The 49,187-nt window shown below is 46.7% G+C and carries 59 protein-coding genes and 2 pseudogenes; 33 read left to right on the top strand and 28 right to left on the bottom strand.

Features of this window, described 5'->3' with window-relative positions:
• Positions 1-116 precede the first annotated feature (116 nt).
• The 3 genes from ACE1CM_RS43055 to gorA form a co-directional block, all read right to left on the bottom strand.
• On the bottom strand, positions 117-359 hold the full coding sequence (locus ACE1CM_RS43055) for an isoaspartyl peptidase/L-asparaginase (RefSeq protein ID WP_374885502.1): 243 nt from the start codon (positions 357-359) through the stop codon (positions 117-119).
• 281 nt (positions 360-640) lie between these two features.
• Positions 641-1,915 carry an ATP-grasp domain-containing protein gene (locus ACE1CM_RS43060; protein WP_374885503.1) on the bottom strand — a complete coding sequence of 425 codons (1,275 nt, stop codon included), beginning with the start codon at positions 1,913-1,915 and terminating at the stop codon, positions 641-643.
• A gap of 36 nt (positions 1,916-1,951) precedes the next feature.
• On the bottom strand, positions 1,952-3,394 hold the full coding sequence (gene gorA, locus ACE1CM_RS43065) for a glutathione-disulfide reductase (protein ID WP_374885504.1): 1,443 nt from the start codon (positions 3,392-3,394) through the stop codon (positions 1,952-1,954).
• A gap of 378 nt (positions 3,395-3,772) precedes the next feature.
• Between gorA and ACE1CM_RS43070 the strand changes: the two genes are divergently transcribed.
• Positions 3,773-4,990, top strand: a complete 1,218-nt coding sequence (locus ACE1CM_RS43070) for a sensor histidine kinase (RefSeq protein WP_374885505.1) — start codon at positions 3,773-3,775, stop codon at positions 4,988-4,990.
• Positions 4,991-5,212: 222 nt separating this feature from the next.
• On the opposite strand, the gene ACE1CM_RS43075 is transcribed toward ACE1CM_RS43070, so the two are convergent.
• The 4 genes from ACE1CM_RS43075 to ACE1CM_RS43090 are packed head-to-tail and all read right to left on the bottom strand — an operon-like array spanning position 5,213 to position 6,374.
• Positions 5,213-5,533 (bottom strand): hypothetical protein, encoded by a 321-nt coding sequence (locus tag ACE1CM_RS43075; RefSeq protein WP_374885506.1) that lies wholly within the window; start codon positions 5,531-5,533, stop codon positions 5,213-5,215.
• A complete protein-coding gene (locus ACE1CM_RS43080; RefSeq protein WP_374885508.1) occupies positions 5,502-5,804 on the bottom strand; it encodes a transposase in 303 nt (100 codons plus the stop codon). The genes ACE1CM_RS43075 and ACE1CM_RS43080 overlap by 32 nt, the downstream gene beginning before the upstream one ends.
• Positions 5,805-5,854: 50 nt before the next feature.
• A complete protein-coding gene (locus ACE1CM_RS43085) occupies positions 5,855-6,199 on the bottom strand; it encodes a hypothetical protein (protein ID WP_374885510.1) in 345 nt (114 codons plus the stop codon).
• Entirely contained in the window at positions 6,168-6,374 is a 207-nt protein-coding gene (locus tag ACE1CM_RS43090; protein WP_374885511.1) for a helix-turn-helix domain-containing protein, read from the bottom strand. Before ACE1CM_RS43090 ends, ACE1CM_RS43085 begins: the two co-directional genes overlap by 32 nt.
• A 20-nt stretch (positions 6,375-6,394) precedes the next feature.
• Here ACE1CM_RS43090 and tnpA (ACE1CM_RS43095) point away from each other — a divergent pair, with 20 nt between their 5' ends.
• From tnpA (ACE1CM_RS43095) to ACE1CM_RS43105, 3 genes are all read left to right on the top strand, one after another.
• On the top strand, positions 6,395-6,805 hold the full coding sequence (gene tnpA / locus ACE1CM_RS43095; RefSeq protein ID WP_374885578.1) for an IS200/IS605 family transposase: 411 nt from the start codon (positions 6,395-6,397) through the stop codon (positions 6,803-6,805).
• Positions 6,806-6,869: 64 nt separating this feature from the next.
• Positions 6,870-8,129 (top strand): threonine/serine exporter ThrE family protein, encoded by a 1,260-nt coding sequence (locus tag ACE1CM_RS43100; RefSeq protein ID WP_374885513.1) that lies wholly within the window; start codon positions 6,870-6,872, stop codon positions 8,127-8,129.
• Between the two features lie 288 nt (positions 8,130-8,417).
• Positions 8,418-11,270, top strand: coding sequence for an AAA-like domain-containing protein (locus ACE1CM_RS43105; protein WP_374885515.1), 2,853 nt, complete (start codon positions 8,418-8,420; stop codon positions 11,268-11,270).
• Here ACE1CM_RS43105 and ACE1CM_RS43110 read toward each other — a convergent pair.
• Both ACE1CM_RS43110 and ACE1CM_RS43115 read right to left on the bottom strand, forming a co-directional pair.
• The gene (locus tag ACE1CM_RS43110) at positions 11,267-11,677 is read right to left on the bottom strand and encodes a PleD family two-component system response regulator (protein ID WP_374885516.1); all 411 of its coding nucleotides are present in this window, start codon (positions 11,675-11,677) and stop codon (positions 11,267-11,269) included. The genes ACE1CM_RS43105 and ACE1CM_RS43110 overlap by 4 nt on opposite strands.
• A gap of 424 nt (positions 11,678-12,101) precedes the next feature.
• Positions 12,102-12,308 (bottom strand): DUF72 domain-containing protein, encoded by a 207-nt coding sequence (locus tag ACE1CM_RS43115; protein ID WP_374885580.1) that lies wholly within the window; start codon positions 12,306-12,308, stop codon positions 12,102-12,104.
• Between the two features lie 276 nt (positions 12,309-12,584).
• Here ACE1CM_RS43115 and ACE1CM_RS43120 point away from each other — a divergent pair, with 276 nt between their 5' ends.
• The 4 genes from ACE1CM_RS43120 to ACE1CM_RS43135 all read left to right on the top strand — a co-directional run bounded on the left by ACE1CM_RS43120 (position 12,585) and on the right by ACE1CM_RS43135 (position 14,218).
• A complete protein-coding gene (locus ACE1CM_RS43120) occupies positions 12,585-12,779 on the top strand; it encodes a hypothetical protein (RefSeq protein WP_374885517.1) in 195 nt (64 codons plus the stop codon).
• A gap of 96 nt (positions 12,780-12,875) precedes the next feature.
• Positions 12,876-13,229 carry a hypothetical protein gene (locus ACE1CM_RS43125; RefSeq protein WP_374885518.1) on the top strand — a complete coding sequence of 118 codons (354 nt, stop codon included), beginning with the start codon at positions 12,876-12,878 and terminating at the stop codon, positions 13,227-13,229.
• Positions 13,213-13,830, top strand: a complete 618-nt coding sequence (locus ACE1CM_RS43130) for an RNA-guided endonuclease InsQ/TnpB family protein (protein ID WP_374885582.1) — start codon at positions 13,213-13,215, stop codon at positions 13,828-13,830. The genes ACE1CM_RS43125 and ACE1CM_RS43130 overlap by 17 nt, the downstream gene beginning before the upstream one ends.
• Complete coding sequence (locus ACE1CM_RS43135) at positions 13,766-14,218, top strand: zinc ribbon domain-containing protein (protein WP_374885519.1); 453 nt, start codon at positions 13,766-13,768, stop codon at positions 14,216-14,218. The genes ACE1CM_RS43130 and ACE1CM_RS43135 overlap by 65 nt, the downstream gene beginning before the upstream one ends.
• Here ACE1CM_RS43135 and ACE1CM_RS43140 read toward each other — a convergent pair.
• The gene (locus ACE1CM_RS43140) at positions 14,108-14,428 is read right to left on the bottom strand and encodes a DUF72 domain-containing protein (protein ID WP_374885520.1); all 321 of its coding nucleotides are present in this window, start codon (positions 14,426-14,428) and stop codon (positions 14,108-14,110) included. The genes ACE1CM_RS43135 and ACE1CM_RS43140 overlap by 111 nt on opposite strands.
• Positions 14,429-14,599: 171 nt before the next feature.
• Between ACE1CM_RS43140 and ACE1CM_RS43145 the strand changes: the two are divergent.
• The 3 genes and pseudogenes from ACE1CM_RS43145 (at position 14,600) to ltrA (ending at position 18,228) form a co-directional block, all read left to right on the top strand.
• A pseudogene (locus tag ACE1CM_RS43145) lies at positions 14,600-15,775 on the top strand (RNA-guided endonuclease InsQ/TnpB family protein).
• 270 nt (positions 15,776-16,045) lie between these two features.
• Positions 16,046-16,192, top strand: a complete 147-nt coding sequence (locus ACE1CM_RS43150; protein WP_374885522.1) for a hypothetical protein — start codon at positions 16,046-16,048, stop codon at positions 16,190-16,192.
• Between the two features lie 204 nt (positions 16,193-16,396).
• Positions 16,397-18,228, top strand: a pseudogene (gene ltrA / locus ACE1CM_RS43155) (group II intron reverse transcriptase/maturase).
• A 20-nt stretch (positions 18,229-18,248) separates the two neighbouring features.
• Here the strand turns inward: ltrA and ACE1CM_RS43160 are convergent.
• From ACE1CM_RS43160 to ACE1CM_RS43185, 6 genes are all read right to left on the bottom strand, one after another.
• Entirely contained in the window at positions 18,249-18,500 is a 252-nt protein-coding gene (locus ACE1CM_RS43160; RefSeq protein WP_374885524.1) for a DUF72 domain-containing protein, read from the bottom strand.
• Positions 18,481-20,157: a GTPase HflX gene (gene hflX, locus ACE1CM_RS43165; protein WP_374885526.1), complete on the bottom strand. Its 1,677-nt coding sequence runs from the start codon at positions 20,155-20,157 to the stop codon at positions 18,481-18,483. Before hflX ends, ACE1CM_RS43160 begins: the two co-directional genes overlap by 20 nt.
• 47 nt (positions 20,158-20,204) lie before the next feature.
• The gene (locus ACE1CM_RS43170) at positions 20,205-20,594 is read right to left on the bottom strand and encodes a pentapeptide repeat-containing protein (protein WP_374885527.1); all 390 of its coding nucleotides are present in this window, start codon (positions 20,592-20,594) and stop codon (positions 20,205-20,207) included.
• Between the two features lie 207 nt (positions 20,595-20,801).
• A complete protein-coding gene (locus tag ACE1CM_RS43175) occupies positions 20,802-21,074 on the bottom strand; it encodes a hypothetical protein (protein WP_374885528.1) in 273 nt (90 codons plus the stop codon).
• A 3-nt stretch (positions 21,075-21,077) separates the two neighbouring features.
• Positions 21,078-23,855, bottom strand: coding sequence for a CHAT domain-containing protein (locus tag ACE1CM_RS43180; RefSeq protein WP_374885529.1), 2,778 nt, complete (start codon positions 23,853-23,855; stop codon positions 21,078-21,080).
• Positions 23,856-23,971: 116 nt separating this feature from the next.
• A complete protein-coding gene (locus ACE1CM_RS43185; protein ID WP_374885531.1) occupies positions 23,972-24,823 on the bottom strand; it encodes a hypothetical protein in 852 nt (283 codons plus the stop codon).
• A gap of 485 nt (positions 24,824-25,308) precedes the next feature.
• Here ACE1CM_RS43185 and ACE1CM_RS43190 point away from each other — a divergent pair, with 485 nt between their 5' ends.
• Positions 25,309-25,497, top strand: a complete 189-nt coding sequence (locus tag ACE1CM_RS43190; RefSeq protein ID WP_374885532.1) for a hypothetical protein — start codon at positions 25,309-25,311, stop codon at positions 25,495-25,497.
• 91 nt (positions 25,498-25,588) lie between these two features.
• The gene (locus ACE1CM_RS43195) at positions 25,589-26,209 is read left to right on the top strand and encodes a tetratricopeptide repeat protein (protein ID WP_374885533.1); all 621 of its coding nucleotides are present in this window, start codon (positions 25,589-25,591) and stop codon (positions 26,207-26,209) included.
• Positions 26,210-26,341: 132 nt separating this feature from the next.
• On the opposite strand, the gene ACE1CM_RS43200 is transcribed toward ACE1CM_RS43195, so the two are convergent.
• The 3 genes from ACE1CM_RS43200 to ACE1CM_RS43210 all read right to left on the bottom strand — a co-directional run bounded on the left by ACE1CM_RS43200 (position 26,342) and on the right by ACE1CM_RS43210 (position 28,762).
• Positions 26,342-26,983 (bottom strand): DUF3318 domain-containing protein, encoded by a 642-nt coding sequence (locus tag ACE1CM_RS43200; RefSeq protein ID WP_374885534.1) that lies wholly within the window; start codon positions 26,981-26,983, stop codon positions 26,342-26,344.
• 102 nt (positions 26,984-27,085) lie between these two features.
• Positions 27,086-27,820 (bottom strand): Uma2 family endonuclease, encoded by a 735-nt coding sequence (locus ACE1CM_RS43205; RefSeq protein WP_374885535.1) that lies wholly within the window; start codon positions 27,818-27,820, stop codon positions 27,086-27,088.
• Positions 27,821-27,910: 90 nt separating this feature from the next.
• Complete coding sequence (locus tag ACE1CM_RS43210; RefSeq protein WP_374885583.1) at positions 27,911-28,762, bottom strand: glutathione S-transferase family protein; 852 nt, start codon at positions 28,760-28,762, stop codon at positions 27,911-27,913.
• A gap of 70 nt (positions 28,763-28,832) precedes the next feature.
• On the opposite strand from ACE1CM_RS43210, the gene ACE1CM_RS43215 reads away from it, so the two are divergent.
• From ACE1CM_RS43215 to ACE1CM_RS43250, 8 genes are all read left to right on the top strand, one after another.
• Positions 28,833-29,879: a tyrosine-type recombinase/integrase gene (locus tag ACE1CM_RS43215; RefSeq protein ID WP_374885537.1), complete on the top strand. Its 1,047-nt coding sequence runs from the start codon at positions 28,833-28,835 to the stop codon at positions 29,877-29,879.
• A gap of 1,028 nt (positions 29,880-30,907) precedes the next feature.
• A complete protein-coding gene (locus tag ACE1CM_RS43220) occupies positions 30,908-31,105 on the top strand; it encodes a hypothetical protein (protein WP_374885538.1) in 198 nt (65 codons plus the stop codon).
• 100 nt (positions 31,106-31,205) lie between these two features.
• The gene (locus tag ACE1CM_RS43225; RefSeq protein ID WP_374885539.1) at positions 31,206-32,291 is read left to right on the top strand and encodes a VapE domain-containing protein; all 1,086 of its coding nucleotides are present in this window, start codon (positions 31,206-31,208) and stop codon (positions 32,289-32,291) included.
• 12 nt (positions 32,292-32,303) lie between these two features.
• Positions 32,304-32,813, top strand: coding sequence for a hypothetical protein (locus ACE1CM_RS43230; RefSeq protein WP_374885541.1), 510 nt, complete (start codon positions 32,304-32,306; stop codon positions 32,811-32,813).
• Between the two features lie 1,026 nt (positions 32,814-33,839).
• Positions 33,840-34,115, top strand: coding sequence for a hypothetical protein (locus ACE1CM_RS43235; protein ID WP_374885542.1), 276 nt, complete (start codon positions 33,840-33,842; stop codon positions 34,113-34,115).
• 103 nt (positions 34,116-34,218) lie between these two features.
• Positions 34,219-34,371 carry a hypothetical protein gene (locus ACE1CM_RS43240; protein ID WP_374885543.1) on the top strand — a complete coding sequence of 51 codons (153 nt, stop codon included), beginning with the start codon at positions 34,219-34,221 and terminating at the stop codon, positions 34,369-34,371.
• A 37-nt stretch (positions 34,372-34,408) separates the two neighbouring features.
• Positions 34,409-35,158 carry a hypothetical protein gene (locus tag ACE1CM_RS43245; protein WP_374885544.1) on the top strand — a complete coding sequence of 250 codons (750 nt, stop codon included), beginning with the start codon at positions 34,409-34,411 and terminating at the stop codon, positions 35,156-35,158.
• Positions 35,159-35,235: 77 nt separating this feature from the next.
• A complete protein-coding gene (locus tag ACE1CM_RS43250) occupies positions 35,236-35,646 on the top strand; it encodes a hypothetical protein (protein WP_374885546.1) in 411 nt (136 codons plus the stop codon).
• A 36-nt stretch (positions 35,647-35,682) separates the two neighbouring features.
• Here the strand turns inward: ACE1CM_RS43250 and ACE1CM_RS43255 are convergent, their stop codons facing one another.
• Positions 35,683-35,883 carry a hypothetical protein gene (locus tag ACE1CM_RS43255; RefSeq protein ID WP_374885548.1) on the bottom strand — a complete coding sequence of 67 codons (201 nt, stop codon included), beginning with the start codon at positions 35,881-35,883 and terminating at the stop codon, positions 35,683-35,685.
• Positions 35,883-36,209, bottom strand: coding sequence for a hypothetical protein (locus tag ACE1CM_RS43260; RefSeq protein WP_374885549.1), 327 nt, complete (start codon positions 36,207-36,209; stop codon positions 35,883-35,885). The genes ACE1CM_RS43255 and ACE1CM_RS43260 overlap by 1 nt, the downstream gene beginning before the upstream one ends.
• 109 nt (positions 36,210-36,318) lie before the next feature.
• On the opposite strand from ACE1CM_RS43260, the gene ACE1CM_RS43265 reads away from it, so the two are divergent.
• Positions 36,319-36,543 (top strand): hypothetical protein, encoded by a 225-nt coding sequence (locus tag ACE1CM_RS43265; protein ID WP_374885550.1) that lies wholly within the window; start codon positions 36,319-36,321, stop codon positions 36,541-36,543.
• Between the two features lie 69 nt (positions 36,544-36,612).
• The gene (locus ACE1CM_RS43270) at positions 36,613-36,747 is read left to right on the top strand and encodes a hypothetical protein (protein ID WP_374885552.1); all 135 of its coding nucleotides are present in this window, start codon (positions 36,613-36,615) and stop codon (positions 36,745-36,747) included.
• A gap of 26 nt (positions 36,748-36,773) precedes the next feature.
• On the opposite strand, the gene ACE1CM_RS43275 is transcribed toward ACE1CM_RS43270, so the two are convergent.
• Both ACE1CM_RS43275 and ACE1CM_RS43280 read right to left on the bottom strand, forming a co-directional pair.
• A complete protein-coding gene (locus ACE1CM_RS43275; protein ID WP_374885553.1) occupies positions 36,774-38,015 on the bottom strand; it encodes an RNA-guided endonuclease InsQ/TnpB family protein in 1,242 nt (413 codons plus the stop codon).
• A complete protein-coding gene (locus tag ACE1CM_RS43280; RefSeq protein ID WP_374885584.1) occupies positions 38,002-38,154 on the bottom strand; it encodes a hypothetical protein in 153 nt (50 codons plus the stop codon). Before ACE1CM_RS43280 ends, ACE1CM_RS43275 begins: the two co-directional genes overlap by 14 nt.
• Between ACE1CM_RS43280 and tnpA (ACE1CM_RS43285) the strand changes: the two genes are divergently transcribed.
• Both tnpA (ACE1CM_RS43285) and ACE1CM_RS43290 read left to right on the top strand, forming a co-directional pair.
• Positions 38,095-38,496, top strand: coding sequence for an IS200/IS605 family transposase (gene tnpA, locus ACE1CM_RS43285; protein WP_374885555.1), 402 nt, complete (start codon positions 38,095-38,097; stop codon positions 38,494-38,496). The genes ACE1CM_RS43280 and tnpA (ACE1CM_RS43285) overlap by 60 nt on opposite strands.
• A gap of 152 nt (positions 38,497-38,648) precedes the next feature.
• Complete coding sequence (locus ACE1CM_RS43290; RefSeq protein ID WP_374885557.1) at positions 38,649-38,915, top strand: hypothetical protein; 267 nt, start codon at positions 38,649-38,651, stop codon at positions 38,913-38,915.
• A 283-nt stretch (positions 38,916-39,198) separates the two neighbouring features.
• Here the strand turns inward: ACE1CM_RS43290 and ACE1CM_RS43295 are convergent, their stop codons facing one another.
• Complete coding sequence (locus ACE1CM_RS43295; protein WP_374885558.1) at positions 39,199-39,534, bottom strand: hypothetical protein; 336 nt, start codon at positions 39,532-39,534, stop codon at positions 39,199-39,201.
• 88 nt (positions 39,535-39,622) lie between these two features.
• Positions 39,623-40,762 (bottom strand): RNA-guided endonuclease TnpB family protein, encoded by a 1,140-nt coding sequence (locus ACE1CM_RS43300; RefSeq protein ID WP_374885559.1) that lies wholly within the window; start codon positions 40,760-40,762, stop codon positions 39,623-39,625.
• 98 nt (positions 40,763-40,860) lie between these two features.
• Between ACE1CM_RS43300 and tnpA (ACE1CM_RS43305) the strand changes: the two genes are divergently transcribed.
• Positions 40,861-41,268 carry an IS200/IS605 family transposase gene (gene tnpA, locus ACE1CM_RS43305; protein ID WP_374885561.1) on the top strand — a complete coding sequence of 136 codons (408 nt, stop codon included), beginning with the start codon at positions 40,861-40,863 and terminating at the stop codon, positions 41,266-41,268.
• Between the two features lie 391 nt (positions 41,269-41,659).
• Here tnpA (ACE1CM_RS43305) and ACE1CM_RS43310 read toward each other — a convergent pair whose 3' ends face one another.
• The gene (locus ACE1CM_RS43310; protein WP_374885562.1) at positions 41,660-41,842 is read right to left on the bottom strand and encodes a hypothetical protein; all 183 of its coding nucleotides are present in this window, start codon (positions 41,840-41,842) and stop codon (positions 41,660-41,662) included.
• A 61-nt stretch (positions 41,843-41,903) separates the two neighbouring features.
• Between ACE1CM_RS43310 and ACE1CM_RS43315 the strand changes: the two genes are divergently transcribed.
• Positions 41,904-42,047: a hypothetical protein gene (locus ACE1CM_RS43315; protein ID WP_374885564.1), complete on the top strand. Its 144-nt coding sequence runs from the start codon at positions 41,904-41,906 to the stop codon at positions 42,045-42,047.
• 243 nt (positions 42,048-42,290) lie between these two features.
• A complete protein-coding gene (locus tag ACE1CM_RS43320) occupies positions 42,291-42,560 on the top strand; it encodes a hypothetical protein (protein ID WP_374885566.1) in 270 nt (89 codons plus the stop codon).
• 252 nt (positions 42,561-42,812) lie between these two features.
• Here the strand turns inward: ACE1CM_RS43320 and ACE1CM_RS43325 are convergent, their stop codons facing one another.
• The gene (locus ACE1CM_RS43325; RefSeq protein WP_374885568.1) at positions 42,813-43,166 is read right to left on the bottom strand and encodes a hypothetical protein; all 354 of its coding nucleotides are present in this window, start codon (positions 43,164-43,166) and stop codon (positions 42,813-42,815) included.
• Here ACE1CM_RS43325 and ACE1CM_RS43330 point away from each other — a divergent pair.
• Positions 43,165-43,311 (top strand): hypothetical protein, encoded by a 147-nt coding sequence (locus ACE1CM_RS43330; RefSeq protein ID WP_374885570.1) that lies wholly within the window; start codon positions 43,165-43,167, stop codon positions 43,309-43,311. The two genes, ACE1CM_RS43325 and ACE1CM_RS43330, sit on opposite strands and share 2 nt — an antisense overlap.
• Before the next feature lie 81 nt (positions 43,312-43,392).
• Here the strand turns inward: ACE1CM_RS43330 and ACE1CM_RS43335 are convergent, their stop codons facing one another.
• Entirely contained in the window at positions 43,393-43,662 is a 270-nt protein-coding gene (locus ACE1CM_RS43335; RefSeq protein ID WP_374885571.1) for a hypothetical protein, read from the bottom strand.
• Positions 43,663-43,823: 161 nt separating this feature from the next.
• Here ACE1CM_RS43335 and ACE1CM_RS43340 point away from each other — a divergent pair, with 161 nt between their 5' ends.
• The 4 genes from ACE1CM_RS43340 (at position 43,824) to ACE1CM_RS43355 (ending at position 48,864) form a co-directional block, all read left to right on the top strand.
• Positions 43,824-44,738 (top strand): LysR family transcriptional regulator, encoded by a 915-nt coding sequence (locus ACE1CM_RS43340; RefSeq protein ID WP_374885573.1) that lies wholly within the window; start codon positions 43,824-43,826, stop codon positions 44,736-44,738.
• A 927-nt stretch (positions 44,739-45,665) separates the two neighbouring features.
• Positions 45,666-46,700 carry a hypothetical protein gene (locus ACE1CM_RS43345; RefSeq protein ID WP_374885574.1) on the top strand — a complete coding sequence of 345 codons (1,035 nt, stop codon included), beginning with the start codon at positions 45,666-45,668 and terminating at the stop codon, positions 46,698-46,700.
• The gene (locus ACE1CM_RS43350) at positions 46,688-47,458 is read left to right on the top strand and encodes a hypothetical protein (protein WP_374885576.1); all 771 of its coding nucleotides are present in this window, start codon (positions 46,688-46,690) and stop codon (positions 47,456-47,458) included. Before ACE1CM_RS43345 ends, ACE1CM_RS43350 begins: the two co-directional genes overlap by 13 nt.
• 2 nt (positions 47,459-47,460) lie before the next feature.
• Entirely contained in the window at positions 47,461-48,864 is a 1,404-nt protein-coding gene (locus tag ACE1CM_RS43355) for a family 2B encapsulin nanocompartment shell protein (RefSeq protein ID WP_374885577.1), read from the top strand.
• The last annotated feature ends 323 nt before the right edge of the window (positions 48,865-49,187 follow it).

The following is a 49,187-nucleotide window of genomic DNA, read 5'->3' on the forward strand; positions in this document are numbered from 1 at the left end:
CTGGTTCCCCATCCGAGAGGATCTCCTTTAAGCTGGAAAAGTATGTCCAGATAGTCGTTTTGTGCAAACAAGACCGGACGAAAAGATGTACCATTATTCCAGCCTGAATCCCCGTGTCAAGAGACCGGGGAGTGGCTCAACTGTCCGTCGGTGTCGAGAGTCGCGCCCATGCTGGCGTTAAACGTCGGGTCATCTTCAAGTACGCGGATAGCTGCCTCGACGGCGTCTTTGGCACTACCACCACGCTGGAGTATGGCCCAACCCGCCTCTAATGCTGCTGTGCAACCATCAATGTTGGCTTTAGCCTTGTCGTGTTCGATGGTTTTTGCTCCACCATGAACGATGATGGCTAGTGTCATGTATCGCTGCTTAATCTAGTTTTAAGTAGTTTGATTTCGATAGTTAGAAAGAACTCTCGCTGCTTCTATGTTCCCCTTTTAAATGAACCGCCAAGACGCCAAGGACGCCAAGAAAGAAGAGGAAGAAGATACGGAGGGTTAGGGGAGAGAGGATTTGGTATAATACAAGTAATAATAAATGCTGCTCGATTTTTGCTTCTATCTGAGGGATAGATATAATGTAAAATTATACTTTATTTATGAATACAAAAAAGAGCAAAATTAGCTAAGCATACTGCTGTTTAAGCGAGCAATTGCAATCCCTTGTTCTGTAGTTTATGCTCAATCTGCTGCATTTCCTCGATTGTTTCTCCAGTAGCGATCGCATAAATTTCAGTATATATTTTTCCGTATTTAACCTTCTCCAAAGCCGACAAGATAATAAAATCCTTGCGTTCGAGTTCGGGTTTCAACGCCACGAGAATCGAATCCAATGTCCCATCCATGCGGTAGTCAGTGGAATATTTAGCAACTTCCTTTCCCAGTTTTAGTAGGGTATGGCGCTGCAAGCAAAGCGGAGTTGAGCCATTGACTCGAAAATTGGCATCGATTGCATAAAATTGTCCGTCTTTATCTTGCAACACGTCGAAGCCAATAACGCCAAAATAACCTTGTTGGTGTGCATATTGACCAACAGCAGCAATCATCTCAAAAAATTTGCTCATATCGGTTTCGCGATAGTGAATCAATCCCCCTAAATAATTGCCTGACTCTGTGACGAGTTGCGTTGTGGTACCGATGAGGGTAATCTCTCCCGCCTTGTTAACGTAGAACTGTACGCAGTAGTTTTCCACCGCATTTTTGACAAATTCCGAGACAATAATCGTATCCAGCAATTCAATATCGAGATATTTCCTCACTTCTTCAAGACAGTAGTTCAGATCGCTGGCGTTTCTGATAATATAAGTGCCTTCCCCTGAAAGTCCGTGGGAGGTTTTGATCAAGTAGGGGAATTGTTCTGGTAACTGGATATCTTTGAGACTGATTTCGTGCAGATTGTAGCTTGAGTATTTGGGACATTGCACTCCCAAATCGGCTAAGGTTACTTTGCTGAGTAAGTGGTAGTGAGTATCTGGATTGACAGCGTGTTTTTCAGGTTTGAGATGATCGAAGGGAAATAAAGTGATGATTTTTTCAAAGCTTAAACTGTGGCTGAGTTCGTCCAAATAAGTCGAGCAATCTATCATTTCCGCATTGGTGTAACTAAAGCCAAAATGCTCCCGCCAGTATTGAACCAGCAAGTTTTGGGGTGGAATAATGACAACTCCTGGAAGCGCATCGCCTAACACAGCGAGATTTTTCCAAGGTTCCTTTTGGCAAATCTTGTCAAAGGATGTTTTGGTGGCTTCACTACTACCGTCTTGAATAAAGTATTTTTTCCTGTTGGGGTAAGCTGCCCAACTCGCAGTTGCCGGATAATTTAAAATGAATGCATAACTTGCATTCTTAATGTCAGTAGCAAACAAATCGGACAAAGAATTACCTTCAAAGTATGGAAAGTCGGATGTTAAGTTCATAGAAAACTGCCTTTGTCTATGGGAACGAATGGGGGATTAAACCAGAGCGAAAAATTCTTCGGCAACCGAAGGGTGAATGCCGATAGTTGCATCGAAGTCTTTCTTTGTTGCACCCATGCGAAGAGCTAGTGCGAGACATTGAATAATCTCAATTGCTCCTAGTCCTACCATATGAATGCCTAACACTCGATCGCTCGTACTATCAACAACTAACTTAATTAAAACTTTCTCTTCCCGTTTAGCCAGACTGTGGAAAAGAGGACGAAATTCAGAGCGATTGCAGCGCAGGGAATCACCAATTTTTTCCCGCGCTTTTTCTTCGCTTAAGCCAACGGTAGCCGCTTCGGGGAAGAAACTAACAACGCTAGGAACGCATTCATAACTGATAGTTTGGGGCTGATTACCGAAGTGGGTATCGGCAAAAGCTCGCGCGTTGGCGATCGCAACAGGAGTATAAGTAACTTGGTTGGTACAATCTCCAACTGCAAAGATATTCGCTGCCGTAGTTCGGTTTTCATCGTCTACTGCGCTCGCATCAACTTGGACGTAGCAATTAGTACTTTTACTAACCTTAACTCCGGCTGCTTCTAGATTCAGTCCGCTTAAATTAGGCGCCCGACCATTGACGCAAACAACGGTATCGACAATCAATGCATCGGGAGAAGTTACCGATAGTGTCAAATGCAGATATTCTCCGTCGATTTGTTCAATTTTTTTGAGCGATGTGTTGTTGATAATTTGAATATCCCGCCTCTTCATGCCTTGAGTAACAGCCCGGGAAATGTCTGCATCAAAATCAGATAAAATGCCGTCTTCATGAACTATCAGAGTCACAAACGATCCAAGCATTCTCATAATACCAGCCAATTTCACCGCAATATAATTGCCGCCAATGACTGCGACATGTTTTGGTTGCTGCTTGAGATCGAATAGTTCCCGCGAGGTGATAGCATGTTCAATGCCAGGTATCTGTGGCTTTACGGCTTCTCCTCCCACCGCAATTAAGATTTTTTCAGTCGTAATTTGGCGTCCTTCTATAGACTTCTCCAAAAACTCTTGTGGGATAGGCGTCTCGCCTGTCAAAGAGTTTCTTTTTTGGAGAGGTCTAATATCTAAAGTATGAGGATTAATAAAGGTAGCGCGCCCTTTAATTAACTCAACTCCTGCTTTTTCTAGCGAGCGCTTATGTACGTCGCTGAGGCGGTGGATTTCCTCGTTCTTAGCGGTCATGAATTGATGCCAATCAAACGTAGTTTGGGGTTGTTTCCAGCCATAACCAACTCCCTGTTGATACAATTCCGAGAAGCTAGCGGCGTATGACATGAGTTTTTCGGGAATGCAACCTCGGATTACGCAAGTACCCCCGACTAAATCTTGTTCTGCGATCGCAACGCGCGCACCATACCCCGCCGCCCGTTCCGCAGCAGCAAGACCACCCGGCCCCGCACCGATTACAAATAGGTCATAATCGAATTTCATCGGTCTATAGAGTTAGATTTCAGTTACTAAGAAGTTGCTAGTTACATCGAGTGGTAATTGGTAATTGGTAATTGGTAATTGGTAATTGGTAATTATTAGCCATTAGCCATTAGCCATTAGCCATTACCAGTACCGCTCGATGTAACCAGCAACTTACGTTACTAGCTCCTCATAAATTCTCGACAGCATTAGCCCTCGCAGCTTCATCCTTAAAGCTTGTCTTACCTAGACTAAAGGAATAGTTTTAGATTAAGTAAGTTTGTGACCATTAATACAAGAGGTTGCCGTGACGTACTAGCTGCAACGGCTGCGATCGCTATCGTTGTAAAATAAAATAATGCCAGAGGGTTTTTCGATATACTTTTGCACCTGAGCCAGATGGATTTTAGCCAATTGCTTGTAGAAAAAATAGATGCGATCGCAAAAAACTGGGTGGAAACAGTTCGCCGCGATCGGCAGATTGCGAGTGCCGACGATTTACCGTACTCAGCGATACAGAATCATCTTCCCGATGTGCTGAGAGCGATCGCAACGGTGCTTTCCCACTACCAGGACAGCGATATCGAGTTTATCGTGCAAAATAGTTTGGAACATGGAGTTCTACGCGCTGCACAAGGTTTCACTCCGATCGAAATTGCGCGGGAGTACCGTCTACTACGTCAGACGATCTTTTCTACTTTAGAGGCAGATTTATTGCAGGGTACGGTTACTGATGCAATCCGAACTTATAATCTGATTGACGCAACGATTGACGAAGCCCTTTCCCAGTGTTTCAAAAGTTATGTCGAACAGCGTTTGCAGGAACTACACCAGCTGCACGCTCAAGCAGAACTAACCAATCAAGAATTGACTCGCTTGGTAAAAGATAATCAAGAGAACCTCTCTCAACTAGCGCACGAACTAAAAAACCCGCTCAATTCAATCATTGGCTATTCAGAATTAATTTTGCGATCTTCACGCAAGAACAGTGAAGTTCGAGACACCGTTCCCCATCTAGAACATATCGAGCGAGTAATACGCAATGGCAGACATTTACTCCGCCTGATCAACGATACGCTGGAAATGTCTCGCTGCGAAGCCGGGAAAATGCAACTGCACCCAGTCCCAACGGATGTGCGCTCTTTAATTAAAGAAGTATTTGAAATGTTGCAACCTTTGGCGACTGCGAAAGGGTTACAAATGGTGGTTGATTGCGATTCGGATAGCGCCTTAAGCTGTCCCGAAAAAGTTGTAACAGACCCTCTGCGATTGCAACAAATTATCACCAACCTTCTCAGCAATGCGATTCGCTACACAGAATCGGGAACTGTCCGATTAACCTGCCAGATGTTACCCAATAGCCTCTGGTCTATTGCGGTTAGCGACACTGGAGTCGGGATCAATCCAGAAGAACAGCCGCATATTTTTGAACCCTTCTTTCGCGCTGGGAATAGCGAAAATTACGCCCCCAATAGCACTGGTTTAGGGTTAGCAATTGTTTCGCAGTTAGTAAATCTAATGCAAGGCAAAATCGAACTGGTATCCCAGGTGGGAGTTGGAACCACTTTCACTGTTATCTTGCCGCTAGAAATCAAAACTCTTGAATCGGTTGCTTAACTTTGTCATTATCCCATCGGAACTTACGCACGACAATGTAGCCTAAACTCCAGACTTTTATCAGAGTAAAATATCCCAGTTACCTGCTCAAACAGTGACATCCACTGCCACTAAGCTGGCGCTATAGTGGCAGCTTCCCAGTATCACTACTCTCGCTTCCTACTTCATCCGGAGTGTAACCACTTAACTGTCTGTAGGCAGCCACCGTGAGTCCCACGGCAGTTAATCCCTTATAAAGGATATTAATTGCTGCATTTTCATCTCGGTCAATTTATAATCCGCATTTAGGACATTCATGAAGCCTGACCGAGAGAGTTTTAGGAACCTTTGTACCACAGAGCAATCTATTGTTGTGCCGTGAGGGCTAACCTTAACGAAATGTACGCCGCCTCTTAAGGCCACTGCTTCTTCAAGTATCGTTAGGAATTTTCCCCATGCCACATCGTAAATTGATTTAGCCAGCTTGGTACGAGCCAACCCTTTAATGTTTAAATCTTCTGCTGCAATCAAGTCATACTGCAAAAACCAGTTGGTGAGCAACATTATAATGAAAAATCTCCCGCTGACTGGCTATTCGCTGGTGAATGCGGGAGATTTTTTCTTTTTGTTTTTGACAATTAATAGAGCCTGTCTGTTTTAGAGACAAGCGCTTTTGTTGACGAGCAAGATGCTTCTGGGTTCTCCTGTAATGCGGCTTTCCATCTACTGATTCCCCTGTAGATGTCACAAGAAACGATTTCAACCCCAGGTCAATACCAATAGCAGTTTTAACCTCATCTATCGGTTTTGGTGTTGGGATTGAGTTATCTTCCATAGAGATAGCGACATACCAACCATCGGCTTTTTTGACGATGGTTGCCGTCTTTAGCTCAAACCCATCAGGAAGTCGCGATGCATGATGACAGGCATTGAGCCTATCTTGGATAAGGTTAAAACCCCGGCCTCAATTTTGTTTGCTCCAGCTAGAGGACAATTAATTCGGGAGAAAGTAAAGGAGCGCATCTCTCCTTTCTTTTTAAACCTCGGCCTGCCAGCTCTTTTACCCGACTTATCAGGTTTTATCCATCTATCCCAAGACTTGTCTTTACGCCTGAGATTCTGTTGCTGAACTTCTGCATGAATCTCTTTATAGGCGGGAAACAATTCTTTGGTTTGCTTGAGTTCGACCGCTTGAAGGTTATAGCCAGGAAACTTGTCTGGAATATCCAAGGGTTGGCTCGGAAACCAAACTACATCTATCGATTTGACAACGAGTTAATCGCAGCCAGTCAAATCTTTGACCAAGCGCATAATTATAATGTCGCCGCAACATCAAGATCCAAGTCTCCATCACGGTGACTTGTTCAGGAGATGGTTTAATTTTGTAGATGTATGTTAGCTTCATAGCTAGTATTCTACTTTAGTATCGCAGTGCATCCTATCACGTTAGGTCGGGAGCCTGCTACAAGCTCTGAGCTTCACTTGGTCTTGGTAACCAAGTACCGCAAGAAAGCGATCAACAAAGAAATTCTCGGTCGATTAGAACAGATCTTCCGAGACACATGCATGAAATGGGAGTCTAGCCTGGTCGAATTCAACGGAGAGGAAGACCACGTGCATTTACTGATTGACTACAATCCCAAGGTTCAAATCAGTAAATTTGTGAATAATCTGAAAACTGTTAGCAGTAGACTAATTAGGAAAGAGTTTGCCAGCCTTGTGAATAAGTTTTACTACAAACCTGTCTTTTGGACGGGTGCTTATTTTGTCTCTAGCTGTGGGGGTGTGACTTTAGAACAACTTAAGGCTTATGTCCACGCATCAAGACACCCCTGAGTAATATCGTGGCGCGAGCTTTCTTTAGTTGGCTTCAATTCCTCTGCCACTAAGCTTCGCTATAGTGGCAGAGGAATTGAAGCATTTCCAGATGGAATACTCAGAGCAAGAAGCTTACCTTCTGTCCTTAGCCGGTAGACTGCTGCTAGAGAATAGTGTGAGGACTGAGGGAGTCCACCAAGCAGTCGATCGACTGGCTAAAGCACTTGGCATTGAAGTGCGGGTTTTTGTGGAGTACAAAGCCCTGATGTTGACCACAAAAACGGGCTACCACTTCTCAGCGCGGGTCAGCACTCCTGTTCCTCTGATGAAAATCGATATGGCTTTGACAAACCAAGTGCTTCACCTGATCGAGGAAGTGGAGAAAACAGGAAAAGAACAACAAGACGCGATCGCTCAGCTGGAGAAAATCAGACAGACACCACCACTTTACAATCGCTGGCTAGTTGTACTCATGCTAGGACTGGCAGCAGGGGGATTAGCCAAAATTTTTGCCGGTGACTGGTCGTCCTTTTTGATTGCGGGATTTGCCTCCGCCATCGGAGTCATTCTCCGGCAGGAGTTAGGCAAGCGGCAATTCAATTTTTTCTCAATTGTCTTCGCCGCCGCGTTTGTTGGGGGCATTTTGGCAGGTGTGGCGATTCGACTCGGTTTGACTTCGACGCCTTTTGTCTGCCTATTGGTACCCTCCATGATGTTGGTTCCAGGGGTGCATCTGATTAACGCCGTATTGGATATGGTTGAGAATCATATGTCCGTTGGCATTGCCCGCTTAGGTTTTAGCTTGATGACACTGGGGGCAATTTTATTTGGCTTGCTACTCTCAGCCAACTTGACGGGAACATTAATCGCCGTCAGTAGCAAAAGTACACCACTATCCTTGGGTGAAGATATCATCTTCGCGGGATTGGTAGCAGCAGGCTTTGCTGTTGCCTTTAACGTTCCCAAAAAGATTTTGTGGGCTTGCATCGTTTGCGGGATGGTTGGACATGGGGTACGACTGTTGTGCATTCAGTTCGGACCCGGAATGATTTGGGGTAATTTAATTGCCTCTACCGTTGTCGGCTTGATGGCAATGTATTTCGCTCGGTGGTTTAAAAGCTCAATTGCGGCTATTTCCTTTGGGGCGGTAGTAGGAATGATTCCTGGCATCTTTGCCTTTCGCGCTGGCAGTGGCTTGATTCAAATCATGACTTTAGGAAGCAATGCTGGATTGCCCCTGATTGCTAATACCATAGTGATGACTGGCACGGCTGTGCTGATGACCTTAGGCATTCCCTTGGGGATAGGTATTCCCTCTGTCGTCTTTGGGCGGCGTCGCTAGTGCCTGTCGCTTGGAAGTCACTAGCCAAATGGAATACCCATAGTTAGGACTGACGCTCGCTCCGCGGGGAAGCGGGGAAGCGGAGAGTTTTAATTATGGGTGGAAAAGCCTGACATCATATGATTCCTCGCCCGTTAGTCTAAAGTCCAACTATTGAGGGGAATTCATCATATCTTTTAATCGCAAAGATGCCTTAAGTCTCGCCAATAATTCATTATAATCGAGCGAATAAAATTGACTTGATGAGCCAAGAATCCCCCGTAATTTATCGGAGATAGTGTCAATATCGTGACAAATGCCTTTGGATACAAAGTCGGTGGATGCCTTCAGGCGGATGCGCCCAACTATGTGGTACGACAGGCAGATCGGGAGCTTTATCAGGCACTCCAGTCAGGGGATTTCTGCTATGTGTTCAATGCGCGGCAGATGGGGAAATCGTCGTTGCTGGTGCGGGTGAAGCAACAGCTTCAGCAGGATGGGGCGCAGTGCGCGTATCTTGACATGACTCGCTTGGGCAGCGATCGCATCACGCCCCAGCAATGGTATCGCGGCATGATGGTCAGCCTGCTTCAGAGTTTTCAACTACTCACCAAGATCAAATATCGGGAATGGTTCGCCACTCGTGCAGATTTGCCACTAATTCAGTGCTTGAGCGAATTTGTCGAAGAGATTTTGTTTGTGCAATTTCCTGTCGCACCCATTTATATCTTCATTGATGAAATTGATAGTTTATTAAGTCTAGAATTCCCCGTCGATGATTTTTTTGCCTGGATTCGGTCTTGCTACAATCAGCGATCGCACGCTCTCCGCTATCAACGCTTCAACATTGCCTTATTTGGCGTCACTACGCCCTCGGATCTAATTGCCGATAAGCAGCGTACCCCCTTCAACATCGGTCATGCCATCCATTTAGACGGGTTGGTGATCGCACAAGCAACTCCCCTAGCAACGGGATTCAAGGGTGTGATGGAACAGCCGATCGCCACCCTAGAGGCAATTCTGCACTGGACAGGCGGGCAACCCTTTCTCACCCAAAAGCTGTGTCAGCTGGCGATTGATGCGATCGCACAAGCCGAAACGTCACGGCGCAAGATTCCCCCTGGCATGGAAGCGCTTTGGGTAGACGATTTGGTGAGAGCGTATGTGCTGGACAACTGGGAAGCTAACGATGAACCCGTGCATTTGCGAACGATTCGCGATCGCCTGTTCTGGAATGAAAACCGCACCGGACGACTGCTAGGCATTTATCAACAACTGTTGCAGGGAGAAGCGGTACCCCTAGACGACAGTCGGGAACAAATTGAACTCTTGCTAGTAGGATTAGTGGTACGCCAGGGCGATCGCCTAGCAATCAAAAATCCGATTTACCAACAGGTTTTCCACCAGGAGTGGGTAAACCGGCAATTGAGCCGTCTGCGTCCCTATGCCCCTGCGATCGACGGTTGGGTTGCCTCCCAGCGTCAAGATGCCTCCTACCTGCTGCGGGGGCAATCCCTCCTCGACGCGCAACAGTGGGCGCGAGACAAAAGCCTCAGCGATTTGGATTACCAGTTTCTTGCCGCCAGTCAGGATGCCGAACCGCAAAGCATCCAGCAGCAACTAGAGGCACAACAGGAAAGCGAACGGTTTTTCCGGCAATTGGCAGAAGCAGTACCGCAGATCGTGTGGATTGTGGAGCCAGATGGCACGCTATCCTACACGAATCAGCAGGGGAGTACCTTCGCGGGGCGATCGCTCTCCGAAGTAAGCGACTGGAAACGCCTGGATGTAGTCCACCCCGAAGATCTCCCCAGTAGCCTTGCCGCATGGGAACATGCTCTGGAAACCGGGGAACCCTACGAAGTGCAACTAAGAATACAAGATGCACAAGGTAATTATCGCTGGTTTCTCAATCGAGCCATTCCCATCCACGATGCCAGCGGGCAGGTAATCAAATGGTTTGGCACCAGTACCGATCTCGATAATCTGAAACGCGAGGAAGAAATTCGGCGATTGCCGGAAGTCGAGAAACGGCTTCAGCAAGAACAACGCGCCAGTCGGTTGCAAAAGTGGCTATTGGCAACCGTCAGCATGGCGTTTATCATTGCCAGTGGACTGGGACTCTACGCCTTTGCTCAAAGACGCAACGCCACCCTGCGCCAAATCGAAGCGATCGCCAACAAGTCAGAAGCCCTATTTGCCTCCGGGAATCGGTTAGATGCCCAAGTCACCGCCATCAAGGCTCAGACCAGTTTGTATCAAATGCATCAAGCCCCCACTGAGTTAGCGACTCAGGTGAATCGAGAGTTGCGCCGTGCTGCGTTTCAAGTCGTTGAGCGCAATCGGTTTAATGCCGAAAAAGGGAGAGTGCGTGGTATTGCGATCGGTCCCGATGGGCAACGGATCGCTGCTGCGTATGAAAAACCCGTCATTATTCTGTGGGGAGCCGATGGGACTGTATTAAACACCATCCCAGAAAAGGCTCGTGAGGTTGTATTCAGTCGAGATGGTCAAACCCTTGTGGCAGCAATGGACGATAACACGGTACGGTTGTGGAATCGAGACGGCTTGCCGCTCGCAACGCTTAAGGGGCATCGAGATCGGGTAATGTCTGTTGCCATCAGTCCCGATGGGCGGTGGATTGCCTCGGCAGGCAACGACAATCTGATCAAACTCTGGAGCATGGATGGGAGGCCGATCCGCACCTTGACCGGACATCGGAAACCCATTTGGAAGGTAGTGTTTAGTCCCGATGGGCGATCGCTGGCGACCGCTAGTGAGGATAATGCGGTCATCCTCTGGAACCTTGATGGCACAAGAATTCGCACCTTAAAAAATCCGATCTCCTCCGCTCAAGGCGAAAATCGCTTCTTGAGCGTAGCGTTTAGCCCCGATGGCAAAACCCTGGTGGCAGGCGACTGGTATGGCAATATCCTATGGTGGAACAGCGATGGTACGCTAATCAACACCACCTCCGAGCATCGTAATGTCATGGGCAGTCTGGTATTAGATATTAATCAGATCCTACACTCCGGTTGTGCCTGGATACGCGATTATTTGCACGCCCATCCAGAATTAAGCGCTCGCCAGTCTCTTTGTCATCTGCGTATATCTGGACTTTCCAAAGCGAATATTTTTCAGATAAACCTTGACAGTTATTAAGGGGAATTCATCATATCTTTTAATCGCAAAGATGCCTTGACTCTCGCCAATAATTCATCATAATCTATCGGTTTACGGATGAAGTCATTAGCTCCTAAATCTAATCCTTTGGCTGCATTAGCATCTTCATAAGCCGTAATCATCAGAATCGGAATAAAAGCAAGTTTTTTATTTTGCCGAATCCGCCGAGTTACTTCATAACCATCCATTCCTGGCATCATCGCATCCATCAACACTAGATCCGGGGGTGATGCTTCTACTTTTGCTAATGCTAATTTGCCATTTTTAGCAAGATCAACTTCATAACCTTCGTCTGTCAAAATCGCCTGTAGCAGAACCAAATTATCTTCTATGTCATCAACAACCAGAATGCGCTTAGCTTGAAGTTTAGATTGAAATGAAACCATAAAATCAAACCTATTAATAAATTTTTGCTAAAAATTCTTTAGTTTTACCATCTTGCTCTTATATGATTGCTATTTTCTGGCTGGCTGACATCTTCCCTTAAGGGTAATTTGAAATTTTCACGTCTCGTTTAAATTGAACGGTGGCTTAAATATTAGAATTTTTACAGCTACTTAAGGAAGAGTTTTTTATTAACTTAGTTTGTGACTATCAATACTTAGATCTTGCACTTACCAGCTTACCCGCCTGGGAATCAATTCCCAGGCTGTAGAGACGTTACATGTAACATCTCTACAAGTTCACGTCATGGACTAAAACCTTTCTCCAGTCGTCTTTAGACGACTTCAGCTATTAGCCCTTGGGTTTGAACCCCTGGCGGGAGAAAACCGCAGGTGCAAGATCTCAGAATACAAAAGTTCGCGTAGCTCAAAGGCAAGAATCAAGCATTGCCGAGAGGTGCTTACCATCGCGGATAGCATGACCTTCCAAGTCGTTGTTGAAGTAAACATACACGTCAACTCCCCTTTGGAGGAACTCGCGAATCCGAGTTGCCCAAGCTGATAGCTCTTCATCGCTATAGCCAATTCCCCATTGCCCACCTAAATAACACGGGAGTGCGGGAGCCTCGTCAATTTATTGCGAGGAGGAAGCACGACACGAGCAGTTTTAACTGCCTTCAAGACTTCTTGCCCAAGATTCTATCATTTCCCTAACACTAACGCCCTTCTTTTTGGCTTGGTTGACCAGAACAGCCCATGCAGTATCTGTCAACAAAACTCCGTGCCTTTTCTTAATTTCGTTGTGCAGCACTGGCACGTTCTTAACCCTTTTCTTACCTTGACCATTAGACATTTTTAGAATTGATGACTCTACTGTATATAGATTAGCAAATAAAAGGAGGTGAACAACATGCAAGTCAGGTGGAACTTCAAATTAAAGCCTACAAAGTCTCAGCGTTTACAAATGTTTCAGTTGTTAACAACTTTAAGGAAGCACCGCAACTACGCTCTCAGAGAAAGAGAAGTTGGCTACAACACTAACAATCAGAACGCTGATACTCCTGTTGTCTACGGCTGGGAAAGTTGGTGCGATATCTCTTCTTGAACAGAATATGGCTCGTGCTGCCGCAATGACGCTGCCCAGTACTAAAACATGGCGTTATTCCCGCAGACATAAGTAAGGCTTTGAAAGTGTCTTCATGTGTTACTAAATGGGACAGCGCTTCTGGCTGGAATCGGGGATCAGAAGAAAGTAACAACTCAGTTGCGTCACGAATTTTCGAGTTTTGGGGACATCAATTCAGACGTTTTACAACGCAATATTGCCAAACTAGATGCAGCTAGTACAAACTTCTGGCAACATGGCTCATGTTTCCCTCGTTACCTACGAGCGGTGAAATCCTTTGAGTACAAACCGAAACAGGTAAAGATTGAAGCGATTTCGGACAGTTATGCTATCATTCACCTTCCTGGCATCGGCAATGTCAAAATGCATAACAGCAGAGATTTGAAGTTAGTCAAAGAGGTTAGGAATTGCACTGTTAAAGCCTTTTAGCAGATATTGGTTCATCTCAATGCTGGTTGAGATACCTGGCTCATTGCCGGAAGAGAAACCACTATCAGAAGCCAAATCAGTAGTTGGAATAGATGTGGGCATCAATCAGCTGGTTGCCATCTCAGACGGTAGCTTTGTTGAGAACATTAGAGTTACTACCAATCCCAGAACCGCAAGAAGGCTAGCCATAAGACAACGCTCTGCTAATCGTAAGCAAAAAGGCTCCAGTAACAAAAGGAAGGCGTTTGAAAAGCTGACTAGAACAAATTACAAGCTAACTCAAAAGCGCGATGGATACAATTGGCAAGCTGCTAGCAAGATTGTAAAAACTGCCGATGCTGTTGGACGTGAAGACCTCAACATCAAAAATATGGTCAAACGTGCCAAACCGAAACATGATGGCAACGGGGGTTACAGAAAAAACGGTGCATCAGCCAAATCTAGTTTGAACAGAGTTATCCTTGATTGCGCTTGGGCAGATTTATTCAAAAAAGTTAGCTGGTTAGCGGTGAAAGCAGGTAAACCAGTAATTGCTGTTGACCCCAAATATTCCAGCCAAGGCAAGCCCCAAGTGTGGGCATACAGACAAATCGAATCCTAGTGGTGAAAAGTTTATTTGTACCAACTGCGGTTATGTGGAACACGCCGACAGAAAAGCCTCTAGAGAGATAGCAAAGCGTGTTGGGCTTGTCTTCCCAAAAAATAAGAAGACTCGTGCCGAGGACTGCGGGAAAGTTACGCCTGTGAAGGTATCAACGTCTAAGGGAGTTGAGTCCAGGAACCATGCCTATGAATCGTCGAATATTCAGTTAAGTTTGTTTGACTTAGACCAATATACGACGATTGACAGTCGGAAATCTAAGAGATACGGCAGAAACTCAAGCGAGAATCTGCGTGTCAAGAGACCGCAGAGTGTCAATATGCATTCGGATATAAGTCCAAGGTGCGGTGAGGCGGATATGGAGGGGAACTGTTGGACTGACTGGTAAACAGAGGGCTGCACCGGCGCGTTCTAGCAATTTGTACACCTGTAAAGTCAGCCAGCTATTGTGACGAAATTCAAAATTATATCGTTGTTGTGGGTAGGTTTGCAGCAACTCTAAGAAAAACTCAAGGCGCGAGCAATTAACACACCAAGTATGGGGAAACTGAAACAGAATCGGGCCGAGCTTTTCTTGCAAGCCAGATGCCCGTTCCATCAGCCGAGATCAAGGTTCAACGGGGTCTTTTAATTTTTTCATCTAAGCCTCCGAGATACCCCGTCCGTCTACACGGCGGGGAGGGATAGGAGCGTCAATCAAGCGGTTCTAGCCTTTGCAGATTGACGGTAAATCTGCATCTCTCACAAGATAATCGCTATAATGTGAGGGATGACGCAGAAAGCCTTCAAGTACCGTTTCTATCCCACGCCTGAGCAAGAATCCTTGCTGAGACGCTCTTCGGGGCTGTACTCGTTTGGTCTATAACCGTGCTTTGGCAATTAGAACCGAAGCTTGGTATAGCGAGAAAAAACGAGTCGGTTACAGCGATACTTCGGCAATGTTGACCGAATGGAAAAAACAAGATGACCTCCAGTTTTTGAACGAGGTTAGCTGTGTTCCCCTGCAACAAGGACTGAGACATCTTCAGAAAGCCTTCTCGAACTTCTTTGAAGGACGGGCAAAATATCCCACGTTTAAAAAGAAACGAAACGGCGGGAGTGCAGAATTCACCAAATCCGCATTCAAATGGCGGGATGGTCAAGTCTACTTGGCAAAGTGTTCTGACCCGCTGGCAATCCGTTGGAGTCGAGAACTGCCGAAGGGTGCAAAGCCATCGACTATCACGGTGAAGCTTTCGCCTGCGGGGAGATGGACTGTTTCTCTGTTGGTGGATGTCGAGATTGAGCCACTGCCCCAATCCTCGAATGAAATCGGGATTGATTTGGGAGTGACAAGTTTGGCTGTTTTGAGTACAGGTGAAAAAATTGCCAATCCTAAAGGCTTCAATGCAAAACCCCGTAAGCTGAAAAAAGCTCAGAAGGCGTTGATTCGCAAGCAAAAAGGGTCGAACAATCGATACAAAGCCCGTCTCAAAGTGGCAAAGGTGCATCAAGAAATTGCTGATGCGAGAAAGGATTTTCTTCACAAGTTGACGACTCGATTGGTGCGTGAAAACCAAACGATTGCGGTCGAGGAGTAAGGCTCGTGAAGAACATGGTCAAGAATCGAAAACTGGCTCTCTCGATTAGCGATGCAAGTTGGGGTGAGTTGGTTAGTCAACTTGAATACAAGTGCGATTGGTATGGTCCCACGTTGGTCAAGATTGACCGATGGTTTCCGAGTTCTAAGCGATGTGGCAATTGCGGTCACATCGTTGAAAAGCTGCCTCTCAATATCCGTGACTGGGACTGTCCTAACTGTGGAACACACCATGACCGGGATGTGAACGCAGCACAAAACATTCTTGCCGCAGGGCTTGCGGTGAAAGTCTGTGGAGCGAACGTAAGACCACATAGGCATAAGTCTGATGGCAGTTGCTATGAAGCAGAAAGGTCTAAGAAGTGAGTCTTAGGTGCGATTCGTTCAGTCGAAATGAGTAGCAATACTCAGGGATGACTGGCAAGGTCTATAAATGTCACAGACATTGAACCTTGACAACTTGGTAATTATAAGAGTGACTCAACGGAAATCCTAGAGTACTTTGAGAAGTCTCTTCCCACAGGTGCAGTGGTGACAGCATCACCCCCAGGTTCGCGACTAGCCATCAACGCCTGAAGCGGGGTGAAAAGGAGGTAAAGCTGCAAGCCTAATGCGGCTCCCTTCGAGCAAGAACCCATGAGCAACGAAAGTGAAGGCGCGACCGAACTGTCGTCACACGAAACCAGCCAAATCAGGCTGATAGGCTGGAGCCAAAAGGCAATGGATTTGGGGTCAGCGGTTCCAATTCCGACTGATAGCACACCCGATAAACCCGGCAGATAGCGCCGCTCTAAAAGTTCAACCAATAATTACCAGGAACGAATTAACCGCTCGTATGCTCTCAGGATGGTCGATAACCTGAGCAGGTGCTAACCGGATGCTACGGGACGGAAGGATGGTCTAAGAAGCGAAAGCCTTGGGTAACGCCAAGGATATGCAGACGTAGACCCGATGATTTGGATTGTAGAGTTGTAAGTCAGAGTGTATATGTCTAAAACAGGGGAAAACCCGATAGTGGAATGGAGACACGTCAACTGGCAAAAACTGGAGAAGCGTGTCTTTAAGCTGCAAAAGCGAATCTACAGATCCGAACAGCGTGGAGATACGAAAGCGGTTCGCCAACTCCAGAAAACATTGATGCGGTCTTGGTCAGCAAAGTGTTTGGCTGTCCGTCGAGTAACGCAGGATAACCAGGGCAAGAAAACAGCCGGAGTAGACAAAATGAAATCACTCACGCCCGTCCAAAGGTTAGCACTGGTGCAAAACCTGAAACTATCCCACAAGGCAAAACCAACAAGAAGGGTTTGGATACCTAAACCTGGAACGAATGAAAAACGCCCTCTAGGGATTCCAACGATGGCAGACCGTGCCTTACAAGCATTGGTAAAACTCGCACTAGAACCGGAATGGGAGGCAAAATTCGAGCCGAACAGTTACGGTTTTCGACCCGGACGCTCGTGTCATGATGCGATTGGAGCAATATTCCTAGCAGTTAGGCAGAATGCTAAATATGTCCTTGATGCTGACATGGCAAAATGCTTCGACCGAATCAGCCATAAAGCGCTGCTGAAAAAATTAAATACATTCCCCACCATCAGCCGACAAATCCGAGCATGGTTAGAAGCGGGAGTGATTGACTCGAAAGCCAAAGCCAACAGGCAAAAAGCCTACAGTCCAACTAATGAGGGAACGCCACAGGGTGGGGTCATTTCTCCGCTACTAGCAAATATAGCACTCCACGGCATGGAAAATCGTATCGCACAAGCCTTCCCAGGAAGGACTGGAAGAAACTACTTCTGCCAGCCCAACCTAATACGATACGCAGACGATTTCGTGATATTACACGAAGATTTAGCCGTTGTCCAAAAGTGTCGGCAGATAATCGCAGAATGGTTAAAAGACATGGGGTTGGAATTGAAGCCCAGTAAAACCCGTTTAGCTCATACTCTGAACAAGTACGAGCTGGAAGAACCCGGATTTAACTTCTTAGGGTTCAATATAAAACAATACCCGGTTGGTAAATACCAATCTGGCACAAACGGGTGTAAAAAACCTCTAGGCTTCAAAACCTTCATCAAACCAAGTAAAGAGAAGCTAAAGATACATACAGAAAAGATTAGTAGTATCATCAAAGCCCACAGCACAGCACCACAAGAGGCGCTAATAGACCATTTGAACCCGCTGATCCAAGGATGGGCAAACTACTACTCCACTGTGGTAAGCAAGGAAACCTATAAGAAAGCGGATATGCTTACCTACCAGCAACTCAGAGTTTGGGCAAATCGTCGTCATCCGAACAAAACTCCAGGTTGGGTAGCTAATAAATACTGGCAAACCCTAGGAAATGATAATTGGAGTTTTGCATCTAGGAAAAAGGGTAAAGTAATGCGCCTGAAAAAGCACTCCCCCTCCCCCTCCCCCTCTTGTTAGACAGGTAAAAGTGCAAGGGAATCGCAGCCCTTATGACGGAGATTTTATCTACTGGAGTGGGAGAATGGGCAAACACCCCGAAATCTCAACAAGGGTGGCAACACTCCTGAAGAGACAGAAAGGAAAATGCGCCCATTGCGAACTGTTTTTCAGGGATGGAGATTTAATCGAAACCGACCACAAAACCCCCAAGTCACAAGGCGGAAGGGATAGCTATGACAACTGGCAACTCCTCCATCGACACTGCCACGATCTTCAATCAAACAGCAGCCAATGATGATAAGGCTGGCGGTATGCGTAACAAGCACCAAAGCATTGAGGAGCCGTGTGCAGAGAAATCCGCAAGCACGGTTCTGAAGACGAGTCGTTCTGGTGACGGAGCGGCTTAGTTTAACAAGCCTACACCGTTCTACGGTGGGGAGGATGTCAAGTGGGTGAGATAACGGCTACCTTTAACGGCAAAGAGAAAGTCTTGGGGACTTTGCTCGCGCCAAGTTTCAAACACAGATTTTTCTGGCAGACGGTAAAAAGAATAATTTACCTCTACAGTGGAAAAGTGCTGCGCGTAAAATGCCAATTGCTGGTCGCCGTGCAACTCTTCTGGATAGAAAATACCCATCCAGTGCTGATAAACCCAACCGCTAGTGCCGAGAAACAGCATGAATGTCAATCAGTTGCAACAATCGCTGCCGTAAATTCTCTAACCTCAAGCGTTCAGTTGCTGAAATAAACGCGGCTTCGGGATACTGTTGCTGGGCTAAAGCTAGAGTTTCCCTATCTACTCGATCGATTTTATTAAAGGCAATCAAAGATTTTCCTGGAAGCGCTGGCATTTCTCTTAAAACCTCTTCCACCGAACTGATATGACTTGCCCAAGCGGGATGGGAAAGATCGACCACATGCAGCAGCGCATCCGCTTCTGTCACTTCCTCTAGGGTGGCTCGAAATGCATCCATTAGCGGTGGCGGCAGTTCGTGAATAAACCCAACCGTATCTGTTAGAAGAATCGAGCGCCGTTCCTGGGTTTTCTGGTCTACAATTACCACCTTTCGCGTTGTTGGGTCGAGGGTGGCAAATAGGCGATCGGCTGTGTAAACTTCAGCATTGGTCAACACATTTAAAAGGGTGGATTTCCCGGCATTGGTATAACCAACTAGCGCAATTGATGGAATTTCTTGCTGTTGTCGCTGTTGCCGCAAGCGGGCGCGATGGGCTTGTAATTGATTGACTTCCTGCTGTAGTTGTGAAATTCGCCGCTGAATCGCTCTGCGCTCGGTTTCTAGTTTAGTTTCACCAGGACCTCTGGTACCAATTCCCGCACCTAGTCTGGACATCGCCTGACCTCGACCCCGCAGCCGAGGTAGCATATATTCCAGTTGAGCGAGTTCTACTTGCAATTTACCGGCTTGAGATTGAGCGCGTTGCGCGAAAATATCTAAAATGATTTCAGTCCGGTCTATGACTCGAATGCCAATCAAATCTTCTAAGTTTCGCGCTTGAGAGGGTGAAATATCGCGGTTAAAAACAATCAAATTGGCGCGAACTTGATGGGCTAACTGGGCAATTTCTTCTACTTTTCCCTGACCGACCACGGTTTGAGGATGGGGATGCGATCGCTTCTGTCGCACAATCTCGACTACCTCTCCTCCCGCACTCTCAACTAAGCGCACGAGTTCGTCAAGGCGATCTTGAAACTGCCGATCGGTCATATCTTCGGTCATCAAGCCAACTAGCACCACGCGATCGCTTTTTGTCCGATCTTGGAATTGATCGGTTTCAAATTCTGCTGCTTGCAATTCTGCTTCCCATTCCTCAACTAAGTCGTCGAAATCTTCCTCGATCAAGTCATCTAAACTGAGAGGAGGAGAAACCAACCAAGGCGTATCTAAATCGGGTACGAGGTGAGCTAAATAAGCTTCCTTAACATCGCCATGACCGTTGCTAGTTGGGATTAACACCACCAAAGCATCTAAGCGTTGACGTACCATAGCCATTAGTGCTGCTAAATCCGGTGAATCTCCTTTGAGTTGAGTCGCAATGCAACGAATCCCGCTCAAGCGTTTAGCACTATGGCGCGGCATATCTTGGGGGTAAATTTGAGTTTCTTGGGGCGTACCGACTCCGATTCGGACTATCTCCCCGCGTCGATTAATATAGGCGCAAAGCGGGCGATCGATTTCTGTACTAATCGCAACTAGCTGTTGAGCAAATTCGGGAACTAACAAGCGATCGCTTGGCTGTCTCTCCTCGCAAAGTTGCTGTATTTGTTTGATCTGACTCGATTTTAATCCTTTAATATTGCCGTAAATTGTCTCCATTGCATTCCTAATTCAATTGCTAAATTACTGTAATATTTGCGAGATGGTTAACCGTCAGAGGCATAACCCGCAGGTAGAATGGTTCTGCTGGCGATCGCGCTACTCAAATCTATATTTGATGGGGTCACCTGTGTCAAAGATGCCCACTGGAGATTTGTCCCTTGCAGCTTTGCTTTGGTGAGGTTTGCTCTGACTAAAATTGCACCTCCAAGATCGGCTTTGGTAAGATTGGCTTCGCTGAGATTTGTATGGCAGAGATCTGCGCCGTGCAGGTTGGCTTCGCTGAGATTTGCCTGATGTAGATTTGCGCCATTTAATAGGGCTTTGCTTAAATTGGTTTTTGACAAGTCTATATGAGCAATTTCTGCGTGACTTAGCCTGACTCCAGTTAAATCTAAGCCACTAAAGTTCCTTTCTCCGGCTGCGTATCGCCTCAAAATTTCGTCTCTATCCATATCCAGGGCTAGAAGCGCGAGTCTACACTGTTACAAAGCAGAATAAATGCGATCGCAAGAGCAAACGTCTATCGCTAGGATAGGGTAATTTCTTCACAGGGCAGAATTTTTGTTAAGCTAACTTGTGTTGTGCAATACACCCGAACTGGGACGGGCAAGATGCCCATCCCACAAGAAAAAAAGACTCTTTTAAGACAACCCTTGCGATACAAAACCCGCCCAATAATAAGGATGATCGAAGGGCAAATTTTCATTACCGCATCGTTCTAACCGCCGCTGCTGCGCTTCAATTTTCCGCGCCGCCTCAAGTAACTTTTGAGACTCTTCTTCATTGACCGCCCCCCGATATTTTTCCATCATCGCTTCATGCAGTCTTTCGAGATGCTGCGCCAACGCGCTTTGATATCGCTCCGCAAATGCTTTACCCGTTAAATTACGCAAGCTTTGATGTGCTTTTTGCAACAATTAACGGCGCGACAACCCAGCTTTGCGCCCCTCGTAGTAGAACAGAGACAGCATCGCACTTGCCAAATCTTCCACCGACCAAAGGGTACTGACTACACTCCTGGCACCGGCACAGAGAAATCCGGTGGAAAGCGTCAGTATCTCATCGGTAACATCGGTGACAGAGAAATGGGTTTCGCAGTTGCAGGTGAAGACATCCGACAAATCCGGCATTCGCCAACCGGGGGACAGCAATTGCCCTAGCTTCAACTCACCATCCGCCAGTTGTAGTGCGGATTCTAGGGGTTCGTTGAGGTGCGAGGCGGCGTGGTGGCTGGTGTGGAGGATTTGCACTTGCTGCAACAGGTGTTTCACGCTGTCGATTTTGGCTTCCTTGCCTTGCAGTCGCCGCGTGGGTGGAATTTGGTAGGTTTTTGCCAGGGTTTCGCACTCGTAACGGGTAAAGGGCAAGTCTTCGGTGGCATCTTCCACGATTCCCATTATCGGTTGCGGGTGCAGTGTGGGGCGTTGGTGGCAATAGTTGAGTATTTGGCAACTGGGGACAACCCGGAGACGGAATTTATCGCCTAGATATTGAGTTGGGGGCGAAGTTGGTTGAGTTTTGGGTTTAGATGTCGGGAGAACAATACCGCGTGAGGTATCCAAATTGGCGGAACGATCCCCCCCTAACCCCCCCTTGCCAAGGGGGGGGACTGGAGCGATTTCGATTACCTCTCCCCCGATCTGGTTGCTTTGGTTGCTCTGGTTGTTCTGGTTCCCAGGTAGAACCTGGGAACCCATTCCGGGAGGTTCTACCTCCCCTTGCGCTTGCACCCCCCTTGGCAAGGGGGGCTGGGGGGGATCGCCTTGCGCTTGCACCCCCCTTGGCAAGGGGGGCTGGGGGGGATCGGCTATTGGCAATGCGGCAAACGGAATCTGATGCAACATCAAATGCGGTACTAAAATCAATTCTTCAATTCCATTCAAATACTTAGCAATCAACTCATTGAGTTGCAACCGCCGAGAAAGTTCTGCCAAAACACTCCCCATGTTGTCTTTCCATTCCCTGTTTCCTGTATTTCTGAATTCCAGATAGGGAATCAACCATTTATCCCACAACCAACTTTGCAATGCTTCTAACCCTTGTCCTTCGCAGGTGAACAGTTGAGGCAACCGATCTTTCAACAAGATAAAAATATGGGTGTCATTTTCAGTCGTATAAAAACTCAACAGCGCTGTATTGTCGTTATCAATTAACCCCTGAATCTGGGATAAATTTAACGGATCGACTTGGAGTTGTCCCGCCAAAACCGGATCGCGACGGCGGAGATCTTGCCAGATTTGCTGTTTTTGGGCTTCTAATTGTTTGATGGCTTCCTCGTCTGCTTGCAAACTTTCTGGTGTAGCGATACGCCTCGTACCTGCCAGTTCTTTTTCTGCGGTTTGATAGGCAAGGGTAAGAAGATTAATTTGCTGTTGCAAATCGTCGTATTTTTGCCAATCTTGTTCAACTTCGGGGTCAATTTCACCTTGCTCAAAATAGCGGTTACTCGCCATGATGTCGCCCAGAGTTTTAGAACGAGAACGTTCGGAATATTCAATGGCTTTATCTAATTGACCGTTGTTGATACAGGCTTGCACCATTTTTTCATAAACGTTGATAGCTTCTTTGAGGATTTCGTGGCGACGTTTGTCGGTAGTTGCCCAGTTGCGGCTTCGTTCAACGGATGCAATGGCTTTTTCGTAGCTTTCGATCGCGAGTTGCCAATTTTTGCTCTCAAAGGCTAGGTTGGCTAAACTGCGACTTGTTGTGAGACATTCAATAGGAAAAGCATCAGGAGTGAGAACTTGTAAAGCATGGGTGTAAGCAGCGATCGCTAATTCAATATTCTCAGCTTTATCTCCTTTTATTCTGTCCCAGTACGCATTCCCAAGATTAATTTGCGTCATCGCCCAATTTTGGGGGAAGGCATCAGGGGTGTAAACTTGCAAGGCTTGGTTACAAGCGGCGATCGCTAATTCAATATTGTCAGCTTTATCCCCTTTTATTCTGTAACTGTACACATTCCCAAGATTATTTTGCGTCATTGCCCAATCTTGGGGGAAAGCATCAGGGGTTCTCACTTGCAAAGCATGGGTGTAAGCTGCGATCGCCAACTCAATATTGTCAGCTTTATCCCCTTTTATTCTGTCACAGTACGCAAGCCCAAGATTATTTTGCGTCAGCGCCCACTTTTCGGTATTTTCCTCGCGGTTTTGCAGAACGACTGCATAGCCAGCAATGGCAATTTCTTGATTGTTGGCGATGTTTCCCAGAGGAAATCTTTGAATACGAATACTGATATTTTCAATCAAGACGACAATCAATTCTGCATCTTCTGGTTGTTCAGAAATCCAAGCTGTCGCTACTTCCTGTAAAATTTGGGCATGCGTATCCAGTTTATTTAGATGCCGTTGCAAGACCTCATAGACCGCTTGGGGATTACCATTACTTTCGTATTCTGCATCTAACAACTCTTGCAGGAAGGCGATATATTCTTCTCGCGTCGCTGAAGGTGAGTAAATCCCCAGCGCTTCTGCCAATTGGCTGGCAAAATTCAACAACCAATCCGCTGCATTTTGATTTCCATTCTCTGCCAAGTCAGCAGCTACCAATTCCATCAATTCCAAAAACTCGCCATCTAATAAATCCTGGTTTGTCTGCAATAATTCGATTTCCTGTCCGTCGGGACAATTAAGGAGAGAGAAAATTAGCTCTTGATAAGCTTGTATCCGTTGTTCGTCCATGCTGGGTTTCATTTAATGCTTATAATTTGTACACAAATTTTTCTATGCACCCGGATGAAACGACGCTTGATTGAAGTTTTGCATTTGTCCCATCACTCCCTGACGGGTGATGGTTGGCAAGTATTGTGCTAACCAACCACCTCAAAAGACTGATAAAAAACCTGCCAATTTTCCTTACCTTCCAAATAACTCCACAACTGAGAAAGCCGCGTCTCATCCCAATTCGGCGCGGGGTTATCTTCCCGCAAATCTAACCAATCAAAATCTAAATCTTCATCCAACACAATCCCGACAAATTCCTCTTTTCCCGGAGTATCAAATTCAATCCCTTTGTTATACTCTTGCAAAATCGATCCATCTTGAGGTATCCACATCGGTTTACCATCAAGCTGACACTTGGGTGCAAAAGCCATCGAAGGCGTCAAAACACATTTGGTTGTCAATCCTTGATTCAACAGCAGTAAATTACGACTAGAATGCTGCAAATCAATTCGCATCAAATAAGGAGCCTTAACTTGAAGCTGTCGTTTCTGACGCGGCGGCGGGATGACAATTCCCTGACAGTTTTCCGGACTAAGAAAATCAATCCACTCAGAATGCTTGTCAGCTTTGTCCACCAAACTTTGCCAAATCCACTTCATGCGAAACCAGCGATAAACAATTTTCCAAGGAGATTCTTTTGGTTTACCTCTCCCCGGTGTCAGCTTGGCAATATCAATGCCATCTGCTTGCATTTCCGCGTCAAATTTATCTTTGATTTTCTTAATTACATCGCCCAAAGTTGGATTAATTGAAATTTCAGAAAAACCGCCGTTGAGTTGTTTTTTGATTAATCCGGCGATCTCGGTATTTTCGAGCTTGTAATTATCGGGATGAAACCGCAGCCGAAAGCATAATTTTTGCACATCCGAAGCAGTTTCAGGAAAAATATTTGCAGCGATATCTTCAAGAAAAGCTATAAACGACTTTTCCCGGTTCATAAAATACCTCCGAGTGGGTTTTATCGATAAATTTTTCCAGAAACCGGGTTTCTTTAAGAAACCCGGTTTCTCAGCCAAGATCTTGCAGTCAAAGATCGATTGCTGCGTAGGGGCACGGCGTCAGGAATTTTTGTTTTAAACGCCTTGATCTTCTATGCCGTGCCCCTACCAAGATCGTTGATTTGGTTGTTCTTGATCGCGGCGTAGGGGCACGGCGTCAGGAATTTTTGTTTCAAACGCCAAGATATTGAAATGCCGTGCCCCTACCAGGATCGTTGATTTGGTTGTTATTTAAAGCATAGCATTCGTTTTTTAGACTGGCAGGGATAAACCGCAGTTGTTATTTAGCGCTATTTACGGTTATTTACCGTTTAATTATCAATATTTTGATTATTTGCATTTATTTAATCGCTAAAAATATTCCATTTTCAGCTATTTTTACGCTTGTTAAAACAGTTGATATAAACAAATTAGAGGACAGATAAATGCTAAATGCTACTCCCCGCGCCAAATTCTTAATCCTAATTGCTACAATACTTCTGCAAGTCGGTCAAATTTATATCGACCCTTACCTGGGCTGTGCGTTCAGTATTCCGTTAATCCTTGTAGAATGGCTGATGGAGAAAAACGAAACAGCGGATGCAGACACCGATAATACTGAACAAATCCAGTAAAGCTGGTGCGACGCAAACCTGTATTTCTTGTGGGATGGGCATCCTGCCCGTCCCTATTTTAGGTGCAAGATAGTTTATCCTTGACAAAGCAATGATTAATCGCAATTCTCTAGAAAATGACCTCAATCGCTGGAATAATTTTATCCGCATGTCGCCGAACGATCCAAAGGGTTACGTTCAGCGGGGGATGGTGCGATTTAAACTCGCCCAAATTAACGAATCGATTCAAGATTTTGACACGGCTGAACAATTAGATGCGCGTCTGACTCCTTATCTATGGCAGCGGGGTTTATCTTATTATTATGCTGGCAGATTTGAAGAGGGTGCGAAGCAATTTGAGATCGATTTAACCGTCAATGCTCAAGATGTAGAGGAAACTGTCTGGCGGTATTTGTGTCAAGCGCGTTCATTCGGGGCGACTGAAGCGAGGAAACAGTTGCTTGTGGTTAAAAATGACCCGCGCTTGGTGATGCGACAAGTGTATGAATTGTTTGCGGGGAATTGTACTGCCGATGATGTGCTGGTGGCGGGGAAAAAAGAAGGTAAGCGGGGTAATTTTTACAGCCATCTTTATTTGGGGTTGTATTATGAAGCTGAGTCGAATGCAGAGTTAGCGAAGGAGTATATTGTTGCGGCGGCTTCTTTGTATCCGCTGGATGATTATATGTGGTATTTGGCTTGCGTACACCAAGTGTTGCGAGGATGGGGTTAGATTGTGTAGGTTGGGTTGAGGTACGAAACCCAACCGAAGAATTTTGGGTTTCACTATCGTTCAACCCAACCTACTGCAATAAACTTACCCCCCTCTCCTTGATAGGAGAGGGGGGCAGGGGGGTGAGGTCGATTAAAATTCTTCGCGTGCGGATTGGACTCTGGATTTTGCCTTGTTCGCACTGCGTTTGAGTGCTTGGAGGCGTGCTTCGTATTTGCTGCGTTGGCGTTTGCTGGGGGTTTGTTCGATTAAGGTTTTCAAGGCGCTACCGAGACTTTTGTAGGCGTTGGGGAGAGTGTAACCGAAACGGGTGGCGAGTGCGATCGCTTTCTCATCCGCTTCGTAGGCTTCACTCATCGTGCGATCGCCGTTATTCTTCTGATATAGTCTCCATCCCGATACGCCGCACAGCGCCAGCGCCAACACCAACAGCAAACCATCTTGTACCCAAAGTTCGCCCACCGCGCCGCCTAAACCAATCGCCAGCGCCGCCATTTCCCATCCATCTCTGGGAATCGTGTCGTTTTGAATCCGGGCGACTTCGTGCCAAAATAGCAGGTTGCGCTGATCGATCGCTAATTGATCCCACTTTGGCAAGTCAATTTGGATCTCGACAGAATCTTTGCCAATTTCTTCGCAGCGAATCAGGGGTGGATTAACCTCCGTCGAGCCTTCAACCATAACCCAACTCTGCAACTCTGGCGGTAGCAGGCTTTTCAAACGCCGGAGTTCGCTCATTTCAGCTCTAGCAGAGGAGGTTGCATAGGATGCCATAAGTCCAGCCCAAGTAATTCAGCGGCAAATAAGATGTTTCTTTATCTAATGTTATGATATCTCGGCCTGCATGGAGGTGTTGGGTGGGAAGACTTCGCAATCTCACACCTCCGGTTCAATCCCCGCCGCACGCAACTGCGCCGCCAATTGTTCGGCGCGAAGCCGTTCCTGTTCGGCGCGAAGCCGTTCCTGTTCCACTAACTCCGTTCCCCACAGCAACATTTGTCCCGTTTCATCCCACCAGCGCAACCAAAATCCCGTCCGATTTGCCTTGCTTCCTGGCCAAATACCTAAATATAAACCCATCTGACTCACCCAGTAGCGATTATTAGCATCCGGTTGTTGCAACTGATATCTGCCCCCGTCATCTAATTGATAGAATTCCAGCCATCCTGAATCCGGCTCAAAAATAGCGTAGTTCGGCACTTGTAAAATGCGCTCGTAGTAATACCATTTTCCAGGGGGATACTTAGATTTGAGCGAATATTCGCCACCTTCTGTTTCTGACAAAAATTCCATCACAATTGCTGGAACTTCACCTTGTAAATTAGGTGTATAGCTGCGACGATTTTGGTTTGGCGGATTTGTCGCTAATACAGATCTCACGTAGAACCAATCCGGTGCTTTGATTACCAGGTTTTCTTCCACTGTGGCGCAAATGCCAAAATTAGTACCGACTAACATCGATTCCCCTAGTCTTCCTGACAGTTCTAGAGATTCGGTGAGAGCAGCAGCTAGGAGGGGCTGGTTAATATTGTCCGCTGGTTCATCATCCAATACAAAATCATCGGGTAATTTTTCCCAAGTAATCTTTATTTTTTTTTTCTCGACGGTCATGACGCATTTTCTCCCAAAATTATATAAACTTTTCTATAAAAACAGCGAGCCACTTGGTTCGCTGTTTTCAATCTAAAATCAATTTACATATTATATCACACCATTCCGATTATGCGGTGACTCAAAATCAATCAAAGGCGCTTTGGGAACAATCCGGGTAGGATTGATTTTATCGTGGCTTTTGTAATAGTGGCGCTTGATGTGGTCGAGGTTAAAGGTTTCTTTGACGCCGGGAAGTTGGTAGAGTTCTTTGGGATAATTCCAAAGATTGGAATAATCCCAAAGATGGCGGAGGTTGCATTTAAAGTGACCGTAATAGACAGCATCGAAACGCAAGAGAGTTGTGAACATACACACATCTGCTTCAGTAATTTGATCTCCGCATAGATAGCGCTGCTTACCCAACACTTCATCCCAATAATCCAGGGCGTTGAATAAATCGGTTACTCCTTCCTCATACGCCATCTGAGTCGTTGCGAATCCGGCTCTGTAGACACCATTATTAATTGGTTGATAAATCGCGTCGATAGTTTGGTCAATAACCAGGCGCAACTCATCTGGATAAAAGTTGGCAATTCCCTCGAATTGGGTATCGAACATGCGAATAATTTCGCGGGATTCGTTATTGACGATTGTGCCGGTTTGTTTATCCCAAAGTACCGGAACTGTAACCCGCCCCGAATAATTTGCATCAGCCTTCAGATAGATTTCCCAAAGATAGCTAGCATGGTTTACCCCATCGGGAATGCAACCGGGTTCGTCAGAGAATACCCAGCCATTATCATAAATTTCGGGATGCACAACTGAAAGACCAATCGCATCTTCTAAACCCTTCAATTTCCGCATAATTGCCGTGCGGTGCGCCCAAGGACAAGCCCAAGAAATATAAAGATGGTAGCGCCCGGATTCGGCTTTAAAACCGCTGGAACCATCGGCTGTAATCTGGTTGCGAAAAGTTGTTGAGGGGCGAACCCCTTATCCCACCTATGTCCTAGCTGTTGAGGTGGTTATCATGGCAGAGATCAAGGTCTATATAGATGTCTACAGAGGAAAGTATCGGTTAAGACTCAGTAGAACCCATGTCAAGGATGGGAGAAGACACTTCTACACTGGGTTAGCAGCCACCGCGGAGAACTACCCCAAGGCAGTAGCCCTAGTCACCCGGCTAACTGACCAAATAGCCAAAGGTCTGACCCCAACTCTCCAAGAGCCTAAGCTTGGGGAGATCTGGGAACACTATATGGAGTATAAAAAGCCCTGTCTTGAGTACACCACTTGGCAGAACCTATATTGGGACTTATTTAGGTTCATCTCTTCCCTTCCGGATGACAGCCCTAAGACCATCCAGCAAGTCTTGTCTACTAAACCGCTATGCCGAGCAAGGCATTTAGCTACTTCTATCAAGGCAGCTAGTCGGTATGCCCTGACTTCTGGCTTCACCAAGGATGACCGCTACCAAACCCTAGAACGGACTGGTCGCCGCCACCGCCCTGCTATCGACCCTTTCTCTGCCCAAGAAAGAGATGCCATCATCCAAGCTTTCCAAAACCATCCCCTATACCACACATACACCCCTTTTGTCAAGTTCCTGTTTTACTCAGGGTGTCGCATCGGAGAGGTAGTGGCACTGCATTGGAGCCAGGTGGAGCCTAAATCTATTTGGATTGATGCCAGCTACAACAGCGAGTACAAGACCAGGAAAACCACCAAGACTGCCAAACCCAGGCGCATCCCTATTACCAGGCAACTCCGCGACATCCTGGATAGCATCACCCCGATCCCTGGCAACCCAATAGTCTTCACCCACAGGCTTGACCAGGGCTATATCAATGGCCTCCAGTTCTCTAACCTCTGGCGGCCTATTGTCACCGATCTGGTCACCCAAGGTCTGGTTGAAAGATACCGCAAGCCCTACAACACCAGACACACCTACATCACCATGCTACTTGAAGCCGGTCTGAACTTTGCAGAAGTCTCAAGGCTCTCTGGTAGCTCAGTCAAGACCATCCAGGAGTTCTACTTCGGTGTCACTCGGGAGATCCTTGTCCCCGACCTTTGAATCCTCTGACCACCGAAAATAGAAAAATACTGCAAAGCCTTCTAGAGCCATCTGGAGGGCTTTTTCTGTTAGGTACTTTCTTTATGCCCTGGTCTTTCCCCTGGCCTTCCTGGTCATCCTCGTGGGACTTAGTATTCTATGGCAGCAATAAATAGGCCAACCGAGGTTACCGCACCTTAACAAAACTTAACATTCAAGAGTTGCGGGCGGTAGGATGCCCTGGCTGTATAGGTTTGAGGGCTTTAGTGGGCTTGTTTGTGCGGGCGGAACCCAAGTTTCACCCTTGGAAGCCTTACAGGAACTGGGTTTGCACTTAGTTGAATCCTATTATTGGAGAAAATAGCAATAACCAGACCTGATGCGATCGCATTTCTTGATGTGATAGGCCAAAACCCCTGTGAAATCTAGATTTCGACTGGTTGCATATCAGAACAACCGGGTTTGCATATCAGGTTGCATATCAGACTATCCCTGATGTGAAAGCTGAAACCCCTACGCTGACTAGGTTCTAGCTTGTTTGCATATCAGCACATCAAAAAAATGCAGCTTTTTTCCTATAAATAGCTGCATCAGGTATAACTTTATACTTTACTAGGCTTTATATCTTTTTTCAGTAAAAGTTGATATGCAGTGATATGCAAGATGACTGAAAGGCATACCTGGTATGACTTCTAGCTTTCACATCAGAACTGACTCTGATATGCTCTGATATGCAAACCAAGACTTTGATATGCAAGCCTACCGATCGACATTTAGGCGACCTAAATAGCTGAAAGGCTTACCTGGTATGACATCCATCGATCGACAATGGTCAAGACAGGTATCGACTATAGAGTACTCCTGATATGCAAGCCATCTGCTATAGAGTACTTCTGATATGTAAACCGAATGACAACTTAGTACTGCGGGATGATCCACAAAGTTGGAACAAGTCGTGCTACAATAGAGTCAGAGAAAGAAGGAAAGGCAGTTACCGGAATCCCAGCACTACCCATGCTTCTAACCCATAAACTACCTGGAGTAAGCTAATGAGTACAAAAGTACTACTCGATACTCAAGACCTAGCGCAACCCAAGGCTAGCCACCGCCGCAATAAGTCAGTCAGGTTGACTATGACCGAATCTGAATGGAGACAAGCCCATCAAGTAGCCGATACTCTGGGTCTGTCCTTGAATGAGACTATCCGGCGGTTGCTGGCTCAAGCTGCTGACCAGCTAGGGGTATAAATGGCCTACAAACTAAATAGCCCTGGAAAGGCTGCAACCCCTCCAAGGCTTTATTTCTGTTCCCTTGTCCAACTGTTCACATCAAACAAAGGATATCCATATGTCTGACTATAACATCAATGACCCTAACTTGTCAACTGAAACCTATGGTTGGGAAGACCATAAGTTCAGCACTGACCAACTACTCCGCATCCTCCAGAAAGAAGACATTACTGTCCCAGTGCATTCTGGTGAAGGTCAAGCCAACCATACCAAGCGCCGCCAGGACAGTATCATAGCTGCCATGAGGTCAGCCTTGAAGTCTGCTAATGCTAAAGAGGAACCACAACTATTCTGGAAGTTCTTTGTAGCACTCTATGGTGAGCGGATTCAACTTAATGAGTGGACTGGTGAAGTCATTAAAGGTCGGATGCAGGGTGCTACTTTCATACCCCAAGATTTTGAGCCAACTACCAGTGTTGATGAGCTGTTGGCAGACATGGAAAATGCACTGGATGTGGTAACCGGGCTGAATGACACTCAACTAAAGCGGAAACTCATAGGATTCTTTAAATACCGTCGCTTTAATCCAGTCAGGAAAGAGCTGGAAGGATTCAACACGCAGTACTCAGACGACCTACCAGAATGGCCTAAGCTCGCCCAAGTGCTGTTTGGATTGACTGACCCTTTATCTCAACAAATGCTAGAGAAATGGTTAGTAGCTGCGGTGGCAAGGGCTATGAAACCCGGTTGTCAAGCGGATAACACCTTGGTGCTGAAGGGAGCGCAAGGGATAGGTAATTCTACTTTCTTCCCCATACTGGGTGGTGAGTACTTCCTGGATTTGGACAGCGCTACCGAAAGTAAAGAAGTTAAGCGCCAGTTGGCTAAGTCCTGGATAGTAGAGCTTGGAGAGATGGAAGGTATCACCCGCAAGAAAGAAGTAGAGGAGCTTAAGGCATTCCTAACTAAGATCCAGGATACCGATCGAGGGATTTATGAGAAGAACCACAAAGACTCCCCAAGGCATGTGGTATTCGGTGGGTCATGCAACTCGGATGAGATTCTGCGCGATGCCACAGGTTCCCGGCGCTTCTGGGTACTCCCTGTTGACCAGAACACCATCAATAATGACTTCCTTAAGGTCAACCGAGGTCAACTCCTGGCTACTGCCTACCGCAAGTTCACCAATGGCTTCCCTTATTGAGCTGACCCTGAGATGACCAGACAGTCTGAGGAGCGCAACCAGCAGTACCAAGAAACCAATGAGTTCTTTGACCAAGTAGCCCAACTGATAGCCGAACTGAGCAGCAATGGTGCGATCGCAGTTAAAGCCTCGGATATCCTGACCTATGGATTAGGTATCCCAGTAGAGCGCCATAAAGCTAACCGCCATGACCGCAAGGTAGCTCAAGCCTTAGAAAAGCTAGGTCTAGTGAAGAAGCGGATCGGTCAGTTCTTCTATGTCACCCCTGATGCCTCAGAACTCCACCAAGTCTTCCCAGCAGACATCACCAGCGCAGTGGAAAAGCTTCGCAGTTGCCCTAAGCGGTCTGAAGGGACTTTAGTGGTAGAGCCTGATGTTGCTACACCTATGCCTACAGAACTGCCTGCGGATGACCCGGTAACAGAACTGGCAACCCCGATCGCCGAACCTGTAGTCACCCATCTTTTACCACAACACGACCCTGATGTCAAGCCTGTGGATGATGAGGATGACCCATTCTAGATTCGGAATAGCCTAGTCGATGCCCCTAGTAGCTACTAGGGGTGTCTTGTTGCGAGCCTCTAGATGAACCTAGAGTCTTACCTGGTATAGATTCCAGCCCACAACCGAGGTCTAAACCGATATATACCCGCGCTCCTGGTTACTTCTATTTTATCTGACCAGAGGATTCATAAGGTGTAGCGATGGGAGTCATACCGGGGAGGCTTTTCAGCTACTTAGGTGACCCAAGTGTGTACCGATCGGGTGGTGAAGTTTCACCCTTGGAACCCTTACAGGACAAGGGTTTAGGTACTGACACCCTTGGAATCTAGACAGGGCAAGCTCTTGGGCTGTTCCCTGACACCCTTGGAATCTAGATAGGGCAAGCTCTTGGGCTATTCCCTGACAACCTTATCATTATTGATAACCTTGTTCTACACGATCCACATCGGTGTGGAGCGCGATGGTTACCACCTGCTATGTTAAGTTTTGTAAAGCTGGGATATGTCTAGAAAAGCCCTACAAACTACGCTTTTTCATATTGAGAAATAACTCCAGGATGTATGCTGGGTGTAGCTTCCAGCCATCGATAGTGCTATTTTAGGGCTTCTAAGTTGCACCAGGTACACAGTCAGTGACCTGCGATACCCGGAAGCTAAGTAATGCTGACCAGGCCACTTTAGCCTACCGAAAGCACTCAAACCCAGACTAACAAAGCATCCTATCGCGGGCTATGTGGCCTTCCAGACAAAAATAAAATGTGCTTATTTATACCTATAACGCGCTCCTGAATGGTCAGGAGGGTGTAGCCCCTTGCGCTGCCTAGGTTCTGACCACATTACCCTCAATGACCGCCTGACACCACCTAAAGCCTTGCTGGGTATAGCTTTTAGTGCTTCCCTGACACCACCTGTCCGGACAGCATAATAATAGCCCCTAGTAGTTTGTACCTACTAAGGGCTGCGTTTATTACTTTATGGTTTTGTAGATATGTCTATTTATAGCACAACAAAGGTCATTTGTCAAGTCCCAAGGACAGATATGAGGTTGGATTGGTTGGATGGCAAGCCCATGCTTAAGGCTAGCTGGGGCGGGTACTTCGACAGCCTGTTGGGTATCCTGGTCAGCACCTATGAGCAATCCTGTCCTGACCAGGTGGTCTATCAGTTAGCTGACGGAGTGCAACTGGTCATCTCCGGTCGGGACTTGCTGCGGCACTCGGTCATCACTGCGTCACCTAAGTGGAAACAGCCCTGCTACCTGACCCCCCTCAAGTATTTCCAAGTGCTGCACCTGACCGCCCTGGGTGACATGGTGTCATGACATGAGAATGGTTTTCATTGAGTGGCAGATAGGTGGCTTCCACACACTTTTTACCAGCATTTTGTTATAATGAAGCTATGATGAGGCTTTGAGGATGCCAGCAATGCCATATATACCAGCAAGTTTCGGGACTGAATATGAAAATGGTTTCAGCTATTTCTACTATCGGGATGCCCAAGGAAAACTCAAAGCGATCAGAATCCGAGCACAGGTAGTTCCACACTTACCAGCAGAAAAATACCAGCAAAATAGCTGAAAACGTTATTAAATAAGTATTTGAGAATGCCAGCATTATGCTAGAAGATACCAGCAAAACCAGCAAGAAACTAAAGAAGACTTTCATGCTGACTGAACAGGCGGCTGAAGCGCTTACCCAATATGCCAACCAGTATTGTAGGGGTAATGAAACTAAGGCGCTTAATGCCATCTTGGAAAGTACCAGCAATACCAGCTTAGCTGCCAATAGATCAATTCCTGTTCTTGCAAGCATTTCAGACAAAATGCCAGCAATGCCAGCAAAAAGTGTGAAAGAAGGTGATGTACTTCCACTGTCTTGGGAGTTGAAACCCTATGTCCAGGTCAAAGTCAATGGTAAGCCTTGGGTGCTGTTTCCAGATGACCGAGTGCTAGCGGCTAGACTCAGGAGTGCCAATGGGTACAAGACATGGTTGGAGGCAGTGAAGTACTGGGAGCCTGAGCAATGGCAGTCAGGTCTATCAGGTCAGGATTGGGAACAGACAGTTAAGAACCTGATCCAGATAGAACAAGTAAAAAAGCACCCAGCCATTAGGTCTGAACGGGACTCAGCCAAGCAAGCCATCCAAGAACCTCCCAGTACCACCCAAGAACCACCTACTTGGATACCCAAGACTGCTAAGCAGATAGCTGAGGATCTCGGTATACCTGTGGCTGATGTCAAAGCAGCAGCCCATTCAGGCGCAGACTGGGTGAAGTTTGATGACGGCAGATATTGGTTCTATCCCAGTAAACAACCAGCAACCAGCATGACAGGTGGCAAGGTAAAACCAAGACAGAATCAGTAGTTTAGCTATTTGCCAGCAAAAAGTGTGTGTGCGAGAAGCCTAAACCGAAACTAGATTTAGAACAAAAGAGACAGAAGATGACCTCCCCGGTATTGACTAAGAAAGGAAGAAAAGCTAAGCAAGTCCTGAATCCTGACTCAGCGGTTGTCAGCGGGCTGGAGTTCACAGGTCATCACATAGCCAAGCTTGGGAACAGAGGTTTATGCAATACTGACTTGCCTATCACCTCTTCCCAGATGGGTTTCCTTTGGGCAGCACTAAATGGCAGATATGACTTAGCCAAAACCTACCTAAGAATGGTTGACGACTACATGAGCTTTAAAACTACACCCAGCGATCGCTGGGAATGGTTAAAGAAATGCCTGGTCAGTTGGGTTAAAAACTCGGATGTAGTAATGCAAGCCACAGGGTTATCCTATAGAATATTAAGTTTTGTTAAGGTGCGGAACAATAGTAGAACCCACCTAGTCAGCACCGGGTGGGTTTAGCTTTTGGTTACTAGGCCACACGAATGAGAACCATTCTCATTTCTTGTGCTGTTGTGCAAGCTGGGTCAAAGTAGCCCTGACCAAGGCTGATAAGTTGGTATCTAACTCATGGGCTAGCTTAGTCCAGTCGGCTTTTTCTTTGGCAGTGACTCGGACATCGATGCGGACTCGGCTATTAGGGTGCTTGGCTAGTGCCTGGACTATTTGGTGTTGGACTTGGTGCAAGTCGGGGGTCATTACTGGTTACCTCCAGGTAGTTCTAAAGCTGGCTCAGGTAGAGGTAAAACATTGATAATGAAATCCTGGACAGCAGTCTCAGCATCATCTTTACTGACCTTATGCAAGTCCATAACTACCTGCCACATGGCTTTCTTGGCATCCAGGGCAGCTTTCATGTCTCTAGCGGTCAGGGTCACTACATCCCCTCTGGCAGTATTTCTTTCATCCAGATACCCTTGGAATGCTGCCAGATACAAGTGTTCTAAGTCCTCCAGCACTGACTCCGCATCAGCGCGGTATTTACTAGCTCTCCTAATGATGTCCTTGGCTTCCGATGGTGTCATCTCTGATGTCGCTCCCTTTTGACAAAAATGCAGGTATATGGTATTGAACCAGTACTAATGTGTGGACAAGTTAGTCCTGACAAGTAGTAAGTACTAAGGACTGACCGCGATGACTTTGAAAGATTCAGTAGCCAGGATGATGCAAGATCGCCTGGAACTTGACCAGAGGATAACCCTAGAACAAGCTAGAGCGGCTGAGTTTGAGAAACAGAAAGCATTAGATGACTCAGACCCATTTAAAACCAACAGAGTCCCGTTTTCAGCAGAATACCGCAAGTTTCTGTTGGACAGAATCCAAGCTTTTGTAAGATATAACAATATTTTTGGTACATAAAATAAGATAGGCAAATATGTCAGACAGTTCTATCAAGGCTATTCAACAGACCATTGGGAAGTCCGAGCCTTGTTTTTGAAAACTGTAGCGGCTGTTTTAGCGAATCCTCGGTATCAGTTCCAGTTAGTCAACGTTGACACTCTCATGGCTGAAGCCGATGAGATTCTGCGGACAAAGCAGACTTGGGGGTTTGCCAAAGCCTAACTCTCGCGAAGGTCGTCAAGCACCGTCTACACAGTAAGTCTAAGTCTAAGCGAAGAAAAGCTGGCTACTTTTCGTAAAATATTTGCCGCCCCATTAAGATCGGCATTCACAAGAAAACCATTAGCGGAACGATACAAGCCCCGAAAAATACGCCTACCAGATGCTTTCCACCCATTTGGTTTTTCACCATATTTGGGCAGGGAGTCTCCATCAAGATAGCTGGCTTTCGAGGTATAAGATTCTTCAGTTTCCACAAACCGAAGACCGTGTAAGTCGCAAAGCTGCTTCAATCGGTCTTTCAACTTTCCCAAAGGAATTTGAACAAATTTCTGGTTGCTTACTTTACCTAAATTAGCATTAGTTTTAAAACCTTCATTCCATCCGACCACTAACGTTCCAATTCCATAATTTAAACAATGCTGGACGATTAGCTTCGCCGCCTTATTAACACCATCGCGCATCTGATGGTTGCGCTTACGGGTAACTCGGTCGAGCCAACTATCCCAATAAGCTTCTGGCTTACCTTCTTTACGAGTTGATACTTTTTTATTCCACAATTGATTCATTGCTTTCATAGCACGAGCATCAATTAGTAGAGAATTGCCCAAAGTATCAACGCAAGCGGCTAAATTATCCGCAGTGCCAAAATCGACCGATAAAGCACGACCAATATCTAAGTCGTGCTTTTTTGCTTGAGTCTCGTAAGATACCTCAAGATAAAACGCCCCATTTTTGGGTAGAATCGTAAATTCCTTAACCTGCGAGTATTCAATGTTTGAAGGCATGGGAAGAAAGAATTCAGAAACCCCAAACCACCTTCTAATTGTCAAGCCCAAAGAAAATCTCAACTTACCATCGATCAATGCTGGCTTCTGCCCACCAGAGTTAGGGTAAGCCACCTTGAACAATTTCGAGCCAGTTAAGTAATTTGGTGGTCTGGGTTTGAAGTGTAACTTGCCTTTGAAGTGTAAATCTCTTAACTCTTTGAAAGATTTGAACGCTTCTGCTACCGACATTAATGTTTGCTGCATTGGCGTTGAAGGCAAGGATTGAGCGACCATCGATTTTGATACCGATGGCTCGTAGACTAGAGCGAATTTTCCGGTCAGCAATCTCCCGGTTTTAAAGAACACTTGTCTGGCAAAATAGACTCCGTTGTTGTAGAGCTTGCCCGATTGTTGACAAAGGTACAGAAGTAACGCTTGAGTTTCGGGGTCTGGTTGCAACAGCACTTGCTGCACCCCCATGCATCGTTTATTTTTGACCATCCATCAATGCTTGTCGATAACGGTTGACTAGACTATAGTAGTCAACTACGATGATGGTGTCAACAAAATCGACAAAACCATGCTTTTGCAAAAAGACTATCAAACTCACAATCATGTCAAATTTTTGGTCAACTACCACTTTGTTTGGATTCCTCTGCGCCGAAAAAAGGTTTTAATTGGAGAGATAGCGACAAGGCTTAGGCAAATCTTCCTTGATTTGGCGATAGAGAAAGGTTGGGATATTCTTGCTTTAGAAGTCGCTTCCGACCACGTTCATTTGTTTGTGAGCGTCAAGCCTGTTGACACTCCTCATTTGGTTGTCAAGGCGTTTAAGGGTAGGTCTAGCTACTATCTCCGTAAGGAATTTCCCCAACTAAAAAAGCTGCCGTCGCTTTGGACTAACAGCTACTTTGTCAGCACTGCTGGAAATGTTAGCAGTGAGGTTGTCAAGCGCTATATTGAAGATCCACACCACCGATAAATACTGAAATACTACGGCAGTTAAAACTGCTCGTGTCGCTTTCCTCTCAGCACTAAAGTGACGCTCGTTTCCCGCTTCCCGTTTTCTTTTATGAAAGATACCAAGTAGGTGGTAAGGAGTTCCAGGGCGATCGCAGCTTTTACCAAAGCTTTGTGGTAGCGCTTGGCTATGACCCTAAGTTCAGCCCTAGACAGTTCCGCGAGTTCCTGGATTTGTACTTGACCGATCGGTTACCGCAGACAGAACTGGATTGGAAGTTGCTTACAGATCCTGTTTACAAACAGCAACCAACCTATGACATCTCCAAGATGCATCCAGCAGAGGCCAAGACTATGAAGATGCAGCAAGCCTTTGATGGCTTTGGTGAAGTCCAGGATGAGCTAGTACCCGATGCCGATGACCTAGTAGCTGAAGCCTAGAACCCTTGGAACTCGGGCATGTAACTCGGCGATCCTGAAACCCTTATTCTGTCGTGAGTTACACCACTTTTGAAGCCCCTGGAGTCATTCTAGGGGCTTTTTCATAGCAGGTAAACCCAGAACAACGCAGTATCAATACTTTCAGCCTTTAAGTTACTTCGGATCAGATTAGGTAGTATCCTAGCGCCAGACCCTGTAACGCAAAGCATATTACAGAGATGTCCTATATATCATTATCTATGCTCGTTTTCAGCAAAGTTCCACCGATGAGCTTTATTCTGTATCATTGAGCCACTCCTCGCTCTCGCATAGACGAGGATTCAGGCAGAGTTGAGACTAGCTTTTCGCTCGTATTAGCTATCTGGCTAGACGCTCTATCTTCGTTGGAGAACCGCGCAGCGGGTGAATCAGACATCCTGCTTTGGGACACGCCTACTTGCTTGCGGTTTTTTGAATGTTGCCATGCCTCCAATAAGACCGACTCCAGCCTCAGATACTCGTTTTGAGCATCCTGCAATGACAACTGATCCTGATTGACATGTCTACTCAAAAACGCACTAAACAAATCGCGGTGATGTGGTGGAATACCCGTCACGTCGCAATGAACTCTTTCAGACAAAGACTTTTTACGCCGACTACCATCCAAATGAGTTTGAGATAACGCAGTTGTTTGAGTAGAGAACTTTATGACTGTTCCACCAGCTTTCTCAGCGCAAGCGAATCAGTTCTGATTGAACAAATCCTGGTGATTTAGCAGATATGGCGAACCCATACCTTTTTTGCCATCCTTTAACTGAGACGTTCTCAGTTTTGCTCTGCTTGCCGTACCTCAAAATTTCGTTAACAACACGGCGATTTTGGGATTTAGCGTATGCCGTTTTTCGACGTTCTAATTCACGTTTCTTCTGTGCAGCACGTGCGTAATTCTTAGACTTCTTCCACTGGCGCTTACCTTTTTTGACTTTGCCTTTTTTTGTGACAATTTTTCGTCCTTTACGCGCTTTAAAATCAAGAGCAAAATTGTCCGGATTGTTAGCACGTTGGGAACGCTGCATTCGGCGCTGGAGTGCGGCTATCTCTTTGTGAAAAGTTGGTACACCTTCAGCGAAAGACAATAACCCAGCATGATGATCGGCGACAAACGCAATATTAGATACGTTAATATCAATACCAACCAACCCATCGGCGATGTAATTCTGTGGTTTCTGGTACGACAATCCTTCTAAAACAAGCTGCACAAACCATCGGCGCTTTCCATTCAGATAACGCCGGAGAATTCTGCAATATTTGACAGGGCTTGATAATCCATGTCTAACCACTTCGTTGCCAGGGTCGATGATTGCTGGGATTTCCAATCGCGACCAAACAACATAGTTGTTTTTCCACCTGATTCCCTGCTTGTTAGTTTTACCTTCTACCGATCTAAAACGGCTTTCAACTTTAAAGCGGATGTCTTTAGCTTTGCCAAAAAGTATGCGCTCAACCGCTTTAAATGCCCTATTTGCCAGCTTTTGCTGAGTATTGGAATCAATTTTTTCGGCAATCCATTTTGAGCGGGATGCAGCTTTGTTGGCGTAAGCCTGTAGATCGTAATCGGTGAACCGATAAGTTTCACGGACTTTGTTAAAAGCGTTGCTACGTTCTTTATGCAGGCATGTTGGCATCTTTCTAGCTGCTTGATATGCCTCAGAATTACGTATTAATTCCATCCGCGTTTTAGCTTCTCCAAGCACATTATTGTACAGCCGCATAGCAGCATTAAACCTGGCTTGCAATTCCGAATCTTGCTGGCTATCTACTTTTAACGGTAGCTCCAAGACAAACGATGGTTTTGTACTCTTTGGCATATCCTCATCACCTCCTGTAGTTGTATATAGCTAATTGACTTATACAGTAACCTGGATTAGCATGGTTGTCAATAGAGTCTCGCTATATACAAGGTCAGATGAAGTCTAGTGACAGACAATATCGGCACAACAACCATTCGGTTGGAAGTGCAACAGTCCACTTAATCTGGATACCCAAACGGAGGAAGCCCGTTCTAGTAGATGCGGTCAAGCTTCGCCTGAGTCAAATCTTGACCGAGGTGGCGAATGAAAAGGGGTGGATTATCAAATGCCTTGAAATAGCACCAGACCACGTTCATTTATTGGTAGAGTACGATCCCAATACCCCGATTAACTCAATTGTTAAAGCGTTTAAAGGTCGCTCATCTCGATATCTTAGGCAAGAATTTCCTCACTTACTTAAGCTCCCAACACTTTGGACTCATGCCTACTTCTATGACACCACTGGAAAAGTTAGTTCTGCTGTTATTCAGGCTTATATCAATGACCCACATCACTCAAAATAATATTGACGGCAGATAAATCTGCTCGTGTCGCGTTTGGGCCCCGCAATAAATTGACGGGGCTACCACGCTCCCGTAATTTTTAGGTGTATATAGCATCTAAATAAAAGTTGAGCCGCTTTAGCACAAAACTGAGCCGCTCAAGTTTTAAATAGAGATGCTATTTGTTTCAAATGAGAGGCTATAGAATCCGAAGTGCAAGCCTTTAAGTCCCAAGGTATCGTTCCTTTAGCACAAGTAGCACCATGACCCAACAATGTTACAAGATGTGTCACTAAGTTGTACCAGAATCTAACAGAAGTTGTACCAGAATCTAACAGAAGTTGATCGCCAGGTACATCATTCTACATCCTTTTACATCACTGCCTAAAACAGCCAAAAACTGAACGGTAAGTCAAGGACTTCCGGGTTCGCACCGCGATAGCTGAGGGTATCCGGAATAGGCTAGACTGCTGACAGGAAGGGGATTCTGCTGCTGGTTGCGAAAAGTTGTTGAGGGGCGAATAAATTTTCCTTGGGCATCTTCTTGATTTCGCTGGGATACCCACTTGCCATCCGCGAGTAGACCTAAACCCATGATTGCTCTTTTTGGTTTTGTTGATCGATCCTAGCGGCAATGTCATATCTCAGCACGCCGCTTGGACGGCGGCGCTAAAGCGCCTACTACTAACGGTCACGAACGGCTTGACGGCGGCGCTGAAGCGCCTACTACTAACGATCGCGCGATCGCCCTCAAACCATTAATTTTTGTAAAAATAGCCAAATTTGGCAGCAAACTGTAAATTACAATACAGAATGCCAAGTAAATCTTGAGATCGATCCCGGCGGCATAGGCATTTCTACTTAAATTAGTTCTGCCTTCGACGGGTAGCAAGCCACGGAATTGCCAGCAATTAAGTAGCGCTCAAAGGCGTTATCACCTTCCGCTTTGTTGCGAAAGGCCAGGTTTTTGTTGGGAGTAGGTTGCAACCTACCTCCAGCTAGCGTCCCCCATGACCAATCGAATACCCAATGAGGTGATAAAAATGTCCAAGATTGTGAATAAATTAATCCACCAGATTACCCAGGCTCGCAAGCTGGGACAGCAGATTCTAGAAATCAGCGGTTTTAAATCTGAAGGCATCATTTATACCTATGCAACTGCTGACGTTTTAGTCATCAATTGTAAGGACTATGAAACCCTTTGGAGCTTTGAGGAAGGACAGGTTAAATTGCAGGAAACCCTTAAACTGTTAAAATCTTCTATCCATACTATCTTGATTGAAAAATCTGGAAATCCAGCTTATTCTTGGTAAGAATTCTGCGTCGCTTAAAAATAGGGATTTTGGAAAAAGATGAGATAGATGAGGAGGAAAAATCGGGTATTTTATAGAGCGAAAACTAAGCGGCTTCGTTAACGCACCCTACATTTACAATCTTTGAAGGGGGGTTTGAGGGGATCGGTAAAAGCCCCCCAAGGCATCGGGGGGTTTGGGGGGATCGGTTTCCTAACTAGAAAAACCCGGTTTCTGATGACTTCGCTTGTTCTCAAATGCCAGAGTCAGTTTTTAGTGAGTGTCAAAGAACATCAGTTGCATTTCAACCGCATTCAGGTAATCTTCATCTTGTAAAGCGCTGGCTGGAAGTCGGTTATCTTTGATGGCGCTTTGAACGAGATCGCGAGCGTTAATTCTCCCTGTATGGTAAGCAGCAAGGAAAGCACCGTAACTGGGAATTCCCTGTTCGCGGAAGTAGCCTTGATAAGCGAGTCCGACGAGATAAAAAGGCTCTAGTAATCTGATAGAAGCAGAGGTTCTGCCCATCATATTAGAGTTGACAGCCATTGGCTCAGCTTTAACGGTAGGTGCAGTAGCAGCAGAGAGTAGCAGAACGGATAAGCTAGCAAGAATAAGACGTTTCATGATGCAATCTCCTGGATTGGAAAAAGTTAGACTATTGCTTTGGCTAATTACTAGCATGGTTGACCATGATGAATTGGTGCTGATTGGTAGCTTAAATTTAGCTGAGAAGTTGATTAAAATACTGAGTTTATCCTTGGGGTGGTAATTGCTAATTGCTAATTGCTAATTGCTGATGGGAATATTTTCCATATCCATTAACCATTAGCCATTAGCCATTAGCTATTTATTAGTGGTAGTAACTCTGTTCAATCCAGTGGCGCATCTCTGTTTCCGAAGCGACACAAATAGAGCGACCTGTCTCCGGATCGTAGGCGTGCCACTCTGTGTTACCACTGCGCTCGTTTTCTGACCAAACTTGCAGTTCGCTCTTACTAACGATCGCTGTCAACAATTTTTGCCATATTTGTGAAAAAATTTTTGAGTCTTGGTGTTGTGTATCTTGAGTAATTGTCGAGTCTGCTTTGTCTTTGATTGATAAATTGGCAAACGATCTCATAAATATCCCCGCTCTTGCTTTTCTCTGAAATTTAATGTAACTTCAACTTAAACGAACAACCATACACAACTTGCATAGGTTATATGAATAAAATTGATAGATAGGCAGTGAAATTATTGAACTGCTTTAAGCATAATTTGTACAACGCTTGCATCCCCCAAATGAATGATATTAATAAAAGCAGAATCAAGCTTTCTCAAATTCGTGCTTTAGTTGCGATCGCAGACTGGGGTAACTTTAGCGAAGCTGGGTCGCAGTTGGAGATATCCCAGTCGGCGGTGAGTCACGCGATCGCAACTCTAGAAGCAGAATTAGGCGTAGTCTTACTGTCTCGCGGACGCCACGGCGCACATCTAACCCCCGTGGGGGAAAGCATCGCCGCACATGCTCGCCAAGTGCTACAGCTTTTAGACGCCATCTACAAAGAAGCCAACTTAGCAAAAGGTTTGCAAGGCGGACAGGTGCGAATTGCCTGTTTTCGCAGCGTGGCGACTCATATTTTGCCTACCGTCATAGCCCGATTTCGCCAAAATTACCCCAATATTACGATCAATATTAGCGAAGATGAGACTATTTCCAGTATTGAACAGTGTTTGCGCGAAGGGTATGCCGATATTGGCTTTACTTACTTACCCACCAGCGATGAATTTGAAGCTTGGGAAATTCTGCGTGATGATTATATTCTCTTGCTACCACCCACGACTCAGTTAAAAAGTCACCAAATTAGTTGGAAAGATTTATCAAACTATCCCTTAATTGTAAGTTCCTTAAATCCTTGCAATACCAGGGCTAGAAAATGTTTGGCGCTGTCAGAATATCCCCTCAGTATTGCTTATGAAATTAAAGAAGATTCAACCATAGTTAGTATGGTGCAACAAGGTTTAGGTGCGGGAATTCTGCCTCGCCTCGCCGCCGAACCGATTCCGCCTGGGGTGAAATTGTGCAATTTGCCAGTTCCTCTGACAAGGGTGATTGGAGTGGCGATTTTAGCCGCTGCGCTTCATCCTCCAGCGGTTTATGCCTTTTTAGATGCCGTGAGGAATACGGGTCGATTTGCGGTGAAAGCAGCGGTTTGAGCAAAAAAATGCGATCGCCTGATAAAGAGCGATCGCTTCCTTAGTTGAGTTGGTTCAAATTCAGCAGGACTTACGCATCGATCCCCTAGGACCCCCAATGCCTTGGGGGGCTTTCAGGTTGCCGCCTTAGCAAAGGGGGCTTAATATCGTGTCCCTTCGCATCGGTTGTGTCTAGTGGGGGTGTTCGACGCTGCGTGCGATCGCGCTTAATACCAAATCCGCTCAATTCCGGGCGGCTTTGGCGTAAAAAGCTTGAGCGTGAACCAACCATTTTGACATCCTCAACAAGCCCGCATCTAAAGTTTGACTGGTTTCCTAAATGTCTCGTAATTCTTCTTTCATTTTACCTCGGTGTCTGGAGTTATAAAATGCAATTCTTTCTGTAATTAATTTTAATTAAAACATAAAATAATATTCCAAAAATTAAAAAATAAATTATTTTTTAATTTACAAAAAATAATACAAAAAAAACATTTTGTGTTGTATTCTTGACAGGAGCCACCAGGAGCTAAGCAAATTTGCGGAGGTGTCCGGGGTGGCGAAGAAGCTCGTCGCTCGCCATGTCCGATCGGTTCAGATACGAAAGAAAGACAGCAAGAAGACCCCAGAGGAGGTTAACGCGCAAATCATGCAACCCTTTGAACTGCCAGAATTTTATATGCCTTGGCCTGCAAGGCTGAACCCCAACCTGGAAGCGGCGCGAGTGCATTCCAAAGCATGGGCATACGAGATGGGGATACTTGGCTCACAAGAGGAAGCAGAAAGCTCCGCTATCTGGGACGAGCGCACGTTTGATGCTCACGACTACGCCTTGCTTTGCTCGTATACCCATCCAGATGCGTCAGGCCCAGAGCTTGATCTGGTGACCGACTGGTATGCTTTTTCTTCGACGATCACTTCCTGGAAATCTATAAACGTACCCAAGACATGGCTGGGGCGAAGGAGTATCTTGCCCGACTGCCGGCTTTCATGCCAATCTACCCCACCGATACCCCCCCATTGCCCACCAACCCGATAGAGCGTGGTTTGACCGATCTGTGGTCTCGCACCGCGTTTACCAAGTCGGCGGACTGGCGGCTGCGGTTCTTCGAGAGTACCAAGAACCTCCTGGAAGAGTCTTTGTGGGAACTTGCCAATATCAACCAGGATCGGATCGCTAACCCCATCGAATACATTGAGATGCGTCGCAAGGTGGGTGGGGCACCGTGGTCGGCGAACCTCGTCGAACACGCTGTGGGTGCTGAAATCCCGGCAGCGATCGCCGCAACTCGTCCAATGCGCGTACTCAAAGACACATTTGCCGATGGAGTACATCTTCGCAACGACCTCTTCTCCTACCAGAGAGAAGTCGAGGATGAAGGTGAGAATGCCAACTGCGTGCTGGTCTTGGAGCGATTCTTGAATGTGAGTACCCAGGAGGCGGCTAATCTCACCAACGAACTACTGACCTCGCGGTTACAGCAATTTGAGAACACAGCTGTTACCGAGTTGCCCCCCCTGTTTGAGGAGTACGGACTCGACCCGGTGGCTCGCTTGAACTTTCTGTTATACATCAAAGGACTTCAGGACTGGCAGTCGGGTGGTCATGAGTGGCATATGAGGTCTAGCCGCTACATGAACAAGAAAGCGGTTAATTCTCCGACATCCATGCTAATTCTGGGCGGCCCCACCGGGCTGGGCACATCGGCTGTGCATATTGGATCGTTATACAACACCTTGGGTTTGGGAAGGTTCAAGAGCTTCACTCACGTTCCATACCAACCTGTGGGGCCGGTGACACTGCCGAAGTTTTATATGCCGTTTACTACGAGTTTGAATCCCCATCTGGATGCCGCGCGGCGGCATTCTAAGGAATGGGCGCGGCAGATGGGGATGCTGGACTCACTACCTGGCATTCCTGATGCCGTCATCTGGGATGACCACAAGTTCGATGTTGCGGATGTAGCCTTATGCGTGCGTTGATTCATCCGAAGGGATCTGCTCCTGAGTTGAATCTGACAGCGTGCTGGCTGGTCTGGGGTACCTATGCCGACGATTACTTCCCGGCACTCTACGGACACAGGCGCGACATGGCTGGTGCGAAAGTGTTCAACGCCCGACTGTCGGCGTTCATGCCTCTTGATTCGGGCCCTATACCAGACCCGACCAACCCGGTGGAACGCGGCTTGGCAGATATTTGGTCTCGCACAGCAAGTTCCATGTCTGCAAACGCCCGGTGTCTGTTCCGCCGTGCTATCCAAGACATGACAGAAAGCTGGTTGTGGGAACTCGCCAACCAAATCCAAAATCGGATTCCAGACCCGATAGATTATGTTGAGATGCGCCGTAAGACGTTTGGCTCCGATCTGACGATGAGCCTGTCTCGATTAGCCCAAGGTGACGAGATCCCGATGGAGATCTACCGCACCCGATCGATGCGCCAGTTGGAAAATTCTGCCGCCGACTTCGCCTGTTTCACCAACGATATCTTCTCCTACCAGAAAGAAATCGAATTCGAGGGCGAAATCCATAACTGCGTGCTGGTGATTCAGAATTTCCTCAACTGCGATACACCACAGGCTGTCGAAGTAGTCAACAACCTGATGACCAGTCGGGCGCGCCAGTTTGAACACATCGTCGCCACCGAACTGCCGATCCTTTTCGAGGATTTCAACTTGGATGCAAGTGCCCGCGAGAAACTGCTGGGATACGTTGAGAAACTACAGCATCTACTGAATTGAATTTGAATGTTGAGAGCGAACAACCTCAACTAAGTTTGAGTACCGCAGCTGCCCGGAATTTGGCGACGACAACCAAATCTGCACCGCAGATGCAGGAAATTACCTCGCGGTGGTTGTTGAAACTGTTGCCGTGGGTACAGACGAAAGGTGGTACTTATCGGGTGAACCGTCGGTTGACCTATGCGCTGGGGGATGGGCAGGTGACTTTCACCAACACCGGGTCCCAGGTGCGGGTGATTCCCCAGGAACTTTGTGAGTTGCCATTGCTGCGAGGGTTTGATGACACCGAAGTGTTGAATGCCTTGGCGGGTCGATTTGTGCAACAGGAGTTTGCAGCCGGTGACACCATAGTGCAGTTAGGCCAGCCAGCCTTGAGGGTTTTTTTGATTGCTCATGGCAAGGTGAATAAGATTGGTGCTGGCAAGTATGACGAGCAAACCGTGTTGGGTGTGTTGGCTGATGGCGACTATTTTGGCGATCGCGTCTTGGTAGAGTCTCAGAGCAATTGGGATTTCACAGTTCAAGCCATCACCCGATGCACGGTATTGGCACTGCCACAACAGGCGTTTCGGGAACTACTCAACCAGTCCGAGGCATTACAGGCTCACGTTGATCGCTTCAGATCCCGCCCACAAGGCTCGCAGAACGAGTACGGTGAAGCTGCCATTGCGGTGACAGCAGGTCATGTCGGAGAGACTGAGTTGCCGGGAACCTTTGTAGATTACGAACTCTCACCCCGGGAATATCAGTTGAGCGTTGCCCAAACCGTGTTGCGGGTGCATACTCGCGTAGCGGATCTGTACAACGAACCGATGAACCAGACCGAACAACAACTGCGGCTGACCATCGAAGCATTGCGGGAACGTCAAGAACACGAATTGATCAACAACCGGGAATTCGGCTTGCTGCACAACGCTGACCTCAAACAGCGCATCTACACCCGCAGCGGACCACCCACCCCCGACGACCTCGACGAACTGCTCACCCGTCGGAGGAAGTCGAAGTTTTTCAAAGCTCACCCCCGCACTATCGCCGCCTTCGGTCGGGAGTGCAACCGTCGCGGTATCTATCCACAGATCGTTGACATGGACGGTCAAAAGGCGATCGCTTGGCGGGGCGTACCTATCCTTCCCTGCAACAAAATCCCCATCACTAATACCCTGACCAGTTCCATCCTTGTACTTCGGACTGGTGTGGAAGACCAGGGTGTCATCGGCTTACATCAAACTGGTATCCCTGACGAATACCAACCCAGCTTGTCTGTGCGATTCATGGGCATCAACGAAAAGGCCATCATCTCGTACCTGGTCACCGCCTACTACTCCGCAGCCGTTCTCGTCCCTGATGCACTCGGTATCCTCGAAGACGTAGAAATCGGGCGCCCAGGAAAGGAATCGGACACCTAGCTGTAATCGGCTACCAGCCCAAGCCGGGACTTGGGCGCCTCCGCCACCCCGGTAATCGTGCCACCCAGGGAAAGTGGTGCGCGGATTTGGTATTAAGCGCGATCGCACGCAGCGTCGAACACCCCCACTATACACAACCGATGCGAAGCGACACGATATAAGGGGGGATCTTAGCAAAGGGGGCTTTCAGGTTCCCCCCTTCGCAAAGGGGGCTTTCAGGTTCCCCCCTTCGCAAGGGGGCTTTCAGGTTCCCCCCTTCGCAAGGGGGCTTTCAGGTTCCCCCCTTCGCAAGGGGGCTTTCAGGTTCCCCCCTTCGCAAGGGG

It is taken from the genome of Microseira sp. BLCC-F43 (genome assembly GCF_041929235.1).
GTDB lineage: Bacteria > Cyanobacteriota > Cyanobacteriia > Cyanobacteriales > Aerosakkonemataceae > Microseira.

Excerpts from the sequence above, each read along its gene's own strand:
- ACE1CM_RS43325 (WP_374885568.1), bottom strand. The coding sequence starts at position 43,166 with ATGAAACGTCTTATTCTTGCTAGCTTATCCGTTCTGCTACTCTCTGCT.
- ACE1CM_RS43075 (WP_374885506.1), bottom strand. The coding sequence starts at position 5,533 with ATGTTGCTCACCAACTGGTTTTTGCAGTATGACTTGATTGCAGCAGAA.
- ACE1CM_RS43070 (WP_374885505.1), top strand. The coding sequence starts at position 3,773 with ATGGATTTTAGCCAATTGCTTGTAGAAAAAATAGATGCGATCGCAAAA.
- ACE1CM_RS43230 (WP_374885541.1), top strand. The coding sequence starts at position 32,304 with ATGACCAGACAGTCTGAGGAGCGCAACCAGCAGTACCAAGAAACCAAT.
- ACE1CM_RS43195 (WP_374885533.1), top strand. The coding sequence starts at position 25,589 with ATGATTAATCGCAATTCTCTAGAAAATGACCTCAATCGCTGGAATAAT.
- ACE1CM_RS43140 (WP_374885520.1), bottom strand. The coding sequence starts at position 14,428 with ATGGAACGGGCATCTGGCTTGCAAGAAAAGCTCGGCCCGATTCTGTTT.
- ACE1CM_RS43080 (WP_374885508.1), bottom strand. The coding sequence starts at position 5,804 with ATGGAAGATAACTCAATCCCAACACCAAAACCGATAGATGAGGTTAAA.
- ACE1CM_RS43335 (WP_374885571.1), bottom strand. The coding sequence starts at position 43,662 with ATGAGATCGTTTGCCAATTTATCAATCAAAGACAAAGCAGACTCGACA.
- ACE1CM_RS43260 (WP_374885549.1), bottom strand. The coding sequence starts at position 36,209 with ATGACACCATCGGAAGCCAAGGACATCATTAGGAGAGCTAGTAAATAC.
- ACE1CM_RS43150 (WP_374885522.1), top strand. The coding sequence starts at position 16,046 with ATGAGCAACGAAAGTGAAGGCGCGACCGAACTGTCGTCACACGAAACC.
- ACE1CM_RS43060 (WP_374885503.1), bottom strand. The coding sequence starts at position 1,915 with ATGAACTTAACATCCGACTTTCCATACTTTGAAGGTAATTCTTTGTCC.
- ACE1CM_RS43120 (WP_374885517.1), top strand. The coding sequence starts at position 12,585 with ATGCAAGTCAGGTGGAACTTCAAATTAAAGCCTACAAAGTCTCAGCGT.
- ACE1CM_RS43340 (WP_374885573.1), top strand. The coding sequence starts at position 43,824 with ATGAATGATATTAATAAAAGCAGAATCAAGCTTTCTCAAATTCGTGCT.
- hflX (WP_374885526.1), bottom strand. The coding sequence starts at position 20,157 with ATGGAGACAATTTACGGCAATATTAAAGGATTAAAATCGAGTCAGATC.
- ACE1CM_RS43320 (WP_374885566.1), top strand. The coding sequence starts at position 42,291 with ATGTCCAAGATTGTGAATAAATTAATCCACCAGATTACCCAGGCTCGC.
- ACE1CM_RS43345 (WP_374885574.1), top strand. The coding sequence starts at position 45,666 with ATGGCTGGGGCGAAGGAGTATCTTGCCCGACTGCCGGCTTTCATGCCA.
- ACE1CM_RS43255 (WP_374885548.1), bottom strand. The coding sequence starts at position 35,883 with ATGACCCCCGACTTGCACCAAGTCCAACACCAAATAGTCCAGGCACTA.
- ACE1CM_RS43110 (WP_374885516.1), bottom strand. The coding sequence starts at position 11,677 with ATGGTTTCATTTCAATCTAAACTTCAAGCTAAGCGCATTCTGGTTGTT.
- ACE1CM_RS43220 (WP_374885538.1), top strand. The coding sequence starts at position 30,908 with ATGAGTACAAAAGTACTACTCGATACTCAAGACCTAGCGCAACCCAAG.
- tnpA (WP_374885555.1), top strand. The coding sequence starts at position 38,095 with ATGCTTTTGCAAAAAGACTATCAAACTCACAATCATGTCAAATTTTTG.
- ACE1CM_RS43300 (WP_374885559.1), bottom strand. The coding sequence starts at position 40,762 with ATGCCAAAGAGTACAAAACCATCGTTTGTCTTGGAGCTACCGTTAAAA.
- ACE1CM_RS43205 (WP_374885535.1), bottom strand. The coding sequence starts at position 27,820 with ATGACCGTCGAGAAAAAAAAAATAAAGATTACTTGGGAAAAATTACCC.
- ACE1CM_RS43055 (WP_374885502.1), bottom strand. The coding sequence starts at position 359 with ATGACACTAGCCATCATCGTTCATGGTGGAGCAAAAACCATCGAACAC.
- gorA (WP_374885504.1), bottom strand. The coding sequence starts at position 3,394 with ATGAAATTCGATTATGACCTATTTGTAATCGGTGCGGGGCCGGGTGGT.
- ACE1CM_RS43090 (WP_374885511.1), bottom strand. The coding sequence starts at position 6,374 with ATGAAGCTAACATACATCTACAAAATTAAACCATCTCCTGAACAAGTC.
- tnpA (WP_374885561.1), top strand. The coding sequence starts at position 40,861 with ATGAAGTCTAGTGACAGACAATATCGGCACAACAACCATTCGGTTGGA.
- ACE1CM_RS43200 (WP_374885534.1), bottom strand. The coding sequence starts at position 26,983 with ATGGCATCCTATGCAACCTCCTCTGCTAGAGCTGAAATGAGCGAACTC.
- ACE1CM_RS43250 (WP_374885546.1), top strand. The coding sequence starts at position 35,236 with ATGACCTCCCCGGTATTGACTAAGAAAGGAAGAAAAGCTAAGCAAGTC.
- ACE1CM_RS43190 (WP_374885532.1), top strand. The coding sequence starts at position 25,309 with ATGCTAAATGCTACTCCCCGCGCCAAATTCTTAATCCTAATTGCTACA.
- ACE1CM_RS43330 (WP_374885570.1), top strand. The coding sequence starts at position 43,165 with ATGATGCAATCTCCTGGATTGGAAAAAGTTAGACTATTGCTTTGGCTA.
- ACE1CM_RS43215 (WP_374885537.1), top strand. The coding sequence starts at position 28,833 with ATGGCAGAGATCAAGGTCTATATAGATGTCTACAGAGGAAAGTATCGG.
- ACE1CM_RS43350 (WP_374885576.1), top strand. The coding sequence starts at position 46,688 with ATGCGTGCGTTGATTCATCCGAAGGGATCTGCTCCTGAGTTGAATCTG.
- ACE1CM_RS43245 (WP_374885544.1), top strand. The coding sequence starts at position 34,409 with ATGCTAGAAGATACCAGCAAAACCAGCAAGAAACTAAAGAAGACTTTC.
- ACE1CM_RS43225 (WP_374885539.1), top strand. The coding sequence starts at position 31,206 with ATGTCTGACTATAACATCAATGACCCTAACTTGTCAACTGAAACCTAT.
- ACE1CM_RS43240 (WP_374885543.1), top strand. The coding sequence starts at position 34,219 with ATGCCATATATACCAGCAAGTTTCGGGACTGAATATGAAAATGGTTTC.
- ACE1CM_RS43185 (WP_374885531.1), bottom strand. The coding sequence starts at position 24,823 with ATGAACCGGGAAAAGTCGTTTATAGCTTTTCTTGAAGATATCGCTGCA.
- ACE1CM_RS43310 (WP_374885562.1), bottom strand. The coding sequence starts at position 41,842 with ATGGGTTTAGGTCTACTCGCGGATGGCAAGTGGGTATCCCAGCGAAAT.
- ACE1CM_RS43265 (WP_374885550.1), top strand. The coding sequence starts at position 36,319 with ATGACTTTGAAAGATTCAGTAGCCAGGATGATGCAAGATCGCCTGGAA.
- ACE1CM_RS43180 (WP_374885529.1), bottom strand. The coding sequence starts at position 23,855 with ATGAAACCCAGCATGGACGAACAACGGATACAAGCTTATCAAGAGCTA.
- ACE1CM_RS43275 (WP_374885553.1), bottom strand. The coding sequence starts at position 38,015 with ATGGTCAAAAATAAACGATGCATGGGGGTGCAGCAAGTGCTGTTGCAA.
- ACE1CM_RS43160 (WP_374885524.1), bottom strand. The coding sequence starts at position 18,500 with ATGCTGTTTCTCGGCACTAGCGGTTGGGTTTATCAGCACTGGATGGGT.